We start from the raw sequence: 57,671 nt of genomic DNA, 5'->3' as shown, positions 1-57,671 counted from the left end.
CTGTCACGAGGTTAATTGCAACTTTAGGAAACTTGGTAGTATATTCACCTAAAATCTTTGGTAAGAATCGTTGGCTAATGAGTGAGGAACAAGCAATCGATAATGTTCCTTGTACTTCTTCGCTTGACTGAGCAAGCCGATTCAAAAGTTCCTCCTCCCGCTTAATTACTTCCCTCGCATGAGAAAGAATAATTTCTCCAGCCGGAGTGAGTTTCAACCTCTTCGCCGTTCTTAAAAATATTTGTTCACCAAAGTATTCTTCTATGTATTTTAACCTTTGAGTAACCGCCGGTTGGGAAATTAGAACAACTTTAGCTGTACCTCTAATCGTGCCTATCTCATCTAATTTAATTAAGAGCTCATAATCACTTATTTTCATAGCTAACTCCCTTACTTCATCAGATACTTTTATTATATAGCAATAATCTTTAATAATCAGCCACTGGAAAGTAGTAAAAATTTACATTTCAATGAATTTCAAAAAAATAAGACCGAATGGATACCATAAATCCATTCGGTCACTACCATAATAAAAGTGATTATAATGTATTTCTCCACTCTATCATCCCATTTTTTTCATCAATCGTAAGTTGACTTGTCTCCACTAACGCATCAAGTAATCTATCGAAATTAGTAATCGTATCATATATATATCCTGCAAGCTCAAAATTTTTCTTTGCTTTTGGTAATCCATATGAGAAGATCGCCATTATACTAATCACTTCTGCACCTTCAGCTGAAAGAGCCTTTGCTGCTTCTATGCTCGATCCACCAGTAGAGATAAGATCCTCGATGACAAGTACCCGTTGACCAGGTAACACTTTACCTTCTATTTGGTTTCCTTTACCATGACCTTTTGGTTTGGATCGGACGTAAACCATAGGAAGATCCAATGCCCCGCTCAACCAGGCCGCGTGAGGAATTCCAGCAGTTGCACAACCTGCAATTACTTCTGGCTGCCATTTTTTCTCATTTATGATTTCGATAAATCCATTGATTATCTTTTTTCGAATTTGAGGGTATGACATAATGAGGCGGTTATCGCAATATATAGGTGACTTGACCCCTGAGGTCCAAGTAAAATAATTGTCAGCATTAATCTGTACTGCCTGAATTTCAAGTAAATCATGTACTAATTCTTTTTCAATTACCATGTACAGCAATCTCCTTTATCGCATTTTCATAGGCGGCTTTTGGTTCATGAGCTTGTGTGATACTTCGTCCAATTACTAAATAATCTGCACCAAGAGATACTGCTTCACTCGGAGTAGCCACTCTCTTTTGATCATTAGCATCAGATTCCTTCAAACGAATTCCTGGTGTTACCGTCAGAAAATCATCTCCACAGTGATGCTTAATATGTCTCACTTCATGAACAGAACATACAACTCCATCTGCTCCACTTTGTTTGGATAGACTTGCTAGATGACTGACTTGCTCTTCCAAAGGTTGCTGTATATTTAAATCATGATATAACGTTCTCTCGTTCATCGAAGTTAGTATCGTAACGGCTAATAGTTTTGTACGATTTCCTCCACCAGACAACAACCCCTCTTTTGCTCTTTCTATCATTCCTCTTCCACCGAAGGCATGAACATTGACCATGTCAACATTCAATTTAGCTAGATTCTGCATAGCCCGTTCAACAGTAGTTGGAATATCATGAAGCTTTAAATCCAAGAATATAGGATGCTCCCTCATTTTCAGCTTCTCAATCAAGTCTGGACCTTCACGATAAAATAATTCCATACCGATTTTTACCGGTACACCATGTAATTCGTTGTTTCTGAGAAATGCATCGGTAGTTTCCCAGTCGGGAAAATCAAGTGCTAAGTAAATCTGGTTCATTACACAAACACCGCCTTTCCTATTGCATCATGGACTGATGAAAATCCATATTTCTCCAAGGTTTTAGGTAACTCATTAATAATTTCAGGCATGACTAAAGGATTCTGAAAGTTTGCTGTTCCAACTGCCACTGCATTTGCACCCGCTAGTAAAAATTCCAGCACATCCTCTGCCGTTTCAATGCCACCCATACCGATAATCGGCAAATTAACTTGTTCCCTTACTTCATAAATCATTCGAATTGCTATAGGTTTAATAGCAGCCCCTGAAAGTCCACCGGTTTTATTCGCAATTAGAGGTCGTCTACTTGGAAGATGAATTTGCATCCCAGTCAATGTATTAATCATCGTTAAACCATCCGCTCCAGCCTCTTCTACAGCCTTTGCCATTGCCACAATGTTGGACACGTTCGGGGAAAGCTTCACATATACAGGTTTATCACTAGCACGTTTTACGATAGTTGTTACTTCTTTTGCCATGTCCGGATCCGTACCAAATTGAATGCCGCCCTCTTTCACATTAGGACATGAAATATTTAATTCAAACGCTTTAACCTCAGGTGCATCGTTGAACTTTTTAGCAACCTCTTTATATTCTTCAATTGTACTTCCAGCTATATTTGCAATGATTTCTGTATCATATTGAGCAAGAAAAGGTACTTCTTCTGCAATAATTTTATCTACACCTGGATTTTGCAAGCCGATGGCGTTCAACATCCCACTACTTGTTTCTGCTACTCGAGGGGTGGGGTTTCCTAACCTCTCCGTACCAGTCGCGGCTTTCATCATTACAGCGCCGAGTAAACTAAGATCATAAAACCTGCTATATTCTTTCCCGAAACCAAAACAACCGGATGCGGGCATAACAGGGTTTTTCAAATTCAATCCTGGCAATTTCACTTGTAAATCCATCATAAGATGACCTCCTTGGCTGGAAAGACAGGACCATCGTGACAAATCTTCAGATATCCTTGTTCATTCTTTGTTGACACTACACAGGCAGCACAAGCACCGACACCACAACCCATTCTCTCTTCTAAAGAAATATAGCCCTTCTTGTCTTGGAGCTTGCTTGTGAGTGCACGCAACATTCCGGTTGGCCCGCAAGAATAATAGAGATCAAAATTAAAAGAGTCTGTTATTATATCTGTAACATAACCTTTCTCACCATAAGATCCATCATCCGTTACAACAATTGTTTCTCCAAGTTGATTGAATTCTTCCTCATAGAAGACTTGGGCTGCTGTTTGATATCCTAGAATAGATGTGACTTCAATTCCCTTACTTTTAAGTTTCTTCCCTAGATAATATAGAGGAGGAACACCTATTCCGCCCCCAATTAATAACACTTTTTCCATTTTGTCTGTATCGAACGGAAATCCATTTCCATTTGGGCCTATACAATCGACAATCATACCAGGTTCATATGCAGCAAACGATGCTGTTCCTCTGCCAAAAATTTTAAATAAAATCGTCAATTGTTTCTGCTCTCTGTCTACATCCGCGATTGAAATTGGTCTTCTCAACGTAAAGTTCGGTAGGGCAATGTAGATAAATTGCCCGGGCTCCGCAATTTGTGTTATATAATTATCTTCTAACTTCATCTCAATCGTATCTTCTGCAATTTGTCGTGCATAAACCAGCTTCATTTCTACTTTTCGCATTGTAAAGACCCCATTTTCACTTATACTATTAATTTATAATTTCTTGTACTAACTCTTTCTGAAAGACTACCTTTCCATGAACAATCGTTAACACTGGTTCTCCAAAAACTTTCCAATCATGGAAAGGTGTGTTTTTGCCTTTCGATAAGAAATCATGTTTATCAATAATCGTTTCATTTTCTAAATCAACAAGTACAATATCAGCTGGTAGATTTTCTTCTAATCTACCATATGGTAAATTGAATACATTTGCCGGAATTACCGTTAAATAATCCACAAGCTGATTCAAACTTAGGGTTCCTGTTTTCACTAAGTGAGTGTATAGAAGTGGAAATGCTGTTTCCAACCCTACAATTCCAAATGGTGCATGTAAGAATCCTTGAGCCTTTTCTTCTTCAGCATGTGGTGCATGATCCGTGGCAATAAAATCAATCGTGCCATCCAATAACCCCTCAAGTAATGCCTTTTGATCTTCCTTTGCACGTAAAGGTGGATTCATTTTGTAATTAGGGTCATCTGAAATGATATCTTCTTCGTTCAATAATAAGTGATGTGGTGTAACCTCTGCAGTCACTCGAATCCCTGCTCGTTTAGCATCCCGAATGACACGTACCGATTCTTTCGTACTTACATGACAAACATGATAGTGACAACCTGCAGCTTCAGCGAGTAAAACATCTCTTGCAATCTGTACAGATTCACTTATACCGGGTAATCCTGGTAAGTCGAGACGTTCACTTACCTCACCATCATGGACGACTCCCCCGTATACTATCGAGTTATCCTCACAATGAGCAACAACTGCTTTATTTAATTTTGCTGCACGTTTCATCGCTTGTAACATCATATCTGCAGTTTGGATTCCAACACCATCATCTGTAAAGGCAAAAGCATGTTTCATACTTTCCATGTCAGTTAGCTCTTTACCTTCAAGGCCTTTTGTGATGGAAGCGTATGGAAGAACCCGTACAACTGCATCTTTTTCTATCTTTTCAAAGAGTGTATCAAGTATTTCTTGATGATCCGGAACAGGGTTTGTATTAGGCATTGCAGCGACAGTTGTGAATCCACCTCTTGCGGCAGCTTTCGTTCCGGTCTCAATTGTTTCTTTATGCTCTCCACCTGGTTCTCTAAGATGGATATGCAAATCAATAAATCCAGGTAACGCTAACTTTCCACGGCCATCGATTTCTTCACACACAGTTTCATCTATTTTTTGTGCAATTTTTACGATTTGACCTTCTTCTATTAATATTTCATGTGGTAACTGTTCACCCGCTTTAGATAGCAGTTTGATATTTTTTAATAACGTTCTCATTGATGATCCCCCATTCTTTTAGTAGCGTAGTGATAATCGCCATTCTTACATAAACCCCATTTTCCATCTGAGCAAAGATTCGCGATTTTTTGCATTCAACGAGGTCTGTATCAATCTCTACACCACGATTTATCGGCGCTGGATGCATAATGATCGCATCATCTTTCATCCTGCTTTCTCTTTCCTTCGTTAAGCCGTACCGTTCTAGATAGTCATACGTATTCACGGAGTATTCATGTCGTTCATGTTGAATTCTCAACAACATGACTACATCACATTCTTCTACTGCTTCATCAATTGGCATATAAGGGAATTCCAGTGTATTTCTTTCAAATCCTTGTGCCGCACTAAGATAAACTTCTGCGCCCAGTTTTCTTAATGCAATTGCATTGGATCTTGCTACCCGGCTATGTTTGATATCGCCACATATCGCAATTTTTATTCCTTCAAATTTGCCAAACTCTTGGTAGATCGTCAATAAATCAAGCATTGTTTGTGTAGGATGTTCTTTCGCCCCAGCCCCTGCATTAATGATTGGAATGGAGAACTTTCCTTCAAGTGCTTCATACCAAGTGTCAGATTCATGTCGAATGACTAAGAAATTCGCACCTATCGCTTCAAAAGTCTTTGCAGTGTCGTATAATGATTCACCTTTTAATACGGCTGAATTCTTAGCGTTAAAATCAAGACTTTCTATACCAAGTTTCTTCTCTGCGACGACAAAGCTCATTTTTGTTCTCGTGCTTGGTTCAAAAAAGAGATTCGCACCAAAAACTTGCTCGTTGACCTGATATTTATTTTTCCGAAATTCCTCAGCTGTCTGCAGTAGGTTGTAAATCTCCCCCGTGGTTAATTGGTCTACAGAAATAAAGTGTCTCATGTCATTCTCCCTCCACTTTCCTTGAATTGGCTGTTGGCTAGGTGTAGCACCTGGATAGCGATTTATGATTTAACTTTCCAAAAAAAATCTTCCTGCAAAAGATTGCAGGAAGATAGACATGCCCCATGACGGACATGACACTTGCAACCTTTTAAATCTCTCGGATTTAATTAAAAGTTGTTTCCTATATTATTTTTCAAAGATGGACACTTGATCATTTTTATCCACTTCATTCAAACGTACAACAATTACTTCCTTTTCTGAAGTAGGGATATTTTTCCCTACATAGTCTGCACGAATCGGTAATTCTCGATGACCGCGATCAATCAGGACACCTAATTGAATTTGCGATGGCCTGCCTATGTCTATGACCGCATCCATCGCGGCTCGGACAGTTCTACCTGTGAATAATACATCGTCAACCAAAACGACTAGTTTTCCAGTGATTTCTTCATCGATACTCGATGATTTAACTTCTGGGTCATTGTTCTCTGTGACCTTCTCTAAATCGTCACGGTAAAGCGTAATATCGAGTTCTCCAATTGGTACTGTAATATTTTCAATTTGTTTAATTTTTTCCTGGAGGCGTTTTGCTAACGGAACACCACGCGTTTTAATTCCTACAAGAATTAAATCATCTGCCCCTTTATTTCTTTCTAAAATTTCATGGGCCATGCGTGTAAGTGCTCGATTGATTGCTGGTGCGTCAAGAACTACTGTCTTTTTCTTCATTGGCTATGTTTTCCTCCTAACATTTTCCAACAAAATAATCCCTTTTCTCCAGAGGAAAAAAGGGATTTAGACACAAATGTATCCAATGTTTACCGTTCCTTTTTAGCCTCACGGGACTATAATTAAAGGTCGTTCATCTCCATACATTATTTCAAATGACATGATAAATGTCAATACATTTTTTCAATTGTTTCCAATGCTTCCGTAAAAAATTCTGGAATGTCGGAACTGAACTGCATATATTTGCCTGTTATCGGATGTATAAATCCAACTTCTTTAGCGTGTAAAGCCTGACCATTTAAATCCAATGTTTTTCTAGGTCCATATAAAGGATCACCTACTAATGGGTAACCGATATATCTCATATGGACACGTATCTGGTGGGTTCTACCAGTTTCTAATTTACATTCCACATAAGAGTAATCAGGAAATCTCTTTAATACTCGGAAATGAGTGATTGCTTTTTTTCCATTATCCACTACAGCCATACGCTGTCTATTTTTAGGATCCCTTGCAATTGGTGCATCGACCATCCCTGTTTCATGCGGGATTTCCCCATGGACAAGAGCTATATATTTTCTGTCCACTTCACGATTTGCTAGCTGCTCTGATAAACCCACATGTGCTTGGTCATTTTTCGCAACGATTAAAAGTCCACTAGTATCTTTATCAAGTCGATGTACAATACCTGGTCGTTCTACACCATTAATTCCTGATAGGTCGTTGCAATGGTATAACAACGCATTAACAAGCGTGCCGGAACCATGTCCGGCCGATGGATGTACTACCATTCCCCGAGGCTTATTTACAACCAATAAATCATTATCTTCATAAATAATATCTAGTGGAATATCTTCAGCCTCTATTTCGAGAGGTTTCACTTCAGGTATGTGCCATTCAATTCGATCACCTAGTTGACATTTGTAATTCGCTTTTACGCTTTCGTCATTTACTGAAACATATCCATCAGCAATCCAAGATTGGATTTGCGAACGAGATCTTTCTGGATTGATATCTGCAAGCAGCTTATCAATCCTCTGTTTACTCTGTTCTGAAGTCACTATATGTGTAAAAGAACTCATGCTTTTTTACTTTCCTTCCTTTTTTCATTTCTTTCATCCATAATCGTTACAATAACAATTAAAATGACACCAATTGTCAATGCAGAATCTGCTATATTAAAGATAGGGAAATTATAATTAAAGATATAAAAATTAAAAAAATCCACTACTTCTTGTCTAAATATGCGATCGATAAAGTTTCCGATTGCACCGCCGAGAATAATTCCTAAGGATACTCCAAGCAATTTATTATTACGTGCGTACTTCTGCATATAATAAACGGCCACAGCAATAAATATTACAGTTACAATATAAAAGAACAACATTTGCCCTTGAAGGATTCCCCATGCAGCCCCGCTGTTCCGGTGTGAAGTGAGATAAAAGAATCCATCAATTATGCGGATACTTTCACCCAATTCCATATTGGCAACAACAAGCCATTTTGTAAACTGGTCAATTAAAATAATAATAATTGCAATAAGATAATATCTTAACATACAAGTCCTCCGAATTTACAGCTTCCAATTTATAGTCTTTGTCTTTATTTATCTTATCCTTTAAACAAGTGAATTACAAGAACGAACCTAAGTAAAAATGAAAAGACTGCCCCTTCTTTAGGAAAGGACAGTCTTTCTTTACATCTAGCTCAGAGAACTTATACCTTTAAGCTTGATAATGTTCTTTAACAACTGATGCACAACGAGTACACAATGTAGGATGATCGTTGTCTTCTCCAACAGTTTCTGATGACACCCAGCAGCGCTCACATTTTTCACCTGGATGCACTTCAACTAATACATTTACATAACGGTATTCTTTTGCTTCCGGTTCTTCATCTTTTACTACGGCTTCCGAAACGATTAAGAATTGATGCAGATATTCCATATCATGCAGAACTTTTTTCGTTTCTTCATCACGTGGTACTAATGTTACTTTTGCTTCTAATGGTTTACCGATCAACTTTTCATTTCTAGCTTCTTCTAATGCCTTTAAGACATCATCACGGACTTGCATGAAATGATTCCATTTTTCTTTATCAAAACCATTGATTTCTCTCGGTTCAGGAATATCAGTCAGTTGAACACTACTTTCCTCTACACCTGGAATATACTCCCATACTTCTTCTGTTGTATGAGGAATGATAGGCGTTAAGAGTTTGACGAGTGTTGTCAAGATTTCATAGTATGCTGTTTGGATGCTGCGACGACGTTTGTGATTTGGATTCTCAATGTACAGAATGTCCTTGGCGAAATCCAAGTAAAACGCACTTAAATCAACCGAGCAGAAATTATGAATATCATGGAAGATTGGTGAGTATTCATATACTTCATAATGGTTCCGTGAATTACGTAACAGTTCTTGAAGTCGATTTAGCATGAACAAATCAACTTCTTCCATATCCGACTCGGCTACCTTATCTTTAACAGGGTCGAAATCAGCTAAATTACCTAGGATAAAACGGAAGGTATTTCTGATTTTACGGTAAGCTTCGGATGTTTGTTTCAAAATATCATCCGATATTCTTACGTCTGCCTGATAGTCTACAGAGGCTACCCATAAACGGAGAATATCTGATCCCAACTGCTTTTGAACTTTACTTGGTACAATTACGTTTCCAATAGATTTACTCATCTTTCTTCCTTCACCATCAAGCACAAAGCCATGACTGATGACTCCCTTATATGGTGCTTTTCCAGTAACAGCAACCGCTGTAGAGATGGAAGAGTTAAACCAACCGCGATATTGGTCACTACCTTCAAGGTAAATATCTGCAGGGCGGCGATGATCTTCTCGATTCATCAATACACCTTCATGAGTAGACCCGGAGTCAAACCAAACGTCCATAATATCCGTTTCTTTTGTAAACTTTCCATTAGGGCTGTGTTCTGAAGTAAAACCTTCAGGGAGCAGGTCTTCTGCTTCTCTTTCAAACCAAACATTAGAACCGTATTCTCTAAACAGTTCAGACACATGATTGATTGTTTCTTCAGTAATGATTGGTGTGCCGTCTTCTCCATAAAATACTGGAATTGGTACACCCCAAGTACGTTGTCTAGAAATTACCCAGTCTTCGCGATCACGTACCATATTGTATAGTCGCGTTTCGCCCCAATTTGGATACCAATCTACATTTTTGATTTCATTAAGGATATCTTGACGAAAATCTTTGATTGACGCAAACCACTGTGGTGTAGCTCGGAAAATCGTCGGTTTTTTCGTACGCCAGTCATGTGGATAAGAGTGAGTGATAAAGTCTAATTTTAATAGTGCGCCAACTTCTTCTAATTTCTCAGTGATGGCTTTATTTGCTTTATCATAAAACATTCCTTCAAATCCTGGTGCTTCATCTGTGAATACCCCTTTGTCATCAATTGGTGATAGGGCCTCTAAGCCGTAACGTTGAGCAACATAAAAGTCATCTTCCCCGTGGCCTGGTGCAGTATGGACACAACCAGTACCAGCGTCTGTCGTTACATGTTCACCAAGAATAACTAGTGAATCCCGGTCGTAAAATGGATGTTTAGTCACAACGCGTTCCAAATCTTGACCCTTCACTTGTTTTACAACTTCAGGATTTTCCCATTCAAGTTCTTCGGATACTGTTTCAAGCAGAGACTCTGCAATAACATATTTCTCTTCTTTCACTTTCACAACGACATATTCAAGATCTGGATGGACAGTGATTGCAAGGTTTGCAGGTATTGTCCATGGTGTCGTCGTCCAAATGACTATTTTCTCACCAGTTTCAAGTACGCCTTTTCCGTCCGTCACTTCAAATGATACATAGATGGATGGAGAGCGTTTATCATAGTACTCGATCTCCGCTTCTGCAAGAGCTGATTCCGAAGAAGGTGACCAATTGACAGGCTTTAATCCTTTATAGATATAACCTTTTTTCGCCATTTCACCAAATACTTTAATTTGCGCAGCTTCAAATTCTTTCGTCAATGTGATGTATGGGTTATCCCAATCACCACGCACACCTAATGCTTTAAATTGAGTTCGTTGATTATCAATTTGTTCTAAGGCATATTCTTCACACATTTTACGGAACTCTGGAATTGGAATTTCCTTCCGATTAATCTTCTTTTTCTTAGTTAAAGCCGTTTCAATTGGCAAACCATGTGTGTCCCAACCTGGAATATAAGGTGCATGATAGCCTGTCATTGATTTGTAGCGCACAATAAAATCTTTCAATACTTTATTAAGAGCATGCCCAATATGCAAATCACCATTTGCGTATGGCGGTCCATCATGAAGAATGAACAAAGGACGACCTTTCGTTCGCTCTTGAACCTTTTCATAAATTCTCTCTTCTTCCCACTGCTTCTGCCTTTGTGGCTCTTTATTAGGTAAATTCCCGCGCATAGGGAATTCAGTTTTTGGCATTAATAATGTATCTTTATAATCCATCCTGCACTTCCTCCTTAATTACTTTCTTTCAAACAATTTTTTATATAAAAAAAGCCCTCTTCATCCCTAGAAAGGGACGAGAAGACTCGCGGTACCACCCTTATAAATTTAAATTATAAAATTCAAATTCACTCGAAGATCTTTTAACGGGGATGAACCGTCCACTATTACTGTCAATTCATAATGGATACATCGGGAGTGATTTTCTAAAAGCTATCTGTGTCAGACTTCCACCATCCTCTGACTCGCTTAACCAGAATATACTTTTATACTGTCTCCGTCATCGTATTTTAGCGAAAAAACTTTACTTGTATGAATTATATGTAAAAATCCTCTAGCCGTCAAGCACTACTATGCATTATTTTCAATCAATTCATCTTCGTCGCCGATTTCTGTATCAAAAAGATTTTCCCAATCATCATTTTCGATCATCTCGAGTTGAGCTTCAACCAGCATTTTTAGACGTGTACGGAATACTTTTGCTTGTTTTTTAAGCTCTTCCACATCCATGGAAATTCTTCGAGATTTGCTTAATGCTTCATTGATGATACGATCAGCATTCTTCTCAGCTTCTTTAATGATTAATTTGGATTCTTTCGCAGCATTCCCTTTAACTTCTTCGGCTGTTTCTTGTGCTACAAGTATTGATTTATTCAACGTTTCTTCAATATTTGTGAAGTGTCCTAATTTCTCTTCAAGTTGGGCAACCTTTTCTTCTAGATTCTTTTTTTCCCGAATGACCATTTCATAATCTTTCACTACCTGATCTAGAAACTCGTTAACTTCATCTTCATCATAACCACGAAATTTACTGGAAAATTCCTTGTTATGAATATCTAACGGTGTTAATGGCACTTAGGCCACCTCCTTAATGCTGATAATATTAATATATCATAAAATGAGTTATCTTTATATTTCGACATAAAGTCTAAAACTCCTGCAAGTCTAAGTAAATTTAAACTTATTGCAATATTGCTGTAATAATACGATATTTCTCTTTCTTTGTCTGTCCTTCAATACGGACAAGCTTACTTCGGCCTTTCCCACGCAAAGATAATAAGTCCCCTTCTTCCAACGGGAATTTATTGTCATGAACAATTTTGTGATTGACTTTAACCAATTGCTTCTCAATTGCTGTTTGTGCATCCTTACGTGACATACGGTAAATTTCTTTTAAAACAGTATCTAATCTAAGAGAAGATACTGTTTTACTGGATTCAACCCAATTTGATTTAGGTAGAAGTGCTTTTTCGATATCCACTTCTTTTAAATGAATCTTAGCATGTTTTATTGATGTTAGATTCATGGAAACGAAATTGCTTATTTCAGATGCCACAAAAATTTGCACGATGCCATCCGAAACAAAAATATCACCAAGTTTTTCCCGTTTTACACCTAAAGATAAAAATGCTCCCATCACATCACGATGTGTCAGCGTCACAAACTTTTCATGGTAATCTGCTTCTAAAAGAGTGATCTGATAATGATCTGATGTGATTTCTTCATAATAAGGTGCAATAATCATTCTCTTTCTCTCAGAATTTGGAGAACCGCCTGAATCAGCAAGTTGTAGTTCATCCTTACTTTCACTTACTAACATTTGTACAATTTGCTGTTCCCGCGGATCTAAAAAGTCTGTCAATCTTGCAACATACGTTCGTTCAACTTGTTCTTTCCATGAGAATACCTGGTCAATAAACGGTTCTTCTTCTTTCCGAAAGTGCTGGTAAATATCCATCTATAACTTCCTTTTAAATCTAATACTATTCATTCTCTATGTAATGGAAGTTCCATAGAACAGAACTGTTCCAAAATATCATTTTATAACAGGAACATCTGGAAAAATGAAACTAATCCCGTTCTAGCTAATGAAAGTACGATAATGGCTACGATTGGAGAGATGTCAATCATTCCTAGAGGTGGAATGAACCTGCGGAAGATTTCTAAATAAGGCTCACAAATTCTTCCGAGCATCTCCCCAAACGAAGATTCACGAGCTCCTGGGAACCAGGACATTAAAATATAAATAATGAGTGCCCATGAATAGATAGATAATGCTAATTGCAAAAAGTATAAGAGTTGATACATTAAATACGACCATCCTTTTTAATATTCATCTTCATAAGTGAATGATTCTGTGATGGAACCAGTCACATCTACATTATCAGGAGTACACAAAAATGTTTCAGCACCCAGCTTTTGAATATCTCCATTCAATGCATAAACAGTCCCACTTAGAAAATCAACTATCCGTTTAGCTTGATGACTTTCCACCCTTTGCAGGTTTATGACAACTGCACGTTTATTAACAATATTATCCGCTATCTCTTGTGCCTCATTATAAGAACGCGGCTCACAAAGGACTACCTTTTGAGCAGGTTGCTGTACACTCTGCAAACTTACAACATTTTGATTCTTTGGTTTTGGAGCAGCCTTCTCAGGTAGATCGTCCTCTTCAATATACTCGTATTCATATTCTTCGTCCATTGTAAAGTAGTTCTTAATTTTGTTTTTAAAGCTCATTTCCTTCACCTCTTATAAAGGGTAGTTTTATTCACCAACTAGTTTTGAACCTATACGGATATGTGTTGCTCCTTCTTCAATAGCAATTTTATAATCATTACTCATCCCCATGGATAAATAATGACAAGGTGCATGGGCTAAATTTTTATCCTTGATTTTATTCCTTAGTTGGGCAAGTTGCTGGAAAACACTACGTATTTCTTCCTGGTCTTCGATATGAGGAGCCATGGTCATTAACCCGACTACTTTAATTTTGTCATATTGAGCAATTTGTTCAATGAAAGATTCTACTTCCTCGACGGATAGCCCATGCTTTGTTTCTTCTCCGCTTACATTGACTTGAACAAAACATTCTATTGTCTTAGAAGCCCGTTTATTTATTTCTTTCGCTAAGGATTTACGATCCAGGGAGTGAATCATGTCTACCTTGTCAATAATATCTTTAACTTTTCTGGATTGTAAAGTACCGATAAAATGCCACTTTGCTTTCTCACCAATTGCTTCGTACTTCTCCAAGAATCCTTCATTTCGGTTTTCGCCAAAATGTTGGATTCCAGCTTCCAACAGCTCGTTATTTCGTTCAATTGTAACATATTTCGTTACAGCAATTAATGTAATATCCTTTACATTTCGATTACTCCGTTTACATGCTGCTTCCATGTTTTTTCTGATTTCTTCTAAGTTCGTTGTTACAACCATTCTCAAACAATCCCCTTTAATTTCTTTATACCCGCATACCTATGAAACCAAGCATTCTGCCTGTCTTTCCCTGGTCACGTCTGTATGAAAAAAATAAATCTTTATCTCGATACGTACAGTAATTTGTCATATCTATATTATGCCTTAATATTCCGGAATGTAAAAGGATTTCTTTATTCAACTCTTTTAGGTTTAAAAGAAAGCGTTGATTTCCTTTAGATTTTAATACTTTATCCCGATACTGTTGGTCAATATGGGAGACAACCCGCTCATCCACTTCATAGTGTTCCTGAGAAATTCCTGGGCCGATTGTGACCTGGATGTTTTCCAGCTTGGACCCATTTTCCTTAAAACGAGTAATCATTTCTTTTCCAATTTGGTTTACTGTGCCTTTCCATCCGGCATGGGCAATCCCAATGATTTCTTCTTCAGGATCATAGAAGTAAAGTGGGATACAATCAGCATAAAATGCTATTAGTAATACACCTTTCTCCTTTGTCAATATTCCGTCAATCCCGGATAAAGCAGATTCAGTTGAAAATGCTCCCTTACCTTTATCCAATCCAGACACAAGCTGTACTTTTTTCCCATGAACTTGTTCAGCCGCTACCCAATCCTCTAGAGGGAAACCTGTTAACGCTGCTAGACGTTCTCTATTTTCAAGCACATCGTCAATAACGTCTTGAACATGGAGACCACAATTAAAGGTGGAGAAATTGCCTTTACTTACACCGCCATTCTTTGTCGTCATGCCTGCAACTAGATTTGTTGATGATTGTTGCCATCCTTTTAATTGTAAAATCTGTTCCTGTTCCAAATGAAATGGTTCCACTTCAAGTCCGCCTCCTTTATCTTGTTTCATTTTATCATATTTTGTCTAGTAGATAACCTATTTTGTCCTTCATATTAAGGTAACATCAAAGTACGCTGGTCAATGGATTCCTTAACAAGGATAACGTCCTCCCCGATGCGTAGAATTTGTTTCCAAAGCACTTGGATCTCTTCAGCTTTACTGAAAAACCCACCTTTCGAATCTCTATCCGCTAAAATCAATGCAACAATTTTACCCGTCTTCACATCAATCTCCAAATCAACAATAAATCCTAATCTCCTTCCATCAACAACTGAAATGACTTCCTTCATTTGCAAATCCGATAAGCGTATCATTTTATCACCTCTTTATACACTATATGCAGGTCCTATACCTTTTTAAGACAAAATAAAAAAGCAGGTATATACCTGCTTCTTAATCAAGCACAGGCGCCCAGTGACTATTGGACTTTCTTAATCTGTATGTCACTAACTGAACGACTGCCCTATTGTATTCATTCAAACATTCGCTTATTCATTTGTTTGATTGCGGCCTTTTCCAACCTTGAAACTTGAGCCTGAGAAATTCCGATTTCTTCTGCTACTTCCATTTGGGTTTTTCCTTGGAAAAATCGCTTATTTAAGATAAGTTTTTCTCGCTCGTTTAGCTGGACCATTCCCTCTTTAAGTGATATTTTGTCATCCCAATTTGTTGCTTTATCCTTTTCATCACTAATTTGATCAACTACATAAATCGGATCGCCTCCATCGTTGTAAATCGGTTCAAATAAAGAAACCGGTTCTTGGATAGCGTCCAAAGCAAAGACTATATCTTCCTCTGGGATTCCAGTCTCTTCAGCTATTTCTTTATGTGTCGGTTCACGCGAAGTTTTACTCATCAGCAATTCTCGCGCCTGTAATGATTTATAAGCTATATCACGTAATGATCGAGATACACGAATTGGATTATTATCACGCAAATACCGTCGTATCTCTCCAATAATCATTGGTACTGCATATGTGGAAAACCTTACATTATGTCCTAAATCAAAATTATCAATCGATTTCATAAGCCCGATACAACCAACTTGAAACAGATCATCAACATATTCTCCTCGATTATTAAAACGTTGTATCACACTTAACACAAGACGTAAATTTCCATTCACCAACTCTTCCCTTGCTGAGAGATCACCATCTTCCTGGAGTCGTATGAATAACTTTTTCATTTCTTCATTTTTCAATACTGGTAGTTTGGATGTATCTACACCACAAATCTCTACTTTATGTCTAGCCATATCTGCTCAACCCTCCCAGATGTCGATGCTGTTCAAGGACAGTATCTCCCTCCAAAAGGGTTTTTATGCAACCTGAAAAGAGTCAGAATTTGGTAAAACGTAATCAAGCCACGTGGATGTAGAACTTACAACATTTTATTAAATTCTTTTTGAAGCCTACGAATAATTTTCTTTTCTAATCTGGATATATAAGATTGGGATATACCTAACATATCTGCAACATCTTTTTGGGTTTTTTCTTCTTGACCGTGTAATCCGAAACGCAAAGTCATAATTTGTTGTTCCCGTTTATTCAGTTGCGATAGCGCATCTTTCAACAGATTTTTATCTACTGTGGATTCAAGGTTTTTTGTAATGATATCTTCCTCTGTGCCAAGAACATCAGATAATAGCAGTTCGTTGCCGTCCCAATCAATATTCAGTGGCTCATCGAAGGAAATTTCCGACTTGAGCTTATTGGTTCTTCGCAAATACATAAGTATTTCATTTTCAATACAACGTGATGCATATGTTGCCAACTTTATTTTCTTTTCTGGCTTAAATGTATTCACAGCTTTAATTAATCCAATTGTTCCAATGCTGATCAGGTCTTCTATGTTAATACCGGTGTTCTCAAACTTCCGGGCAATATATACCACCAAACGTAGATTCCGCTCAATTAATAAAGCCCTTGCTGATTGATCTCCCTTAGTAAGTAAGTTCAACAGCTCCTCCTCTTCCTCTTTATTAAGTGGAGGAGGCAGTGCTTCTTTTCCACCAATATAATATATTTCGGGGGATTTAATCTTTAATTTAATTAGTAAGCGATACCAATATAATCTCAATCGAATTTTCCACATGCTCATCAACCCTCTCTTTTTATGCTGAATAAGTTATCGCCGATTGAATGAGTTCCGGCTGCAATAAACAATTATAATTTCCATCTTTCGTTAAATTTCCAAATTGAATCCCAACTAGAAAATTACGTGTATAGATCTCTTTGCTATCATAGTGAATAATCATTTCATCTGGAACGATAGTAAAAATAAAGCCATTCCCCCCTTCAACCCCCTGATATGGAATAATTCTTAAGTAATCAATCCATGCTTTAGGAATTTGATCCATATCCAGGTGATGATAAGCCTTCTCCAATTGATCCCACTCTGACTGCTCAAACCAGTCAGATAGAAATTCTTCATCGCAAATAATAACCGGTTTTTTAGTGAAGGGATCAATAAGCTGATTACCACTGTCAATAAATCCATTAGTATAGTGGCTTTCACCTTTTATCTTTATAGAGACAGGTATTTTCATATCATAACGGATTTTGTCTTGAACGTGCTTGTCCATACGCTGTTTCGTAAATATCCAAACAACAGGGAAAAATACTACAACGAATAACCAACTAATCGGATCCCCATATCCTGTGTTATACGTTAAAAATCCGGATTGCGAGATGGTAAAGGGCTGTTCGGCTATAAAATGGATAGCAATCAATCCACCACCAACTGAAAAGCTCATCATGTAAAACAAAGCCAATAACTTCAACACCTGAGAGATCTTATTAAACCCAAAGCTAGCTAAAATAATTAACATGGAAAAAAGTAATTTTCCAATAATACTTGTGAAAAAAGAGTCCGGGAAAAGGATGGTTATTGGTACGATTAATGAAGCTACAAATGCACCAAATGCCAATCGCAATCGACTAGTATGTAAACGTGCCAGCTTGTCAGTCAGCAAAAGCAGCATAAAGTCCAATAGAAAATTTAGTAGCCATATTGCATCAAGATAGATAGTCAACTTTCTCTCCCTTTCTACTTCTTATAAAAAAATAGTAATCTCCAGATGTAAATTGAAGTATAGCTCAAGCTCCAAAAAAAGTCTGTCAGTTCTTGTATGCGATAAACAACTACTTTTCACTAAAATATTCGGGGTTTGTCGGAATAGGAAATATGCTAAAATACGACTTTCAACTAGGTTTATAGAGTAAAAAATAAAAAACAGAGCAGAATATTATCTGCTCTGTTTATATTAAACATGATTTAATTAGCGGTTCCGGTTGCGATTTCTTAAGAATGTAGGAATATCTAATTCGTCCTCTTCCACTTTTGGTCTAGGAATATTAGTTTCCCGTTTCGGTTGTTGTTGCTCTTCAGGAGCACGTGTAGCTGCGTGCTGTCTTTCTGCAATAGCAGGTCTGCTATCCCTTTTTACAGTTGTTGTAGGTTTTTTAACTGTTTCATCAAAACCTGTTGCAATTACTGTAACGACAATTTCATCATTAAGGTTTTCATTGATTACTGAACCGAAGATAACGTTAACCTCTTCGTCTGCTGCATTTGTCACAAGATCAGCTGCCTCTTGAACTTCATATAAACTTAAGTTGGCGCCACCAGTAATATTCATGAGGATACCATGCGCACCATCAATCGAAGTTTCAAGCAACGGGCTGGAGATAGCTTTTTTCGCTGCCTCTGTTGCTCTTGTTTCACCCGTAGCAATCCCGATTCCCATAAGTGCTGAACCTTTGTCATACATAATGGTCTTCACATCAGCAAAGTCGACGTTGATCAGACCTGGTTTAGCAATTAAATCGGAAATCCCTTGAACCCCTTGGCGAAGGATATTATCCGCCTCACGGAATGCTTCTAACATCGGTGTATTCTTATCAACAATCTCTAGTAATCTGTCATTTGGGATAGTAATTAATGTATCTACATTGCTTTTCAATGTATCAATACCATTAACCGCTTGGTTCTGCCTTCTTCTTCCTTCGAAAGAGAACGGACGGGTTACTACACCCACAGTAAGCGCTCCAAGTTCTTTTGCAATTTGTGCAATAACTGGTGCCGCACCTGTACCAGTGCCACCACCCATTCCAGCAGTTACAAATATCATATCCGCTCCAGAAAGCACTTCTTCCAATTGTTCTTTACTTTCCTCGGCAGCTTTTTTACCAACTTCCGGATTAGCTCCCGCACCTAATCCACGAGTCAATTTTGTTCCGATTTGAACTTTTATTTCTGCTTTTGATAAGTTTAAAGCTTGTGCGTCTGTATTGACAGTGATGAATTCTACTCCTTCAACACCATCTTCAATCATACGGTTAACAGCATTATTACCGCCTCCGCCAACGCCAATAACTTTTATTTTCGCTAATTCCTCCATACCAGTATCAAACTCCAACATACTCAGTTCCTCCTAATTTGCAAAATTACAAGCGTTCTAGAAGCTAATTATAGAAAATGCCATTTGAACAAATTGTTCCGGCACAACAAATTCCTTCAATTAATCAAAGAAATATTTAAATAAATTAGCAATTCCAGATTCCTTTTTCTTTTTATTTTCCTTTGTTTCTCTAGGTTTCGTTTGGGATTGTTTCGGATTACGTTTCGGCTTAGATTCATGTTCAACTTCACTAATCGCCGGATATAACTGCTTACCTTGAATTTTCGCATTCCGATAAGCAAATTGCAATATACCGACTCCTGTCGTATAAAGTGGCTCACGCACCCCTATATAATCAGGGATCGCAATACGGACATTGGAATAAAACAGACTTTGTGCCAACTCACTCACACCCGGCATTGCCATCGTACCACCAGTCAACACAAAGCCTCCTGGCAGTTCGTTGTAGCCCATCCGCTTAATTTCCCTTGCCGTGAATTCAAAGATTTCTTCCATTCTTGCCTCAATCATATCAGAAATTTGCAATTGGTTATATGTTTGTCTATTATTGCTGCCAATAATGGAGACTTCGAAAGTTTCATTTTCATCCGCGTCATCGTAAAAAGCATGACCATAATTCAGTTTAATATCTTCTGCTTCTTCCGTTGAGGTCCGGAGACCGATGGATAAATCTTTCGTAATGTTATCTCCACCAAGTGCGATTGTACTTGTGGCAACTAAATAGTCATTTTCAAATATGGAGACCGTTGTACATCCACCACCAACGTCAATCAGTGCCACACCCATATTTTTCTCGTCACTGGATAAAGCGACTGAACCAGAAGCTAAAGGTGAAAGACAGATATCAGAAACCTCAAGTCCTGCCCGTTCAACACATTTCAAAGTGTTATGTAATACCGTCTTTGAGCAAGTAATCAATGTACCTTCCATCTCAAGACGAACACCAATCATTCCTCGTGGATCCGTGATTCCATCCAGACCATCTACAATAAATTGTTCTGGAACCACATCTATAATTTCCCTTTCTGGAGGAATTGAAACTACCTGTGCACCGTCAATCACACGAGTCACATCTTCATCATCAATTTCTCTACTTTCATTTTGGACAGCAACAACGCCATGGCAAGGTTGGAGCCATATATGATTTCCATTGATTCCTACAACAACACGATTGATTTGCATGCCTACCATTCTCTCTGCCTGCTCAATCGCACTACGAATCGATTGTACCGTCTGATCAATATCAACAATGGCACCTTTTTTCATACCAAGGGATTTTGCTGTTCCGACTCCGATTATATTCAATGAATCATCTAGTACTTCTCCAATTATCACTTTAATTTTCGATGTACCTATATCAAGGCTCACGAGAATTTCACTATTATTCAAAGAATGGCACCCCCAAAAATTACATTACATTCCAGTTATAATTATCTAAACATAGCAGTCTAGCATTAATATTTTTTCTAACAGTATCATTAATTAATTCAACATAAGCAGTACATTTCCCTTTATTTATAGAAAATAATCCTGTCTGCTTCTATACTTTTCGTATTGCCTTTTTATTTTAAGTCGTTCCCAATCATATTAACATCATTCCGCCCTATTCTAGCGACTCCTCTATTTCTTCCTCTTCTTCTATATCGGCATCTGATTCAAAGGATTCAAAATAAACACCAACACCTATATGTATGATACCCTTAGTATTTGGGTCAAGCTGGGAAACTACTGAAGGATAAACAGCCATCCCTTCGGCAAAATCCATAATTGTTCCTTTCACTACAAATCCATCATTCATAAAGAGTAAGATGTTGTTTTGATTTCCTTCTTCAGGCTTCCAATAAACTTCAGAAATTAAATCCAAAATATCAGGAGGCAATTGATAGAGCTCATCAGCCATCTTTTTTAAAAACTCCTCATCGGTGAAACCTATTAATAACGGAGCTTCTCCAGTAAAGGATTGATATTCGACTGAGTCTAAAACTTCACCAGTGTGTAGAACTGGTAAGTAATTCGTTCCATCTTCAATAATACCAATAATTTCTTTTTCTTCGACTGTGATTGCTACCGTATTAGGCAGCTTTCTTTCTACATCCACTTCTTCAATCACTGGATTGTCTTTCAGTTTGCTCTCAATATCAGCAAAGTCAATAGCCCAGATATTTGGTTTATCCAATAAGCCTGACAACTCTGTAATCTCTTCATCAGTTATAAAGGAATTGTTATGTACAGTAATTGTTTTTACCTCGCTTAATGGTGATTGCAGATAAACGATAATAGAAATTAAGAAGAAAAAGATTGTCATGTAAAAAACCAAACGTCGATTTGCTTTTTTCTTTCGAGCTTCTTTTAATTTAGGAATACGATCCTCGATGGAAACGATATTCTTATTGTCTTTATTCATCTCCATTTCTTCCTTTATCAGCAGACTAAGTCTAATTTTTATATAGATTATAGTAAAATTTAAAAACGGCAATAAAAATGCCGTTTATATCTAGTTATTAGAATTATATCATAGATTAGTAGTTAACAGATAGTATACTTACCATAGAAATGTAAGTTTTTATTGGTAAAAAAAGTAATTGATTTAAAATGATGGATTTTAGATGAATTAATNCCTTCGCTTTCCGTGGGCGGCTGGTGAGCCTCCTCAGGCACAAGCGCCTTGCGGGGTCTCACCGATGCCTTTGCTCCCACAGGAGTCTTCGGTGTATCGGGGCTGCTCCGAGCAAAACTAAAGTTGATACATTGTATTTTTATTTATGTCAGCAAAAAATTAACAAAATCAGTAAAAGGCCACTTTAATTTGAATCCTGAATTTCCTTTGCACAATCATTTTATATTATCTTTATTTAATGCAGATAAAACATCCACAAACTAAACTAACTGATCTTCTGGGATAGTCCAAATACTTTTGACTTCTGCAGAAGAATAGGTCGGATTGGGATCCCACAGCATAGCGAAGCTGAATAAGAACGCCATGTCCTTTGCATCAGAGGCTCACGGGCCGCCGGCGGAAAGAGAGAGGTATTTGCACTGCGGACTTCAGGTTCTATTCTTAATTCAAAGTTTAGACCTTGGTTCTATTTATCTAAATCCTAGAGTGAATGCTTAAATTTAATAATATCCCAACAGAACATAGTGTTAAGGTTAATGATGAGCCTCCATAGCTTAAGAACGGGAGGGTAATGCCTGTTACTGGGATTAAGCCGATGACAACGCTGATATTGATCATTGCCTGGATAATCAGCATCGATACGATGCCTAAAGCTAAATATCTGGCAAAAGGATCGGCAGATTCTAGTGCTACTTTAATTCCCCGCCAGAGTAATAAAAATAATAAGGTAATCAGGCCGAGTCCGCCGATGAATCCAAGTTCTTCAGCAAGGATGGCAAAGATAAAATCAGTTTGCGGTTCAGGCAAATAAAAGTATTTCTGTAAGCTATTACCTAAACCAAGTCCCATCAAACCTCCTGGACCAATTGCATAAAGAGACTGGATAATTTGAAAACCGTCTCCAAGCGGGTCTTCCCACGGATTCAGAAATGCAGTAATCCGATTTATTCGATATGGCGCAGATATTATTAATAAAGCGAAACCAATCAACCCTATTATCCCAAGACTAACAAAATGAGAAATCCTTGCTCCGGCAATAAAAATCATTGTGACACAGGTTAAGACTAACACTAGACCTGTTCCTAAATCAGGTTGGAGCATAATTAATCCAAAAGCAGTGAAAATGAGCAACAAGCACGGTAGAAAGCCTTTCGTCAGAGAAGTGATATACTTTTGCTTTTCGGATAATAAAGCTGCCAGGAAGATAATTAACCCAAGTTTCATAAATTCAGAAGGCTGAATACTGAATGCTCCTACACCAATCCAGCTCCTCGCCCCACCCCTTACCATTCCAATACCGGGAATCAAAACGAGAAGAAGTAAAATAAAACATCCAATCAAGATGAAGTTTGAATACTTTTTCCAAGTAGTATAGGGAACAAACATGAAAAATATCATAGCGATTATTCCAGCCCCAGCAAATAAAAGTTGTCTTTTAACATAGTAAAACTCATCATCGAATTTATACAAGGACCATACATGTGAAGCACTATACACCATAATTATGCCGATGATCAGTAACGCAATAATAACGGTAAACAAAAGCATATCCGGTCTATTTTCAGCTTTTGTGAGATTTCTAAGCATGAAAAAACCCCTTTCTTTCGTTTAAGAATAGGGGCAAAATATCTATTAATTTATTGTTTGTCCAAGCCCCTATAATAGTTTATGCACGGCTTGGATAAACATGTCTCCTCTTTCTTCAAAGGTGCGGTATTGGTCCCAGCTAGCACAAGCGGGAGACAACAGAATCACATCGTTTTCTTCTGAATGCTCGTAAGCTACCTTTACTGCTTCTTCTACATTTTCTGCATTTAAAATAATTGGAACATTGGCTTCTTCTGCAACTTTTTCCAGTTTCTCCTTCGTTTCTCCGAAGCTGACTAAGCCTTTAACATGCTTGAAATGAGGGATTAATTCACTCAGATCATCACCACGATCCAGTCCACCAGCTAGCAGAATCGTCGGTTGTTTAAAAGCCGCTAAAGCTTTCTCAGTAGCAAGCATATTAGTTGCTTTTGAATCATTGTAGAAAAGACGACCATGTACCTTATCAACAAATTGCAGGCGATGTTTCACACCTGTAAAAGTTGTTAGTACACGTTCAATGCCTTCATTCGTTGCACCTGCTAATTTTGCTGCAGCTACTGCAGCTAATATATTCTCTAGATTATGGTTACCTACAAGTACAATTTTTTCTAAGTTTATTACTTTTTCATCTAAGAAATATACCGATGTTCCATCTGTCCAAACACCCTCCTCCAATTTTTTAGTAGTGGAGAAAGGGATTAGCTTAGCTCTTGCAGTTTTAACCTGTTCTTCAATTTCATCGTCATCGGCATTATAAATTAAAAAGTCCTCTTCCGTTTGATTTCGGAAGATGTTGAACTTCGCTTGTTTATAATTTTCCAATGTTTTATGGTAATCAAGATGCGCTTGAAATACATTAAGGATGACCGCAATATTAGGTCGAAACGCGATGGTGCCTTGGAGTTGGAATGAGGAGAGTTCCAAAACAAGAGCTTCCTGTTCTGCTAAATTTTCAGCTGCTTCAGTAGCGACGATTCCAATATTTCCAGCTACTTTCACTGGTCGATTACTTTCCTGCAACATCGAAGTTGTTAATGTTGTCGTCGTCGTCTTCCCGTTCGATCCTGTAATTCCTATCAGCAACTCAGGAACAAGTTGATATGCAATTTCTATCTCTGTCACAATTGGAATTTTTCGTTTCATTGCTTCTACAAGTACTGGATTCTCATATGAGATTCCTGGATTCTTTACAACTATTTCTATACCTTCAAGTACAGATAACGGATGTGAACCTAATACCATTTCAGCGCCAAGAGCAACCAGGTCTTGCACAATAGTCGATTTTTCACTTAATTGCTTGTCATTCACACGGACTTTCATTCCGTTCCTCAACAAGGTTTTGGCAGCTGCTGTACCGCTCTTCGCCAATCCAAGGACAAGCACTTGTTGATATGGAAAATTCTCTAGTTTTCTCAATTTAGGCCCACCTCAATATATATCCCCAATGCTGCACATACGAGGCCAACCAACCAAAATGTTGTGACGACACGCCATTCTGACCAGCCTAAAAGCTCGTAATGATGATGCAATGGACTCATTTTAAATACTCGTTTACCGGTTGTCTTAAAGGAAATTACTTGGATAATGACAGATAATGTTTCAATGACGAAAACACCGCCAATAATCACTAGAAGTATTTCCATTTTCGTCAGGATGGCTACTGCAGCTATCGAGCCCCCGAGCGCTAAAGATCCGGTATCTCCCATAAATACTTTCGCGGGGTGGGCGTTGAAAACGAGGAATCCTAGTAAAGCTCCAACAGAAGCTAATGAATAAATCGCAATATCATCCTGTGGCATACCATACCAAGCTAAAATTGCAAATGCACCAAATGCAATAGTCGCAGTTCCAGCAAGCAGTCCGTCAAGTCCATCTGTTAAGTTCACCGCATTTGACGAACCAACAAGCATAAAAATAACTAAGATTGCATAGAACCAACCCAATTCCCATTGGATATTCGTTCCAGGAAGCTGAACAAAAGTAGAAAAGTCGTTAGCTTTTAGAATGAAAAAGAATATAACTGCTATCAAAATTTGTCCTAGCAACTTCTGCAAGGAAGTAAGACCAAGATTTCTTTTCATTACAACTTTAATAAAGTCATCAAGGAATCCTAACAATCCATAGCCAATGAGAACAAGTAATAACAGCCATAGTTCATAACCGATTCCTCCACTAACTTTCCCAACCATAATGAATGAAGTGATGACGATGCTTAAAATAATCATGATTCCACCCATTGTCGGTGTACCGCTCTTCTTCTGATGTGACTGTGGTCCTTCTTCGCGAATACTTTGTCCAAACTTTAATCGTCTCAAAAATGGAATAAATAGTGGCGAAAAAAGAACAGTAATTAGAAATGCTATTCCTATTGTCATAAATAAAATTGTTGTATTCAAGTCTAATTCCCCCTTAATTACTGCTCCTCATTTTTATGTTCAATAACTATTTCATTGACCATCGACTCAAATTCAAGCCCTCGTGAAGCTTTAAATAATACAAGACAGTCTTCGGTCAGTTGTTTTTTCAGTTCAACAACTAATTCGGTTTTCGTTTCAAAGTGCTGACACGTGATAGCGCGGTTGTTTACATTATCTTTGATTAGCTTCGCGTGATTACCGTATGTATAAAGGTGAGTGATCGGCGAGGAAATGACAGTTGCTATCGAACGGTGCATCTCATCCGCAAATGTGCCAAGTTCAAGAACGTCTCCAAGCACTAGAATTCTTGTTGCGAAACCATCCATTTGTTTAATTACTTCAATTGCAGCCTTCATGGAAGTAGGAGACGCATTGTAGGAATCATTCACAACCGTTGCTCCGTTCTCTGCTTGTAATAACTCAAAACGCATGGAAGTATAAGCCAAAGAAGATATTCCAGCTTTTTGTTTTTCAAGTGGAATTTTTAGCTGTTCTCCAATTTGAATAGCATATGCCGCATTTTTTGCATGATGCTCACCAAATAGAGGGACTTGAAATTCACTTCCATTGGAAAGGCTGAATGAAGTTCCTTCCAATGTTACTTCTGCACGCGTCACTTGCATGTCATTATCGTCGGAAAAGCCACAGCGCAACATACGGAACCCTGCAGGTTGTATCTCTTGTAATAGCTGTTCGTCTCCATCAACGATAAGACAGCCATCTTCTTTCAAGCCATTGACAATTTCAAGTTTAGCTTTAGCAATCCCCTGTCTTGATCCAAGAAATTCTATATGGGATTCACCAATATTCGTGATTATGGCATAATCTGGCTTCGCAATATTAGTCAACAAATCTATTTCGCCAAAGCCACTCATTCCAAGTTCAAGAACAAGGACTTCTGTGTCTTCTGGCATATCTAGAATGGTTAAAGGTAAACCAATTTGATTATTAAAATTCCCCAAAGTGGCATGCGTACGATAAGTGGTTTTCACAATAGCGGAAACAAGATCCTTCGTAGTTGTTTTCCCATTAGAACCTGTAATTCCAATTACTATAGGATCAATTCGATTCCGGTATTCAGCAGCCAAGTCTTGTAAACCTTTCGTCGTATCAGTGGTGAAAAAAACAGGGAAATCATTCGGGATGGAAGCAGGCAGCTGCTCCTTCTCATCCCATATTACTGCAATTGCACCATTTTCAATCGCCTGCTCCACATAATCATGGCCATTAAAATTTTCACCAACAATTGGAATGAACAGTGAGTTTGGAGCTTTCACACGGCTATCCGTCGTTACTCTTTCTATCGGTGGTAGATGATTGATATGATGATGGTTTTTAAATATTTTTTCTAAATCGTGGAATGAAAATAACATGTTTAAATCTCCTTAGTAAGAATAGCATTTTTAGCGACAATTCGATCATCAAACGGATATTTTTTCCCGCTTACCTCTTGATAAGTTTCATGTCCTTTACCGGCGATAAGGATTAAATCCCCTTCTTCCGCATAAAATACAGCCTTCTCTATCGCCTTTTTCCTATCTAGTATACTTTCATAATTTGTTACATTATCATCAAATACTTGAATCATATCCTCAATAATTGCTGCGGGGTCTTCAGTTCTCGGATTATCGGATGTGAAAATAGCATAATCCGCCAAGTTTACAGCTTCTTTTGCCATTAGAGGCCGTTTACTAGGATCCCGGTCACCGCCACAACCGATGACACAATACAATCGACCAGTCGTCAAACCTCTACATGTCTCCAATACGTTTTGGAGGGCATTAGGTGTATGTGCGTAGTCTACAATGACGCCAAATGACTGACCTTCATCGACGGCTTCAAACCTGCCTGGTATTGAAGGGATTACTTTCAACGTATCCTGTATGATTTCTAATGGAATATGATCGAGAATAGCTGCAGCAGTTGCCGCGAGCATATTGTATACATTAAATATACCAGTAAGCCTACTCGTAATTTTAACTGTTCCTACAGGTGTTTTCAATCTGAAAATAGTCTTATTCGCAAAAAGTTGTATATCATCAGCCATAACATCTGCAGAACAATTGATTCCATAAGTCACAACCGGCTGTGCTGTCATCTGTTGTAAATTCTTACCATATTTATCGTCGATATTTATGACTGCATATTTACTCCCATGATGATAGCTGTTTCCCAGCTGTGAGAATAATAAACTTTTAGCAAGGAAATAGTTCACTTCATCGTGATGGTAATCCAAATGGTCCTGAGTCAAATTGGTAAATATTACAGTGTTGAAATCACATCCATAGGCTCTTCCCAAATCTAATGCATGTGAAGAAACCTCCATAATCACTTGATCAACGCCAATGTCTTTCATTTCGCGAAAGAGACGCTGCAGCACAAGTGCATCCGGTGTTGTATTACTCGTCTCTCTATAACTGTTGCCAACTTTGTTTTGTATTGTTCCAATCAGACCCGTGTTTTTACCAAAGTTTTGATATATGGAATCAAGAAGATAACTGACTGTAGTTTTACCATTTGTTCCCGTCACCCCTATCAACGGGAAATTGGCCGTAGGATAGTCATAAAATGTATTTGCAATGATTGCAAGTGCTCGTGATGAATCTTTTACGTAAACGACAGGTACACTGCTTTCTATTTCAGTTTCTGCAATGATTGCCGCAGCTCCTTTTTGAGTTGCTTCCTGTACATATAGGTGACCGTCCGTTTGGTGACCCTTTATGCAAATAAACAAGCTGCCAGGCTTCACCTTTCTCGAATCCGTTTCAATGGAACTAATTTCCACCTCAAAATCTTCGGCAGGACTTGAAACGAACGGCATTTTGAATAACAAATCATTTAATTTCATCGGAACACCCTTCTCCAATAAATCTATACCGATGGGAAAAGGATGACTTATACACATATCATCAATCACTCAAAAATATTCTAATTTTGGAACCTGGTATAACTTTCTCGCCAGGCTTCGGTTCTTGATCAATTATTCGTTCTCCATCCCCACTGACTTCCACAGACAAATTCAACATATACTCTGCTAACTTTTGTGGTTTAAGACCAACGAGATCAGGAACTTCGACCAATGGCTCTTCAGGCCACATATATTCTTTTTCTATTCCATCTTTACGCTTTTCTACACCCATAACAGGTAAGCTGTCTCCAATAATTCTCCCTACAATTGGAGCAGCAACTACTCCACCAAATTGAACCGTATTTTTTGGGTTATCGACTGCGACATATACTACAATTTCTGGATCATCAGCTGGAGCAAAGCCAATAAATGAAACTATATAGTTATTCTGCATATACCTGCCGTCAGGGCCAACTTTTTGAGCAGTTCCAGTCTTTCCTCCCACTCGGTACCCTTCAACATATGCAGGGCGACCTGTCCCTTGTGCAACTACGGATTCCAGTGCGTATTTCAATTCATCAGATGTTTCCTTGGAGATGACATTTTTCTTGATTGTCGGTTCATTCTTCTCCACAACTTCCTCCGTAACAGGATCAATCCATTCAGAAGCTATATATGGTTCATATAGATACCCGCCATTTACTGCTGCAGCAACTGCCATCACCTGTTGAATCGGAGTAACTGATACACCTTGACCAAAAGCAGTGGTGGCTAGCTCTAACGGACCTACATTTTCAGGTTTAAATAGAATTCCATTCCCTTCTCCACTTAAATCGACCCCTGTTTTTTTACCAAATCCAAAAGCATCAATATAAGAGAATAGCCGCTCCGTTCCAAGTTCTTGACCTAAATCAACGAAACCAGGGTTACAGGAGTTTTGCACGACTTCTAAAAATGTTTGATCACCGTGCCCTCCACTTTTCCAGCAACGAATTCGTGTACCCGATACAGTGACATCACCATCATCATGAAAGTGATCGTTTTCGAGATTAACAATATCTTCTTCTAGTGCAGCTGCTAAGGTTATAATCTTAAAGGTTGACCCAGGCTCGTACGTACTCCAAATCGGGAGGTTACGGTCGAACACTTTGGAGTCCACCTCTTGGTAATTCTCAGGATGGAAATTGGGACGTGTTGTCATACCGAGGATACCACCAGTTTTTGGGTTAACAGCAATTGCCATCGCACCATCCGGATTGTATTTTAATACAGCAAGATCAAGTTCACGTTCCATAATTGCTTGTACCTGTGAATTTATTGTCGTTTTCAAATGCAATCCATCCCGAGGTTGTGTGTAGACATCAGCAAGAGTATCTAAGCGGTTACCTTTCGCATCTGAATAAAACGATAAACTTCCAGGTTTGCCCTGCAATTTATCGTCATAATATTGTTCAAGACCCATTAGACCTTGATTATCAATTCCAGTAAAGCCAAGCACATGGGATAAATACGTATCATATGGGTAATGTCGCTTGGAGTCTTTAGCCAAATAGACACCAGGAAGATTCAGTGTGCGGATTGCACGTTCTTGCTCTTCAGAAATTTTAATGCCTTCTGGACGTATCGTCACACTGGAAGCAGATTTTGTGATTGTTTGGAAGACTTTTTCTTCTGAAGCATCCAAAATAACTGCCAATTGTTCAGCAGTTAATTCGGGGTCGATAATTTGTCTCGGTACAATAGTTACAGTAGGTGCAGTTACATTTTCCGCTAACGGCACTCCATTCATATCTAGAATTTTTCCCCGTTCCGGAGCGAAGACAATATCTCTCGTCCACAATTCGTTAGCTTCTACAAACAACTTGTCTCCGATGACAAATTGTACATAAGCCAGTCTGATTGTAATTGTAATTAGAATAAGTAAAGCAAAAAGAAAAACAGCAACTATTCGTCTTTTAACCCTAGTGGTGGATACGCGTCTCATACTTGCACTCCTCTTCATAGATAGGCTTGTATCCACTATATGAGTTTTAAAAAACGAATAGAACACTGTTTATCCTTTGTCACGATTAGTTTGTTTCATCTTGATTCTCATTTTCTCCGTCAATCTGCTCATCTTCTGTAGAACCATTTTCCTCGGTTTCTTCAACAGGATCTCTTTCTTCATTAGGCGGTAGCAATTCTATTCCTAGATAAGAACCTTCCCTTAGTGGAGTGTTCGGTTCCACACTTTGAAGAACAACAAACCCGCTGCCAAAACTCTCAAGTTGTAAATCTAGCATCTCTGCCAGTTGAACAACTTCCCGTTTTGACCATCCTGTCACATCTGGCATTGACGGTTCATCTGTGACTAAAATAACATGCTTCGTAGGTAGAATCTTATCACCCGGCTCTACATTCGCTTGTGTTACAGTATTTCCCTCACCAACCACTGTAACTTTAATACCGTTCTCATTCATACTTTGTGCGATTTTTTCAGGTTCTTCACCATTAAAATCTGGCACTTCGAATCGTTCAATTTCTTCAACTTCACTTTCATCCGGATCGATATTTAAATAATGCAGGCTATTTTCCATCACATTTTTAACAATAAATGAAACTGGCATCGAGCCATATTCACCAATCTCTAAATTCGGCTGCTGTACAGAAACGAAGATGACTAGCTCAGGATCTTCAATTGGTGCCATACCTAGGAATGAGAAAATCATGTTTTCTCTACCTTTCATATATTTGCCATCCGGTCCTACTATTTGTGCAGTACCTGTCTTTCCGCCAATAGAATAATCTTCGAGCTTGAATCTTTTTCCTGTTGCATGCTCACCTTCGACAGCTCGTCTTAATAAACCACGGACTTGTTCGGCCGTCTCTTTAGAAATCGGTTCAGAAACAACTTCAGGTTTATTTTGCTCTATGACTTCACCGCTAGTAGAATCTACAATTCTACTAATCACATAAGGCTTCACCATTTTACCATCATTTGCAATCGAAGTTGCAGCCTTCATCATTTGAATCGGAGTAACCGTACTTCCTTGTCCAAAGGAGGCAGTTAATTTTTCCCTTGGCCAATTATATAAAATCTCTCCTGTTACTTCTCCCGGCAAGTCAATACCTGTTTTCTTATCAACATCAAAAGCGTGAAGATAATCCAGGAACTTTTCTGTACCAATCTTTTCCCATACTAGTTTGGATGCGGCAACGTTTGAAGATCGTTCAAATCCTTCATCGTAAGAGATTAGACCCCAGCCTTTTCCTTCGTTAACGTCACGAATAGGGATAATTTTCTCATTTACGTTATATGTTCCAGATTTAAAGAGTTCATTGCCATCATATAACCCTTCTTCAATAGCTGCAGCCCAAGTAAACATCTTAACTGTCGAACCAGGCTCAATTGGGGTGGATACTACATCGTTATACCAGTTCTCAACATTCGCAGGGTTATTTGGGTTGTAACTTGGACGACTGCTCATCGCAAGGACTTCGCCAGTTTTCGCATGCATTACAACAGCTGTCATCCGCTCAGGATCATACTTTTTTTCAACTGTAGTTAGTGCTTCATCCACTAAAGTCTGGATTTTCTGATCGAGAGTTAAATACACATCATCGCCATGCTCTGGTTCTTTGATTATTTCATTCGGATCTAATAGCTTTGAATTATATAAATCTCTTTGATATGAAATATAGCCATTCGTCCCACGTAGGTATTCATCCATTTGCCGTTCCATACCCGCTATTCCTGTAACTTCTGTTTTTACTCCATCTTCCGTTTCTATTTCGGTTTCTCTAGCAAAGCCGATAATATGGGAAGCAAACATTCCGTTCGGGTAGAAGCGCATTGGAGACTCATCAAAATAAATACCTGGAAGGCCCAGTGCTTCGATTTCTTCCTTTTGTTTTTGTGTCAACTGCTTACCAATATTGCCAAACTCCACTTGGAACCGTGGTGGTTCTGCCTGAAGACCTGCCTGCAATGAGTCTCTGAAAACTTCCGGTTCGGTTTCAAACACCTTTGCAAGTTCCTCCGCAGTCCTATCAACATCTACTACATGTCGAGGGTTTTCAGGGTCTTCTGAATAGGTCTCGTCGATAATTGCATACATACGGTACGTTGGCCTGTCATAGGCTAATATCATACCATTTTTATCAAGTATTTTACCTCGCTCAGCAGGCAATATATAAGAGGATGTGCGCTTTTGTTCTGCCCATTCTTCTAAAGAAACGCCATTCACTTCACCTGTTGCTTGAATATAAATAAACCTGCCAGTTAATACAACAAAAATTGCAACGAAGACAATGATTAATATCCCCGCCATCATATGAGTTGTTCTATTTTTTCTCATATAATACCTTCTTACTCATTCTCCACTGCTTGTGCCTGTTTGACCTCAGCATTTTGAATTTTTAATCCATGAGATTCTGCAATGGAAATGATCCGTTCAGGACGTGATAATTCCTTTACTTCAAATGCTAACCCCTCGTTTGCAATTTTTTGTTGTTCAACTGTTCTCTCAAGTTGTTGTACTTCTCGATTTAAAGTATCCGTTTGGGAAGAAATGGATACCATAAAAATCCCCGCTGCGATCAAGCCAGCTGCAACAATAGAATAGATAATCTTTTCTCCTTTAGTTATCCAGCCTTGTTTCTTAACCTTTACTGAAACTTTTGGAACCTGATTTTGACTTGGTCTCGTATTTACTTCCCAGTTTCTCGCTTGATTAGCACTCATTTCCGTCTCCATCCTTCCTCATATGTGAATTCTTCATTCCAAGTTTTTGTTTTTTCAGCAATCCTTAGTTTCGCCGAGCGTGATCTGCGATTTTCTTCCAGTTCATCATCTTGGGGAATAATTGGTTTTCGTGTAATCAATTTAAATGGCGCTTCATGCTCTTGTGGAATAACAGGTAAATGACGTGGTGTCTCTTTCGGTGTACTCCACTTCTTAAACGCTTGTTTACAAATTCGATCTTCCAGTGAATGGAATGTAATTACTACCACTCTCCCGCCAATACGAACACGCTTTGCTGCCTGATGTAATGCGTCATTGAATGCAAATAATTCGTCATTCACTGCAATTCGCAAGGCCTGAAAGATTCGTTTAGCAGGATGCCCACCTTTTCTCCTGGCCGGTGCAGGAATAGCTTCTTTAATGATTTCCACCAATTGTGAGGTTGTGGTTATTTCTGATGTAGCCCGATATTCCTCTATCTTGCGGGCGATTTGCTTAGAAAACTTTTCCTCACCATATTGGAAAAAGATCCCGACCAGCTTTTCATAAGGCCATGTGTTCACAATTTCTTTAGCGGTCAATTCATTTTCTTGATTCATACGCATGTCTAATTCTGCATCCTGATGATAACTAAATCCTCTTTCTCCTCGGTCTAATTGGGGAGAAGATACACCTAAATCAAAGATGATCCCATCCACTTCTTGGGTTCCATGTTTCTCCAGCTCATTTTCCAACTCACGAAAGTTGGCATGGATGAATTGGATTCGGTCATGGTATTCTTCCAACCTCTTCTTAGCTGCTTCCAAAGCATCAACATCCTGATCAAACGCAATCAGTAAGCCATTTTCATTTAATCTAGATGCTATTTCCAGTGAATGGCCACCGCCACCAACTGTACAATCAACGTATGTACCGTCAGGCTTAATATTTAATCCCTCAATTGTTTCCTCTTTTAATACACTATAATGTTCAAACAAGCCCTCACCTGCTTTATTCTCATGTTTGTAAAATGTCTATGGTTATTTCCTGATTCGTTTTTTAGCTTGATTTTGTGCACGCGTATGCGCTTTTCGTATTAAATATCAAAGTCCAATAGGTTTTCTGCGATTTCAGAGAAGGATTCTTCAGATTCCTCCACGTAGTCTTCCCATTTTTCGTTAGCCCAAATCTCAACTCGTTCCGAAACTCCGATAACTACACATTCCTTTTCAAGTTCTGCATATGTTCGTAAGTTCGCTGGGATATTTATTCTGCCCTGCTTATCCACTTCGCATTCAACTGCGCCGGAAAAGAAAAAACGAGTGAAAGCTCTAGCATCTTTTTTAGTTAAGGGGAGTTGTTTTAGTTTCTCTTCTATTACCTTCCATTCGTTCATTGGGTAAGCGAATAAGCATTTATCAAGACCACGAGTCACAACAAAAGTCTCCCCAAGCTCTTCACGGAACTTGGCGGGTACAATCATTCTTCCCTTCGTATCTACGTTATGCTTGTATTCACCCATGAACATTTCTTTCTCCCCACTTTCGTAATATTATATTACCACAACCCTCCACTATCCTCCACTAATTTTTTCGTTTATCATTCATTTTTTATTTCACTAAGGATAAAAATGGTAATACAAAAAAGAAGAAAGCTGTTAAATCAACGTTTAACAGCTTTCTTCTTTAATTTTTTATAAGTGGTGAAAGGTGGAGGAATGGGTGGGTAATCCCAAATTATAGTTCCACAATATAATGTTGATTTTTAAAAGAACATGAGGAGCGAGCAAGTTTTGAAATGAACTCAGTTCCATATTCATTAAGAAATGGAAGTACACTCCAGGTACGTTCCTGTAATCCACCTTCCGGATTCAGCATCATCTGGATTAATTCGAATTGTGAAATCTCCTTTTCGTACTTCTCCTCTAACGCCTGTTCCATCCGATTTGTCAGATAATCGATTTCTCGATGTAAATAAAATAAATTCTTTTCAGCGAGAGCTCCGATGTCATCCCGGATGTCTTCAGCGACTCTTCGAATAGGCTGATGTGCTTGTTCAATTACCTTTTTTAGATCATCAGCTAATTGAGTAATAGGAGGCTGTTGCTTACTCAATAACCATTTTTCTTTTTCGTCCGCGCTTCCGTGGTGAAGGGCTGTCTCCAGTGAAATTCCAGTTGCAACTAAGGCCTTCTTTGTTCGTTCTGGAATAAATGTGAATGATAATCTTGGTACTACAGGCGGCATTTTCAGATCTAAGGAGTGAAATGCCGGCTTTAAGATTGACCAATAACCAATTTCCCCAGGTCCCCCAATAAAGGCTAATGTCGGTAGCAGAAGTTCCTGCATAATGGGACGAGTCACCACATTATTGCTAAGCTTTTCAGGTTGTTCGTTCGCGATCTTCAATAACTCTTCTGTCGAAAGATTGATCTCCTCTTGCTTACCTATCCAATCTCCCTCTTCTGTTCGCTTAAGCAGGATTCGCTCCTCATCTTGATGATAGAAGAGATGACCGTCTGACGGATCGAGATCTTCAAGTGAGGTGGTATAATCCATATTCGCCAACTCTTTGGAAGCTTGAGTAACTCCCTCACTTATTTTTGGTTGATTTTCAATTAACCGAATGAAATAGTCATTTTCGATTTTCCGAACACGTTTATCTGCTGCGTCCAGTAAAATCAATCCTTCTTTTTCAAATAACCTATGTATAAGTGTAGCAAAGAAGTCCGTAAAACTTTCTGAATCGTGGATCGCTTTTAGGATCATGTTATAAATTTCTTTTGTGTGAATTGTTTCTTCTAATGTTGAGAATAACTCATTGATCCATTTTTCAGCTAATGATTTATCCAACTTAATCTCAGAAATTGGTTTCTTCTTATAATGTGATTGATTAAACTTGAACTTTTTTAATCGTTGTTTCTCAGGTAAAAAAACATGATTGATTTCTTCATAATCATGATCTTCACCAGCAATCCAAAAAACTGGCAGTACTGGTGTACCCAATATTTCCTCTTGTTCCCTCGCCAGTTGTATAATGGAAATGACTTTGTTGATTGTATATAACGGCCCCGTCAACAAACCAGCCTGCTGGCCACCAACAACTACGACGGAATCAGGGTTTTTTAGTTTCTCAATTTGCTTCAACGTCTCTTCGCCAGCGCCCCAACGCGTATTGCATTCTTCGAGTATAGGAGCCAGTTCATTGCGTTTGAATTGTCTCATCTTTAATTCTTCCGCCCGAACTCCAAACGACTTAAAAGGGTCGTAATCAAAAAACTTTCTAATCTCTTTTCCATTTTTGTAATCAGCGATCAACTGACTTTCATTCTTCATATGCATTGCGTCGATTCGCATCTAATGTCTACTCCTTTAATTTGAATCAGTCCAAGTGTATTGTATCTAATCCTGAAGAAAATATCACTTTTCTTGATTTGCTTGTGCGATGTTTTTTATGCCACTAAATATTTGATGACTCCTGCAATTGCTAAACAACCATATAGGACGAAGAAGAGCAGGAAAGAAATCCTCCATAATAATTTAGTTGCTTTTTTTAATTGTACATCGCGTCTTGTTTTCCATTGGATAAAGATAATAATAGACAAAACACTTAATAAGAAAATTAAAACGATACCGAGAAAGCTTTTATCAAAAATCAGTGCAAGCATAATTGTTACTGCAATGATGTAAAAAAGCGTCGTCCATGTAACCATTTTATGAATTGCTTTTATCTTATTCCGTTCCATAATCATACTGCCAATATATACTATAAAGCTTGCAAGAATCGGAATTGTAATAAAAAATGAAAATAAATAAATTATAATATCTATCATTCCGGAAATTCTCCTTTATTAATTTTCCGAGCATAATCGAAAGGTATAATTTTTATTGTACCAAAATACTCCCTATTTGACTCTACTATATTTACATCTCTTCTTTTTCACACCCACAAGATTTTAAAAATACTATCAATTGGGGTATAATTAAAAAAAGAAAGAACTATCACTTATTAAGCAAAAGTTTTTTCATGATGATCAAGGGGGTATTGAAATGAATAAAGTAAAAGTGGAAAACCTATTAATCAATTATAAGACATTAGAGAAGTTTAAGAACTTCAGAGAATATGGAAACCAGGAACTTTCTATGCTCGAGGACTTGGAGAACAATTTTATTGAAAACAATAGTGAGTCACCCTTTTACGGTATTTATATGGGGGAAAGTTTAATTGCAAGGATGAGCCTCTACAGGATAAAGAGCAAATACGATAACTACTTCGATCCGCCACAGGACTATTTGGCACTTTGGAAACTTGAAGTTTTACCAGACTATCAGGGGCAGGGTTATGGTAAAATGATGGTCGACTATGCCAAAAGCTTTAATTTACCAATCAAGACAAGCCCACGAATCAATTCCCATGGTTTTTGGGAAAAAATGGGCTTCCAAAAAGCTCATTATGACTTAGAAAGGGATTTGGGAGAAAATCCGCTCATTTGGTTGCCTGAAGGTGTACAAGAAAAAGACACGCACCAAACGGAAGAGTCATCGAATTAAAGTTTCGCTTTTCTAGGAGATTGTTTGTACTGATATAGACATTTACTTAAATAAAACATGAAAAAGATTCCCTACTTGAAGAGAACTATTAGTTCTCCAAGATGGGAATCTTTTTTCAAACCTCTGCTTTACTTTCAGATGAACTATTAACCCATTGCCATAACTTCTCCATTTCGGCCCAGGCGTTTTGGTATCGCTGCACTTGTTGTAATAATTGTTGATTTTCTTTTTGAAGTCCTTCGATGATTTTTGCCTGTTCATCAGCCATTTCTTCAGAAACATTACTCTTCAACTTTTCCAGTAACTGAATAGCAGATTCAATCGCGTTTTTTTCTGGATCGTTAGTTGTCTGCAACGCTCTTAAAGCCTGGCTACTAATCTTTTTTCTCTCTTCTTTCGCATAAGAAATTGCTGATTCATATTGTTTTCGAATCGTTGCATTCCAGCGGAAACCGCAAGCTGCTGGTGTTCTAGCAAGCTTAGCCGCCACTTCTTTAAAAGCTTCTAATTGCGTATTTCCATTTCTAATATATTGCAGGACAGTTTCAGCTAATAAATCATCCTCTTCTTTCGTCCATGCATCCTGTCTTGTCTCTTTCATAGCACTCCTCCTCGTGTTACTTTGCTATCAATGTATGCAATAACGAGGATTGATAGAATCTCTGTTTACTTTTTTCTCAATGAAAAGTTTTCAAGTGCTTTTTTATGGGCCTCTGACTCCCATAAACTAGCAGAAGCCTTCACTTCTTCAACCATCCGTCGACGAAGTTCTTCCGGTTGAATAACAGCTCTATATTGCGCTTTTAGTAGACGCATCTGTTGCGCCGATTTTTCAATATAGGGAGAAAGATATTTTTCATCCTCCCAGCTTTCTTCTTCAATAATCTGGTGAATCCACCCTCTGTCCTTCAGTTCTTGTACCGACAAAACATCTCCCCTTGTGATCCAATCCAGAGCAAAACTTGGTTGGACTTTTTCATAAAGTAGAGCTCCACCTCCCCAACCAGGTAAAATCCCGATTGTAGACTGAATATATCCAAACTTAGTATTTTCTTTAGCAATTCTGATATCACAGGCTGTAGCCAGCTCACATCCGCCACCTAAAGCGTTGCCATTTAACTTAGCGATAACTGGAACCGGGAAGTAGAGAATACTTTCTAAAACTTCCATCATAGGAAATAACCGGAAGTATGCTTCTTCACTAGATAGCTCACCGTGCAGCTCAGATAAATCTCCACCTGCTGCAAACATAGTGTTACCTGCTCCCGTAATAATTAAAAACTTCAAATTGTCCTTTTCCGCTTTTTGTATTTTATCTTTTAAAAGCGCTGTCATTTCCATAGAAATTGCATTACGTTTTTCCGGTCTATTTAACCGGATAATACCATAGTCGTCCATGTGTCTTTCGTATGTAATTAATTCTCCCAACTTTGAATGCCCCCTTCATATTGTTTAATATAAAAAACAGACCACATAGTAGTGATCTGTTTCTATAGATTGGACAAGTTTAGTTGTTAACTACTTCGTCCCCTTTGTAATGACCACATGATTTGCACACGTGGTGTGGCTTAGTTAATTCACCACAGTTTGGGCATTCTACCATGCCAGGTACTAGAAGTTTTTTATGAGTACGACGTTGGTTTTTAACCTTTTTCGATGTTTTACGCTTAGGTACTGCCATGACCTACACCTCCTTCAAAATGAAAAGACAGTTCTACAAACTATTCATTTTCTTTCTTATTATTTTTAAGTAAAGACTCCAATTTTTTCAAACGTGGATCAATCGTCTTTTCCTTGGTTTCTTCCTGAACAAAGCTCCAACCTTCACCTTCTGTCGGTGCAGCTCCTTCTGGATTAGCTTCATCAGAAAATACCCGGAATGGGATTTCTAATAAAATATTCTCCAGAATATGTGGCTTCAAATCAAGTACTTCTCCTTCAACTGGATGGATATCATTTTCCAAATCATCCTCAGTTAAATATGGAGAAGTGGAAAATATTTCATCTGCTGTGATATCGTACTGATATGGAACATCGACAAGCGTTCTAGCACATGGTAAAATCATCTCACCTGTAATTTTCAAAGAAACAATAATTTCTTCGTTATCCGTTGTGAATGAAGCTCTAACATGTGCCGGTCTTATCCGGCGGATATCATTGTTCATCGTTTCCAATTCTGAAACATCAACTGTTTCTTCAAATTCGAAAGGTTGTTCAAAACTCTTTTGACGAATTTGTGATACAGTAATTTTCATGTTTATCACCTCTAGGCAACAAGAGTAATTTTAAAAGAAAAAAGCTAATTTGTCAATATCTTTTCTTTACAGTCAGGAATAAAATAATAATTTCCTGTCGATCACAATGTTTGTTACAATAATAGCACATTAATCCTAGGAGTTGAAGTATATGAAGTCCTGTGGTGTCATTGTTGAATACAATCCATTTCATAATGGACATGCTTATCATATCCAAGAAGCAAAAAAAGTAACCGGAGCTGATACGGTTATTGCTGTAATGAGTGGCAACTTTCTTCAACGAGGAGAACCAGCAATAATAGATAAATATCATCGGGCTGAAGCAGCGCTCTCATCAGGCATTGACCTTGTCTTGGAGTTACCTTATGCATTTGCTGTGCAAAATAGTGATTTATTTGCAAAAGGTGCTGTAAATACACTCCATAAAATGGGTGTATCATCGATTTGTTTCGGAAGTGAAGCAGGTGATGCAGCACAGTTTAAAACCAGTTTTACCAGTTTCCTTGAGCAAAAAGATGTTTATGAAAAAGAATTAAAGCATTGGTTGAACAAGGGTTTATCTTTCCCAGAAGCTAGTATGCATGCATATGGAGCAATTGGATTAACAACTGAAGCAATGGACCTTTCCCAGCCAAACAATATATTAGGCATGAGCTATGTGAAAACAATAATGGAAAATAAATTCCCCATTGAAATACATACAATTAAGCGGATTAATAATCACTTTCACGAACCTGAAATAACAAACGCCATCGCGAGTGCAACGAGTATTCGAAATGAGATGATACAATCAGGCAATTTAACTTCAAAAGTTATAGCTGCCATTCCAGATGTGACACTACATCAACTCCAAGAATATAAACGAAAAACTACGCTTTGGCACCAATGGGAAAATTATTTCCAAATCTTAAATTATCGAGTTCAAACGATGACACATTCCGAATTACGTGATATCCACGGAGTTGTGGAGGGCCTAGAATACCGATTGAGTAAAACAGCAAAATATGCTCGAAGTATGCAGGAATGGATGGAATCGATTAAAACAAAAAGATATACTTGGACAAGAATTCAGCGGCTATTTGTCCACTTGTTAACCAATACAAGAAAAAGTGAATTGGATTCCTATCTAAAAGAATCTACTGGAGTACCTTACGTTCGTCTACTCGGAATGACGGAAAGAGGTCAGAGATACTTGAACAAAATGAAAAAAACGGTGGAAGTCCCTATCATTACTAATTTCAGTAAAGATATGCATCCAATGCTTCAATTGGAGGAGAGAGCAACAGCAGCATATTATAGTATCCTCTCACCAGAAACAAGATTGTCATTATCCAAGCAAGAGCTGAGAACACCTTTGCGTATTTAATGAAAAAGCTTGCGATCATGCCATAAGTGGCCCTATCGCAAGCTTTTATTTTTGTTATTGGAGTTCTTCCAAATAGTTTAAAGCATCATCAAATGTATCTACAGGTACGATTTCCATTTCACTATCAATTTCTTCTGCTGTTTGTTTAGCAATTTCATAATTGGAATCCGCTCTACCATTTTCATTTGGGACGAAGAAAATGTCAATTCCTTCACGATCAGCAGATACGACCTTTTTGTCGACACCACCAATTCGATAAATATTTCCATCGTAATCAATTTCACCTGTTCCAGCTATTTTATAACCTTTCGTAATATCTTCTTCCGTCAATTGGTCATAGATTTCCAAAGCAAACATTAAACCCGCACTTGGACCACCTATATTTCCACTGGAAAAGTTAACTTCTGGATCAACTGTAACTTCCCGATCAGTAACAAGACTGATTCCCATACCAACTCTCGATTCATCATTCGGGAAATAATCCAATGTAATTTCAGTACTTAACGTTTCATTCTCCCTAATAAAGTCAACTGCTATCGTATCTCCTGCCTGTTTTCCCTCCACATAACTGACTAAATCAGATGACTCCTCAATTTCATTTCCATCTAAACTTATTATCCGGTCACCCATCTCCAACTTACCAAAGGAAGGCATATTTTCTACGACTCCAACAACATATACGCCGACATAGTCGATGGTAATATCTTTCCCAGCGGATTCATACGCAACGACAAGCGATGCTTCTTGAGAACTCTCCATCACCTGAAGTTGTCCATGCATGTAATCATCAGGTGTAATACCTTCGGGAATCACTTCATGGAGAGGCCTAACCTCATTATGGGGAAGTACTTTAGCAAGAACGTATTGTAAAGGTGTAGCCTGCAGTCCACTAACCGTCACTAAATGCATTTCTCCTTCACTAGCATGTCCACCATCCACTTCTACAATCGGATTGAGTGGTTCGGTATTTCCAGGTTTTTGTATGTAATATGGTATTCGATATACTGCGAAAAAGTAAACGCAGACCAATATAATCACATAGAAAATAATTCGTTTTTTTGAAAGCTTCATCTATCCCGCCCCTTCCTGACAGTTATTTCTATTCTAAAAGTATTTGTCATATTCAAAGCCCTGAGCTGCGTATATTGATAAGGAACACTAAGCCTGTACACTTAAACATAGTCTATTCTAGCATTAATTTTACACCTTCCAAAATCTCTTGTACAGATAGCACGTCTCTAGGGGGCTTCCGATTGAATTCATTTTTAAAAACCATTTTGTTATCCGGAGTAACAATTTGTTTAACGATATTACTCATTCAATTTCCCGATGAAGCATTAGCCGCCAGCATACGTGGTTTAAAAATGTGGGCAGAAGTTGTATTCCCTTCCCTCCTACCGTTCTTTATTACAGCTGAACTTTTGCTTGCCTTTGGTGTAGTTAAATTTCTTGGCGTCTTATTTGAGCCGATTATGCGTCCGTTGTTCAATGTTCCCGGCGCCGGCAGCTTTGGTTGGATGATGGGTATGGCAAGTGGTTATCCTACAGGTGCCAAAATTGCAGCAAGACTCCGAGAAGAAAAACAACTAACTAAAATTGAAGCTGAAAGATTAGTATCTTTTACAAATAACTCCAGTCCGCTTTTTATTTTTGGAGCAATATCCGTTGGATTGTTCCATAACGCTGCACTAGGAGTATTATTAGCTGTTTCCCACTATGTCAGTAATATGTTTGTCGGTATATTGATGCGATTTTACAAACTACGCGAAAGTAAGAAAGATATAGTGAAATATGAAAAAAAGCATAATTCACCAATCTTTATTCATGCGCTGAAGCAAATGCATGAAACTAGAATGAAAGAATCTCGTCCGCTTGGCGAAGTATTGGGTGATGCGGTTTTACAATCTATTAAAACGTTAGTGATGGTCGGTGGATTCATCATTCTTTTTTCGGTTGTTGTCCAGTTACTCCATCTCGTAAACATATCCGTTTGGATCAGTAAAATAATTGAAGTTATATTCCATTTGTTAGGCATCCCAACAGCTCTTGGACTACCTTTTTTCTCTGGGTTATTTGAGATTACTCTTGGCGCTACTTTAATATCAAATATAGAAATAAATTCTCTACCACCAAAATTGATTTTAGTTAGCTTTATTTTAGGGTTCAACGGTTTTTCCATCCAAGCTCAGGTTGCCAGTATTTTAGCAAAAACTGATATCCGCTTTACTCCTTATCTTTTTGCAAGATTTTTACACGGTATTATCGCAAGTGTTCTTACCATAATTCTTTATAAACCTCTCTATTTAAATCGAATGACAGAGGGAACAGTAGAAGTACCGGCCATAACGGATTCCTCCGTACCTCTGATCAACCAATTGTATATGTATCTAACTACGATTGGCCCTTGGATTACGCTACTGTTTTTATCGATAAGTTCTATTATACTGTACCAAAAAAGCAAAAGAGATGGTTAAAGCCATCTCTTTTAAGCTATGCATAATTAAATTTCTTTTTTAATGCTTGCTCAACAACCTCCGGTACCAGCCCCGATATATTTCCATTATACTGAGCCACTTCTTTAATCATACTAGAACTCAAAAATGAAAATTGGTTGTTCGTCATGATAAAGAATGTTTCAATATCTTTGTTTAAGGTCCGGTTCATAGAAGTAATCTGCATCTCGTATTCAAAGTCGGTTACAGCTCTCAATCCTCGTATAACAACATCGGCATTTTTTTCAGTAGCATAATGCATCAACAGAAAATTGGATGAATCCACTTCAACATTCGGTAAATGCTTGGTCGATTCTTTAATCAATCGTACACGTTCCTCTACTGAAAATAACGGAGATTTTGCTTGATTATTGAATACAGTTACTATCACTCTGCCAAAGATTTTAGCAGCTCGTTCTACAATATCTAAATGTCCATTAGTAAATGGATCGAAGCTTCCAGGAACAATGGCTAATTTTGACATTATTTTACCCCTCTCTAAATGTTATGAAACCCATTCAGTCGCAAGACCCTCCCCCACTGAATGTTAGTTGAACTGAGATAAGGATATAGGAAGTTTTTCCTTCCACTTTCGTATGTAAGTTTCTCATCTCAGTTATTGGACTATAGTTGTGTGTTAAAACGGTAGATGGTTACTGCAATTGTATTACTGTAATTTTCCTTTTTCATTATAGTTAAATCAGCATTTTGATCCGGCAATTCATCATTCGGATCATGTTCACAGTAAATAATACCATCATTTTTAATGAGATTGTTTTCAATTATCTCTTCGATGAGTTTTGTATAACTGACTTTTTTATAGGGCGGATCGAGAAGAATTAAATCAAATATCAACTCTCTCTTAGCAGCAGCTTTGATAGCACGGTATGCATCTGTACGAAAGACCTCTGCCCTGTCCTCCATTCTCACCGTTTTTAAATTCTCTTTAATGGTATGTATTGCCTTTCCCTGCTTATCCACAAAAACAGCTTGTTCCATCCCACGGCTAAGTGCTTCTATACCGAGTGAGCCGCTTCCGGCAAATAAATCTAAAACATTGCCTCCATCAAAAAATGGACCCATAGACTGGAAAACGGCTTCTTTAATTTTATCTGTAGTTGGCCTAGTTGCACTCCCAGGTACAGCTTTCAAAGCCTGTCCCTTTCGGACACCAGCAATCACTCTCATGACGTCACCCCAATTCGACGATTCGACATAATCCTATCATAAATTTAATAATAATTAAACTTTGCTTCACTATTTTTTTACAAATCATTACGTTAATGAAATAAATAATAAGCACCAAAGATTGCTAACTAACTGAAATTCAGGTGAATATTTCCTTCTCTGGTCCCGTAGCCCCCGATACCCCTTCGCTTTCCGTGGGCGGCTGGTGAGCCTCCTCGTGGGCAAGCCCACTGCAGGGTCTCACCGATGCCTCTGCTCCCACAGGAGTCTACGGAGTACCGGGGGCTTCTCATAGCAAGCCCTATAATTAGAGCATTGAATTAAATATTTATACATTTGCCTCGAACACTACAGTTATTTCATCTATAATTTATTTATCATTTGATTAGAAACCTCAAACATGCAATAGCAAGAAGGTATCTAAATAAGTGCCTTGAAATCATATAGTCAATAATTAAATAAATTATTATACGTAAATCACTATTTTTAAGATTATGTTTGTTGTTCTGATGCCAAGAATAATAACTTTTTCTTCCCATAATGATACAATACTCCAAATCTCAATATTTCCGGGCTGCGGACTTACGAATGAGTTTCAAATAATAATCCAGTTTATTTTTCAATATTTATCATTAAAATAATCCATTCTTGTATATTATTTATTTCTTTGTACATAATAGGTTAATGATTCAACCTAGTTATTGGTTGATTCGAACAGAGTATACTTATTCTTCCCCGTAGGTTTTACTCTGGTTTCTCCTCTCCCTTTGTCTTTTTGTTTTCAATATGGAAACAAAAAGAACCTGCAGAAATGTTTCTGCAGGTTTTTTTCTTTGTCAGGCTCTGTTAGTAACTTAAATACCCATTTTATAGTCATAGTCCTTCGCTTCGTCGGGTTTCGCATTTTCATAATCTGTGCGAACGAATGGTTTATATGATCGCTCGACCTTTGATACAAAAGAATGACGGAGCAACTTTAGCTCAATTGTGTCTATTTCATCTTGATTAACATAGACGACCGCATATTTGTGCTTCTTAGAGGCATAGATCAGATTGCCATATCTTTTAATGTGCTTTAAGTTTTTCATATGTTGGAACCAAACAATCAGCCCTTGTCGTTTTTTAATCAAGCTTTTTCACCTTCCTAACTTTTTAAAAGGAGAACTATATTATGTTCAAATTTAAGAGGCACACCCACAGCCGCCGCCACTTCCGCAACCACAGTTATCCGTAAGAAGAGCCCCATCTTTCGGCACCTTAATTTGTTCACTTACACTTGTAGCAACATAACTGCTGATTTCATCTAATAAGCTTTGTAAGTTGCGTTCAGCTACTTTAAAAGCTGCTACTGTGTCATGCATATCCATAGCTCTTTTTGTAGAACGTACTTTTTTCATAATTTCTTGGTAATCAGGATGATATCTTCCAAATCGTTGGATGTCTTCATAATGATCTTTTATATGATTAAAAGCTTTAATTAACTTTTGGGCTTCTGCATCTTGTTCCATTTCCAATTTCTTCTCTAAATAGTCCTCCATCACTTCAGATTGGAAAACCATTTCACCGAGTTTTTCAGCGTTATCTAAAATGGATACGTATTCCATTGTAGCAATCATATTAACACCTCCACTCTGATTCTAACACTTTATTTCATTTCTGAAAATAAAACGACATTAATCTTTTAAAATGTTAGCAACTTGGATGAGCATGGAGGCCATTTGAACTTGATCATTCATTCGGTTTAATCTTCCTGAAAAGGTTTGACCAAAGAATATTTTAACTTCTTTTTCAAGATCTTGGGTACGCTTTACCCCGTCTCTTGATAAATATCGGTACCATATTGGATTTAATCTTATGAATTCAAGTGCTCTTGGATTATTTTGCAAGTATTGATAAGTAGCTAAGTCCATAAGGATTCCCCCTAATCTGTAAACCAGTCAAATGGACGATCCTTTTGATTTCCCGTTCGCTTTGGTTGTTGGTATTGATTGACGATTTCCTGCACAGTGCCTATAGTTTTGCTAAGCTGTTGAACTTGTTCCTGTAATTTATTTATATCAATGGTTTCAGCATACTTTAATACTTGTTTAACTAAATCTGGTTTTAAGTCCAATTTAGAAAATATTCCGTCTTTATCCTGATTTTCGGCTTCTTTATCCTCTATATCATCCTTATACTGATTCCAATGTATATCATCTTCACCAAGCAATACCCATTGTTCATATAGTTCTTGCCAGCTCTTACCATTTTTCCGAATTTCTCGAATTAATTTTGGATGATTATTTATAAACTCCTTAAATTGGAGAAGCTCATTTTGATGATCATCTTCCTTCATATTATTTCACCTCTCTAACCATGATAAATAGACTTTATTAATAAAATATGCAAACAGCCTATATCTGTTCTTGAAGGTAACTAGATGAAATAATAAATAAACAAAGCCGACATTACATCGGCTTTGCTAAGAAATTCTGTGTATAATATAATCGATAGACGCCTACACCGAGATGCGTATATTCTTCTGCTAATAATGCTTCACGATGTCCATCACTATTTAACCAGCCTTCTACAGCCGAAGCTGCATCGGGATATTGTGCGGCAATATTTTCTCCTGCAGAGATATAGAACACACCTGATACTCCCAGTCTCTCTTTTAACCCGTCTCCGTTCAAGCTATAGTGAGAAAAATAATCATGATCACTCATATCCTTACTATGGAGGAAAGCCACTTCACTGACCTCTTCTTCCCATTCCAATGGAGCTTTGCCAAACCGATTGCGGATCACATTACTAATATCAAATATTTGTTGTTCCATCCCTCTTTCAACTTTTCTCCAGTCTTCTTCAGTAAGCTCTTCTTTCTGTGGTAACGATCCTCGATAGACCACCTCATAGGGTTGATGCCTTAATAATACTTCTGCATCCATAATACGTATAGATGACAATTCTTTAGTAAAAGTATCAAAATACAATTGCATAAATAAATCATCCGAAAGTTTCACTAATGGTCGTCTTAAAATATCTTCATCTGTCATACGAAACATATAAGAAGCTAAACCGTCCGTATAAGTCACTTCTTCTTCAAAGGGATATTCCTTGATGATGAAATCATATGTCTGGCCAATTTGTAGTGGCTCTACAGGCATTTCAGTTCCAGTTGCATATACGGTTCGAATAACTCCATCTTCCATTCCAAATTGAATATACTTTTCTTCTCCATCGGTATATACCCACCAAACATAGTTATATGCACTTAAATCCTTTCGGTTAGGCTCGCCCATCTCATTTAGAAGCTCATCCTCCGACATCCCTACCCAACTATATAAATTACCGTCTCGGACTTCCTTACTTGCTGAGAATGTTGGTGATGACTTTGATTTCAACATTAATGATTTTTCAACCACATCGTGTTTTCCAGAGGATTGGGTCGTCTGCTCATTCGGTTCCATCCAGTAAAATACAATAATTGCAACTAACGTTAATAGAATTAAACTACGTAATATGCGCACTATAACAGCCCCTCTATCATGTTATATTACATTCTATGAAGTAATAGGATATTACATTCAATCTCTTCCCTATTATTTTCAAATTTAATCCCTGAGCAGCAATATGTATTGAGTTAAATAGATTCTATCAGACAAGTTATTCATTGCAAATTATTTCTTTTCGTACTATGATTAAATAACGAGGACAATTATAAGGGGTGAACAAAATGCGAATTGAAAACACAGGGATTGATGATTTAGTAATCGATTTAAAACCACTTGATAAGATCACTGGTCAACATGCATTTATCCGTGCTGGACAGTGGGACTATGAACGCGTAACATATGATTATAAAATTGGTTCTAATGAAAAAAATATTACATATTATATTCGCGTCCAAGGCTATGCTACTAGTGGAAATGTTGATAGCAAAGATGCTGTCATCAAACTTTTAACACCTTTACTTGGGAAACATTATTATCCACATGGGATAGAATATGGTGAAGAAGAAAACTTCCCAGAATCATTAGTAGAGCGTGCTCAAACATTATTAACTAATCTGGCTAATGAATTAAAGCCACTTGCAATAGAACAAGATTAAGCATAATTATAAACAAAAAAGGTCAACTTTTACATAAAAGTTGACCTTTTTACATTACTTAAAATCCGAAGATTGCTTTTAGAAGACTTGTCGTTTCTCCTCCAGTATATAAGACATACAGGAGTAGATAGACCATAACACCTGTAATAGCAGTAAAGAACCATATAACACTAGTCCATGGACCAAGCTTCTCATGCTTGGTTATATTTCGTTTAAAAGCGAGGACAAGTGTAATAATTCCAAAGATAGCACCAGTTGTAGCCAGGATAATATGAAAAACCAAGAAAATTGTATAATAGATTTTTATATCATCTGGTCCTCCGAAACTTGTGTTTCCAACAAATATCGTTCTAGACATATAAATGATGAAAAACAGAAGGGCACTTACTGCTGCAGAAATCATCGTTTTTTTATGTGCTTCTTTCTTCCCTTTTACAATAAACCGCCATCCTATTGCTACTAAAATAGCGCTTAATAAAATAAATGCAGTACTGATTGTTGGTAATAACGGCATGTCTGTCTCCCTTTCTAGCTTTTAAAAAATGCGTCGAAATTCATTTTCACTTCCTTATCTCGCATCAACTGTAATCGGATCTACTTCCATAGACTTTTTAGTAAACCATCCAAAAAATACTCTAATAAGGAGTGTCATATAAATTATTTCTTGAAGTACTTTCATAATAATTCCACCTAATTGCTGATCAATAAGTGTACTAAGTGGAGAGAACATTTCAGGACCAGAAAGAGTCACTGATATTCCTGATAATACATCATTTGGTACACAAATCGCCAGCGCTTGAAGCCATGCTCCGTCTTCCAAGTAAGCACTGTATACTGGAACATCAGAAAAGATAATAAGTACACAGGCTGGTGTAATTAACACACCATTGGCAAATATATATCCGATTTTCATAAGAGGTGTCATCGTATTAATCTCTTTGAATGGAAGCAATAACGGCATAAACACTATAAATGCTGCTATTAATAACACCGTATGAATAACAAAATGCCAAATAGGAGCAGACTTGGAAAAATCAAATACAACTGGAATATGATACACCGAGAACAAACCATTAAATAAGAGCAGTGAAATCAGCGGCTTTGTTAACAGTTTAATAATCGGCCCTAAAATACGATTATTAAGTAATTTTTCCCAAATCCATAGTGGTACACCTTTAATAATAAGGATTGGAAATAGCAATAGGAAAATTGCCATCTGTGTCATATGTGCGGTAAGCATGATATGAGACAATAAATCGATTGGAGCTCCTTTTACCAAATATAATAAAAATAGTCCGGTATATACTAGAATATGTTGTTTAATAGTTGGTTTATCAGTTCCCCCAAATTTATGTCGATACGGGCCAGTTATCAGGTAATAAGCTACTCCTAGCACGACACAAAATAGAAAGAAATAAGGACTCCATAATGCTCTAAATCCGAAAATTTGTAGTTCTAACCACATAAGTATTCACTCCAGATGAGAAAAGTTTATCTACTTATTATATAGCATATTTTCATTGCAAACAGGGAAATTTGTGACGAAATTCGTAAAAAAAAGACCGGGAACTAACCCGATCTTTTTTATTCATGTTTTCATTTACCACCAGGAAATTACTCCGAGGCCTAGCATCACTAAGAAAGTAACCCAGAATCCACCGTAAATAATTCCTGATGCTTCAGCATGACCTTTGTCTTTCATATGCATGAAGTATAAGAATTGGAACATCATTTGTACAAAAGCAAGTACAAAGAGCAGAATAGTTAGGAATGAACCTTGGATAACATCCGTTCCTACTAGAGCAAAAGCAATGATTGTGAATGCAATCATCATACCAAAGCTAATCAATTGCTTTTTCATTTCATCCTTGCTTTCCTGCTTACGGTAAGCTTCAGCTTTGTTCGAAGTTGTGTTATTCGTCATCGATTAACTCACCATCCCCATCAGATATACGACAGTAAAGATAAATACCCAGACAACGTCAATAAAGTGCCAGTATAATGCAAATGTATTGTACTTAGCAGCATTATATGTGTCTAGTCCGCGTTTTGCGTTACGGACCATCAATACAATAAGCCAGCTCAGTCCGAAGATTACGTGACCTCCGTGGAAACCAACTAATGTATAGAATGCTGAACCGAACGCAGACGAACGGAAAGTAAAGCCGTAATCTGTAATATAATGGGCAAACTCGTAAATCTCACAAGCAAGGAACCCTAAACCTAACAAACCTGTAATTCCAAACCATAGTTGCATTTGTTTGAAATTATTGTTCTTCATATGGTAGATCGCATAAACACTCGTTAATGAACTCGTAAGTAGAAGCAACGTCATTAAGAACACAAGCTCCAGGCCATATAAATCTTGCGTTGTCGGGCCGCCTGCAGTCGAGTCTTTCAATGCGATATAAGTTCCGAAAAGACTTGCGAAAAGAACTGTCTCACCGCCAAGGAACATCCATAATCCAAGATGTTTCATTTTACCTTCTGCAGTAACTCTTGACGGATCTTCAGGTAAATTATTCGGATCTATTGAATAATCATGACTCATCTTAAGCGCCCTCCTTTTCGAGTTCTTCTTTGGTTACATTATAACCATGATCATCTTTCAGAGAGCGGATAATCATACATCCAATAGCGAAAGCCATACCGATATAAATCAGAATTCTTCCAACTGGACCATCCAACTGATAAATAAATCCGAAAGATGCAAGAGTAAATCCACTACTAATTAAGAATGGAAGAATTGAATTGTTTGGCATATGAATATCAGCAAGTGGTTCTGCTGGTTTCATTTTACCGTCACCTTCCATTTTTTCAATCCATAATGGATCTAATCCACGTGTCAAAGGAAGTTGCTTAAAGTTGTAGAATGGTACCGGAGTAGGTACTGTCCACTCAAGAGTTCTACCATCCCATGGATCTTGAGGTGCTGCTTCACCTTTAACGTAACTGTAAACAACATTATATAGGAATACAATGACACCTGCAGCCATGAAGAAGGCTCCAACTGTACTAATTGCGTTTCCTAAGTCAAGTCCTTGGTTCTCAAGGAATACCCAATAACGACGAGGCATACCCATTAATCCTAGGAAATGCTGGATAAAGAACGTTAAGTGGAAACCGATAAAGAATAACCAGAATTCAAGTTTTCCTAACTTATCATTCAAGACACGGTTAAACATTAATGGCCACCAGTAATGCATAGCCGCCAAGATACCAAATACTACACCACCAACAATTACATAGTGGAAATGGGCAATTACGAAATACGTATCGTGGTACTGGAAGTCAGCCACTGTAGCACCAAGCATTACCCCTGTCATACCACCAATTGTAAATGATGGGATGAATCCAAGTGCATATAGCATTGGTGTAGTGATTGCAACACTTCCTCCCCACATTGTAAGGAGCCAGTTAAATATTTTAATACCTGTTGGTACAGCGATTGCCATAGTACCAATTGCGAATATTGCGTTAGCAACAGGACCTAATCCTACTGTAAACATGTGGTGAGCCCAAACCATAAATCCTAAGAATGCGATCAAGAATGTCGCAAAGACCATTGCGGTATAACCGAATAATCTTTTCTTAGAAAACGTTGGGAAGATCTCACTAAAGATACCAAATGCCGGTAATATCAAGATATACACTTCCGGGTGACCGAATATCCAGAACAAGTGTTGCCAGATAATGGAGTTACCACCTAAAGCAATATCAAAGAATGCTGAACCGAACATACGGTCAAATTGCATTAAGAATAGTGCAATTGTAAAGGCAGGAAACGCAAATAGAATAAGAATACTAGCAACAAGTGTAGTCCATGAGAATAAAGGCATTCTCATATACGTCATACCTGGTCCACGCATTAATACAATTGTTACGATAAAGTTAATTCCACTCATTAATGTTCCCGCACCCGAAAGTTGCAGTCCCATTACATAATAATTAATTCCATGACCAGGAGATTGTAAGGATAGAGGCGCATAGTTAGTCCAACCTGCATCCGGAGCTCCTCCTGTAAACCAACTCACGTTCATCAGTAGTCCACCCATGATGAACAACCAAACACCCAATCCGTTTAGAAACGGAAAAGCAACGTCACGCGCACCGATTTGAAGTGGCATGATATAGTTCATTAATCCAATAAGTATCGGCATGGCAGCGAAAAAGATCATTGTCGTTCCATGCATAGTAATCATTTCATTGTAAAAACCTGCAGAAATAAAGTCGTTTTCAGGCTTAACCAACTGAATACGAATAATTAGAGCTTCTAAACCACCGAGTATGAAGAAGAACGCACCGAATGCCATATACAATATTCCAACCTTTTTATGGTCAACGGTGGTTAAGTAATCCCATAACGCGGCACTAAAGCTTCTCTTTTGAGTAGCTGTACTCAAAGCATAAACCTCCCTCTTTTGTTTTCCATCCCAAAAATGATATTATCTAATTTTAGTCTTTTAATCCGCCAGCACTTTCAGGTGTAATTTCTGAAGGCTTAAGTTGCATTAAGTAATCCGCAATCTTATCAGCTTCCTCTTCAGATACATCATACGTACCAGTCATAAGGTTACCAGGTTTAACTGACTCTGGATCCATAATCCAATCAACTAGGTTTTCTTTTGTAGGCTCAAGATAACCTACGAAATGAGTACGGTCACCAAAGTTCGTCAAGTTCGGACCCATACCTACTGGAGCTGAACCAATTGCATGACAGCCCATACAGTTATTTTGGAATAGTTCTTGTCCTTCCTGTGCAACTGCATCAGACGGAACCGCTTCAGGGTCTACATTTTGCATGTCTGAAATCCATTGTTCGTATTCTTCAGGACTGACAGCAATTACTTTGAAATCCATTAGGGAGTGAGACGGTCCACAAAGTTCCGCACATTTACCCCAATAAACACCCTCTTCATAAGCTTCAATGTACATTGTGTTTACGTTTTCCGGGTTAACGTCCATCTTTCCAGAGATCGTTGGTACCCAGAATGAGTGAATTACGTCAGAAGATAGCATATTAAGGTATACTTTTTCTCCGGTCGGGATATATAAGTCCTGACTCGTTACTACCTCTTCGCCCTGGTACTCAAAATTCCACCAGTATTGTTTCCCTGTAACATCAATGTTTATTGAGCCACTAGCCTCTGATGTGTCCGCTAGGTCGAACGTATAAATTACTGTTGGAATACCCATGATAAACACTAGGATAATTGGAATGACTGTCCATACAGTCTCCAACGTTTTGTTTCCTTCCACTTGTTTTGGAATAGTAGTATCTCCTTTTTTACGGCGGAAGCGCATTAATACAATCGTATAGATAATCATTACAACAAAGAATACGCCCAACATTACTATCGTAGTAAGGAGAATAATATCCATTGAGCTTTCTGCTCCATAACCTTTAGGATCTAGAGCAGTCAAGTTTTCTTTCCCACAACCTGCAAGTAAGATTGTCAGGAAACTAAAAAGCATAAATGCTTTTAATTTGCCCATCCAAGCTTTCATGTATTCATACCTCTCTTTCTAGTTGTTAGTTCCTTATATATAAATTTATTTAAGGACAATAATCAATTAAATATTGGTAATGTAACTATGATCATTAATGGGAATAGAATCACCAGATAGTTCAATGAATAAACAAAAATCATATTAGCCCATTTCAAATCATTCTTCGCAAACATTCCTGTAAAAGCAAGGATTAACCATCCAATATTCAATAAGGTTGCAATTACGACAAAAACTGTTCCAAGTGATGTTAATAAAAATGGAATTGGCAATAAGCAAGCGACGTAAATGATAATTTGTCTCTTTGTCATTTCAAATCCATAAACCACTGGCAACATCGGTACACCCGCCGCTTTATATTCCTTCGTCTTCTTCATTGCCAACGCAAGGAAATGCGGTGTTTGCCATATAAACATAATTAAAAATAGTGCAACCGGTACAATATGAACTTCTGGGTATATTGCAAACCAACCAATCAATGGAGGCATTGCACCAGAAAAACAACCTACAATAGTATTTAACGTATATTTCCTTTTTGACCACATCGTATATAGGACGACGTAAACAAACCAACCGATAAAAGCAAAAATAGCCGCATATACGGTTGTGAATAGAAGTAGGATTGCCAGCCCGATTATGGTGGTCACTATACCTGATATAAGTACGCTTCTAAGCGAGAATAATCCGGTTACAGTTGGCCGTGTCTTCGTACGGCTCATTTTCGGATCAATATCAACATCATACCAATTATTGAGAATCGCTCCACCGGCAATAACAAAAGCACTACCAATAAGAGTTATTATCAATGTACCGATATGATCGGTAAATGCAAAACCACTAAAGTATATGGCCAACCAAAAACCAGCGACTACCGTTATCAGATTGGAATTGACAATACCAATTTTAATAAGTGCTTTAACAGCTTGTATAAAGTTTTTCATTTTTTTTTTGGCAGGAATCGTGGCGTCACCAATAACTTCTCTGTATGGCGTCTCCACCTTGTTCATTATTCTTTCCCCCCTTTACAGGAAACCGAGTATTCGTTATCGCTGAGTTAATTTGCTAGCAACGACAATTACATTTATTGTAACATGGAATTGATTAAGATTCTAATAAACCCATATAACCTAATAATTATTGTTTAATTGAAATAATTATTAATTGTATAAGAAAAACGAATCATTCATCTATGTATTGTAGTAATATTCCAAGTACAACGGTCTCGGCCCTCATATTATTTCTAGCAGACTCCAGCAAACATTTCAAGTATTTTTTACTATTCGCATAGTGAAAACGGTTATTACAGTTAAATCTATTACAATTCTGTGACTTATCATCAATAATGGTTAAAATACTTTGAAATTGGACTAGATTAATATTATTATAAGATGAAAGCATATATAAATCGAAACTTCACTCGGTAGGATTTTTATACTACTGAGTGTCTATGCAGTGTAGTATGTCCGTCCTCCCGCCCAAATTAGGAGTATTTCTTCTGTTTGGAGGCGGGAGTTTTGCGGAAGACTTTACTGTGATTATTTTCAACAGAAGAAGTGAGGCTTTATAATGATCAAACATTTAAAGTGGTTATCCGTTGTTGCGACAATTGGGATGATCTTCGTTCTATTAGGGGGGGCATTGGTAACCAAGACAGGTTCTGAAGATGGTTGTGGGGATAGCTGGCCATTATGTGAAGGGCAAGTCGTACCATCTGAGTTTACTTTTGAAATGGTTATCGAGCTTAGCCACCGTCTTGTTTCTGGATCAGTTGGTATTGTCGTACTTATTTTAGCAATTATAGCTTGGAAACATCTCGGCCATATTCGCGAAGTGAAATTCCTTTCAGTGAGTTCGGTATTCTTCCTAGTTTTACAAGCGCTCATTGGTGCTGCAGCGGTTATGTGGGGGCAATCTGATTTTGTTCTCGCATTGCATTTCGGGATTTCACTTATTTCATTTGCGACTATATTTCTATTGACGTTACTCATCTTTGAAGCAGATAAGAAATTAGATACAGAATCCCTACATATTCAAAAGAAACATCGAATTGAGATTCTGGCATTAATGATTTATACCTTGGCAGTCGTTTATACAGGAGCACTAGTTCGACATACCGAATCAAACTTAGTTTGCCCGGACTGGCCTTTCTGCTATAACAATGAACCATTGAATGTTATAGGATATAATTTCCAACAATGGGTACAGATGGGACATCGTCTAAGTGCTGCAATTCTTGTTATATGGACTATATTATTATTCATAAAAATTGTTAAGAATTATAAAAAGTCGACTGTAATGGTTGGTGGATGGTCGATCGCACTTAGTCTAATCCTACTCCAAGTATTATCTGGAGCACTTATCATATTCACGATGCTCAACTTATTTATTGCATTAGCACATGCTCTATTCATTTCTTGTTTCTTCGGTATGTTAAGCTACTTTATTTTACTGGCAAACCGAAGTGCTTATAAGGAGAAATCAGGGCAAGTAAATGAAACTCATTGAAAACAACTAAAAAAACATCGCTCAAATTAGACTGACATAGCAATTTGAGACAATAATAAAACACCTTCTTAGGCTGCCATTCCACGAAATTCTATTGGAGATTGGTAGCCTAATTTTTCTTGAATACGC

At 37.8% G+C, this 57,671-nt stretch carries 60 protein-coding genes and 1 other annotated feature (1 of these 61 running past the window's edge); of the genes, 5 read left to right on the top strand and 55 right to left on the bottom strand.

Annotated elements, in window-relative coordinates:
- The 36 genes from ACFSBH_RS08175 to ACFSBH_RS08000 form a co-directional block, all read right to left on the bottom strand.
- Positions 1-379 carry the 5' end (the start) of a LysR family transcriptional regulator gene (locus ACFSBH_RS08175; protein ID WP_251510891.1) on the bottom strand. Its footprint begins 482 nt before the window's first position, so 379 of the gene's 861 nt are visible here — the first part of the coding sequence; its start codon is at positions 377-379; the stop codon falls past the left edge of the window.
- A 160-nt stretch (positions 380-539) separates the two neighbouring features.
- Positions 540-1,154: an orotate phosphoribosyltransferase gene (pyrE, locus tag ACFSBH_RS08170; RefSeq protein WP_285853517.1), complete on the bottom strand. Its 615-nt coding sequence runs from the start codon at positions 1,152-1,154 to the stop codon at positions 540-542.
- The gene (gene pyrF, locus ACFSBH_RS08165; RefSeq protein ID WP_251510893.1) at positions 1,144-1,848 is read right to left on the bottom strand and encodes an orotidine-5'-phosphate decarboxylase; all 705 of its coding nucleotides are present in this window, start codon (positions 1,846-1,848) and stop codon (positions 1,144-1,146) included. Before pyrF ends, pyrE begins: the two co-directional genes overlap by 11 nt.
- Positions 1,848-2,759: a dihydroorotate dehydrogenase gene (locus ACFSBH_RS08160; protein ID WP_251511123.1), complete on the bottom strand. Its 912-nt coding sequence runs from the start codon at positions 2,757-2,759 to the stop codon at positions 1,848-1,850. The genes pyrF and ACFSBH_RS08160 overlap by 1 nt, the downstream gene beginning before the upstream one ends.
- Positions 2,759-3,511: a dihydroorotate dehydrogenase electron transfer subunit gene (locus tag ACFSBH_RS08155; RefSeq protein WP_251510895.1), complete on the bottom strand. Its 753-nt coding sequence runs from the start codon at positions 3,509-3,511 to the stop codon at positions 2,759-2,761. The genes ACFSBH_RS08160 and ACFSBH_RS08155 overlap by 1 nt, the downstream gene beginning before the upstream one ends.
- Positions 3,512-3,539: 28 nt before the next feature.
- On the bottom strand, positions 3,540-4,829 hold the full coding sequence (locus ACFSBH_RS08150) for a dihydroorotase (protein ID WP_251510897.1): 1,290 nt from the start codon (positions 4,827-4,829) through the stop codon (positions 3,540-3,542).
- On the bottom strand, positions 4,792-5,709 hold the full coding sequence (locus ACFSBH_RS08145) for an aspartate carbamoyltransferase catalytic subunit (protein WP_251510900.1): 918 nt from the start codon (positions 5,707-5,709) through the stop codon (positions 4,792-4,794). Before ACFSBH_RS08145 ends, ACFSBH_RS08150 begins: the two co-directional genes overlap by 38 nt.
- A gap of 189 nt (positions 5,710-5,898) precedes the next feature.
- Entirely contained in the window at positions 5,899-6,441 is a 543-nt protein-coding gene (gene pyrR / locus ACFSBH_RS08140; protein WP_251510902.1) for a bifunctional pyr operon transcriptional regulator/uracil phosphoribosyltransferase PyrR, read from the bottom strand.
- 170 nt (positions 6,442-6,611) lie between these two features.
- On the bottom strand, positions 6,612-7,523 hold the full coding sequence (locus ACFSBH_RS08135) for an RluA family pseudouridine synthase (protein ID WP_251510905.1): 912 nt from the start codon (positions 7,521-7,523) through the stop codon (positions 6,612-6,614).
- The gene (gene lspA, locus ACFSBH_RS08130) at positions 7,520-7,999 is read right to left on the bottom strand and encodes a signal peptidase II (protein ID WP_251510907.1); all 480 of its coding nucleotides are present in this window, start codon (positions 7,997-7,999) and stop codon (positions 7,520-7,522) included. Before lspA ends, ACFSBH_RS08135 begins: the two co-directional genes overlap by 4 nt.
- Positions 8,000-8,165: 166 nt before the next feature.
- Positions 8,166-10,916 (bottom strand): isoleucine--tRNA ligase, encoded by a 2,751-nt coding sequence (gene ileS / locus ACFSBH_RS08125; RefSeq protein ID WP_251510916.1) that lies wholly within the window; start codon positions 10,914-10,916, stop codon positions 8,166-8,168.
- A gap of 69 nt (positions 10,917-10,985) precedes the next feature.
- Positions 10,986-11,209, bottom strand: a binding site (T-box leader).
- A 58-nt stretch (positions 11,210-11,267) separates the two neighbouring features.
- Positions 11,268-11,771, bottom strand: a complete 504-nt coding sequence (locus tag ACFSBH_RS08120; protein WP_251510918.1) for a DivIVA domain-containing protein — start codon at positions 11,769-11,771, stop codon at positions 11,268-11,270.
- 106 nt (positions 11,772-11,877) lie between these two features.
- Positions 11,878-12,654, bottom strand: a complete 777-nt coding sequence (locus ACFSBH_RS08115) for a YlmH family RNA-binding protein (protein ID WP_251510921.1) — start codon at positions 12,652-12,654, stop codon at positions 11,878-11,880.
- Between the two features lie 83 nt (positions 12,655-12,737).
- Positions 12,738-13,004: a YggT family protein gene (locus tag ACFSBH_RS08110; protein WP_251510923.1), complete on the bottom strand. Its 267-nt coding sequence runs from the start codon at positions 13,002-13,004 to the stop codon at positions 12,738-12,740.
- Positions 13,005-13,022: 18 nt separating this feature from the next.
- Positions 13,023-13,439 (bottom strand): cell division protein SepF, encoded by a 417-nt coding sequence (locus tag ACFSBH_RS08105; RefSeq protein ID WP_251510925.1) that lies wholly within the window; start codon positions 13,437-13,439, stop codon positions 13,023-13,025.
- A 27-nt stretch (positions 13,440-13,466) separates the two neighbouring features.
- The gene (locus tag ACFSBH_RS08100; protein WP_251510933.1) at positions 13,467-14,138 is read right to left on the bottom strand and encodes a YggS family pyridoxal phosphate-dependent enzyme; all 672 of its coding nucleotides are present in this window, start codon (positions 14,136-14,138) and stop codon (positions 13,467-13,469) included.
- A 25-nt stretch (positions 14,139-14,163) separates the two neighbouring features.
- Positions 14,164-15,000 (bottom strand): peptidoglycan editing factor PgeF, encoded by an 837-nt coding sequence (gene pgeF, locus ACFSBH_RS08095; RefSeq protein ID WP_379596998.1) that lies wholly within the window; start codon positions 14,998-15,000, stop codon positions 14,164-14,166.
- A gap of 44 nt (positions 15,001-15,044) precedes the next feature.
- Positions 15,045-15,305, bottom strand: a complete 261-nt coding sequence (locus ACFSBH_RS08090) for a YlmC/YmxH family sporulation protein (protein WP_251510944.1) — start codon at positions 15,303-15,305, stop codon at positions 15,045-15,047.
- 158 nt (positions 15,306-15,463) lie between these two features.
- Positions 15,464-16,246 carry an RNA polymerase sporulation sigma factor SigG gene (gene sigG / locus ACFSBH_RS08085; protein WP_251510952.1) on the bottom strand — a complete coding sequence of 261 codons (783 nt, stop codon included), beginning with the start codon at positions 16,244-16,246 and terminating at the stop codon, positions 15,464-15,466.
- Between the two features lie 125 nt (positions 16,247-16,371).
- A complete protein-coding gene (sigE, locus tag ACFSBH_RS08080; RefSeq protein WP_251510963.1) occupies positions 16,372-17,091 on the bottom strand; it encodes an RNA polymerase sporulation sigma factor SigE in 720 nt (239 codons plus the stop codon).
- A gap of 13 nt (positions 17,092-17,104) precedes the next feature.
- A complete protein-coding gene (spoIIGA, locus tag ACFSBH_RS08075) occupies positions 17,105-18,025 on the bottom strand; it encodes a sigma-E processing peptidase SpoIIGA (RefSeq protein ID WP_251510972.1) in 921 nt (306 codons plus the stop codon).
- A gap of 246 nt (positions 18,026-18,271) precedes the next feature.
- Positions 18,272-19,414, bottom strand: a complete 1,143-nt coding sequence (gene ftsZ, locus ACFSBH_RS08070; RefSeq protein WP_251510980.1) for a cell division protein FtsZ — start codon at positions 19,412-19,414, stop codon at positions 18,272-18,274.
- 99 nt (positions 19,415-19,513) lie between these two features.
- Positions 19,514-20,803 carry a cell division protein FtsA gene (ftsA, locus tag ACFSBH_RS08065; RefSeq protein ID WP_251510986.1) on the bottom strand — a complete coding sequence of 430 codons (1,290 nt, stop codon included), beginning with the start codon at positions 20,801-20,803 and terminating at the stop codon, positions 19,514-19,516.
- Between the two features lie 214 nt (positions 20,804-21,017).
- Positions 21,018-21,818, bottom strand: coding sequence for a cell division protein FtsQ/DivIB (locus tag ACFSBH_RS08060; protein WP_251510989.1), 801 nt, complete (start codon positions 21,816-21,818; stop codon positions 21,018-21,020).
- Positions 21,819-22,505: 687 nt separating this feature from the next.
- On the bottom strand, positions 22,506-23,618 hold the full coding sequence (gene spoVE, locus ACFSBH_RS08055; protein ID WP_251510991.1) for a stage V sporulation protein E: 1,113 nt from the start codon (positions 23,616-23,618) through the stop codon (positions 22,506-22,508).
- 69 nt (positions 23,619-23,687) lie between these two features.
- Positions 23,688-25,037: a UDP-N-acetylmuramoyl-L-alanine--D-glutamate ligase gene (gene murD / locus ACFSBH_RS08050; RefSeq protein ID WP_251510999.1), complete on the bottom strand. Its 1,350-nt coding sequence runs from the start codon at positions 25,035-25,037 to the stop codon at positions 23,688-23,690.
- Positions 25,034-25,996, bottom strand: coding sequence for a phospho-N-acetylmuramoyl-pentapeptide-transferase (gene mraY, locus ACFSBH_RS08045; RefSeq protein ID WP_379597118.1), 963 nt, complete (start codon positions 25,994-25,996; stop codon positions 25,034-25,036). Before mraY ends, murD begins: the two co-directional genes overlap by 4 nt.
- A 38-nt stretch (positions 25,997-26,034) precedes the next feature.
- Complete coding sequence (locus ACFSBH_RS08040) at positions 26,035-27,411, bottom strand: UDP-N-acetylmuramoyl-tripeptide--D-alanyl-D-alanine ligase (protein WP_251511009.1); 1,377 nt, start codon at positions 27,409-27,411, stop codon at positions 26,035-26,037.
- Positions 27,412-27,413: 2 nt separating this feature from the next.
- Positions 27,414-28,886, bottom strand: a complete 1,473-nt coding sequence (locus ACFSBH_RS08035; RefSeq protein WP_379596992.1) for a UDP-N-acetylmuramoyl-L-alanyl-D-glutamate--2,6-diaminopimelate ligase — start codon at positions 28,884-28,886, stop codon at positions 27,414-27,416.
- Positions 28,887-28,947: 61 nt separating this feature from the next.
- Entirely contained in the window at positions 28,948-30,870 is a 1,923-nt protein-coding gene (locus ACFSBH_RS08030; RefSeq protein WP_251511022.1) for a stage V sporulation protein D, read from the bottom strand.
- Positions 30,871-30,955: 85 nt separating this feature from the next.
- Positions 30,956-33,223 (bottom strand): penicillin-binding protein, encoded by a 2,268-nt coding sequence (locus tag ACFSBH_RS08025; RefSeq protein ID WP_251511024.1) that lies wholly within the window; start codon positions 33,221-33,223, stop codon positions 30,956-30,958.
- 11 nt (positions 33,224-33,234) lie between these two features.
- Complete coding sequence (gene ftsL / locus ACFSBH_RS08020; protein ID WP_251511028.1) at positions 33,235-33,609, bottom strand: cell division protein FtsL; 375 nt, start codon at positions 33,607-33,609, stop codon at positions 33,235-33,237.
- Positions 33,606-34,586 (bottom strand): 16S rRNA (cytosine(1402)-N(4))-methyltransferase RsmH, encoded by a 981-nt coding sequence (gene rsmH, locus ACFSBH_RS08015; RefSeq protein WP_251511032.1) that lies wholly within the window; start codon positions 34,584-34,586, stop codon positions 33,606-33,608. Before rsmH ends, ftsL begins: the two co-directional genes overlap by 4 nt.
- Positions 34,587-34,684: 98 nt before the next feature.
- Entirely contained in the window at positions 34,685-35,116 is a 432-nt protein-coding gene (gene mraZ / locus ACFSBH_RS08010; protein ID WP_251511035.1) for a division/cell wall cluster transcriptional repressor MraZ, read from the bottom strand.
- Between the two features lie 208 nt (positions 35,117-35,324).
- Positions 35,325-36,944, bottom strand: coding sequence for a bacillithiol biosynthesis cysteine-adding enzyme BshC (gene bshC / locus ACFSBH_RS08005; RefSeq protein WP_379596990.1), 1,620 nt, complete (start codon positions 36,942-36,944; stop codon positions 35,325-35,327).
- A gap of 95 nt (positions 36,945-37,039) precedes the next feature.
- A complete protein-coding gene (locus ACFSBH_RS08000) occupies positions 37,040-37,420 on the bottom strand; it encodes a DUF3397 domain-containing protein (RefSeq protein ID WP_251511048.1) in 381 nt (126 codons plus the stop codon).
- 217 nt (positions 37,421-37,637) lie between these two features.
- Here ACFSBH_RS08000 and ACFSBH_RS07995 point away from each other — a divergent pair, with 217 nt between their 5' ends.
- Positions 37,638-38,138 carry an N-acetyltransferase gene (locus tag ACFSBH_RS07995; RefSeq protein ID WP_251511050.1) on the top strand — a complete coding sequence of 167 codons (501 nt, stop codon included), beginning with the start codon at positions 37,638-37,640 and terminating at the stop codon, positions 38,136-38,138.
- Positions 38,139-38,253: 115 nt separating this feature from the next.
- Here ACFSBH_RS07995 and ACFSBH_RS07990 read toward each other — a convergent pair whose 3' ends face one another.
- The 4 genes from ACFSBH_RS07990 to ACFSBH_RS07975 form a co-directional block, all read right to left on the bottom strand.
- Complete coding sequence (locus tag ACFSBH_RS07990; protein WP_251511051.1) at positions 38,254-38,739, bottom strand: RsfA family transcriptional regulator; 486 nt, start codon at positions 38,737-38,739, stop codon at positions 38,254-38,256.
- 65 nt (positions 38,740-38,804) lie between these two features.
- Complete coding sequence (locus tag ACFSBH_RS07985) at positions 38,805-39,566, bottom strand: enoyl-CoA hydratase/isomerase family protein (protein WP_251511053.1); 762 nt, start codon at positions 39,564-39,566, stop codon at positions 38,805-38,807.
- Positions 39,567-39,645: 79 nt separating this feature from the next.
- Positions 39,646-39,819, bottom strand: coding sequence for a 50S ribosomal protein L32 (gene rpmF / locus ACFSBH_RS07980; protein ID WP_251511055.1), 174 nt, complete (start codon positions 39,817-39,819; stop codon positions 39,646-39,648).
- Positions 39,820-39,859: 40 nt separating this feature from the next.
- Positions 39,860-40,393, bottom strand: coding sequence for a YceD family protein (locus ACFSBH_RS07975; RefSeq protein WP_251511056.1), 534 nt, complete (start codon positions 40,391-40,393; stop codon positions 39,860-39,862).
- Between the two features lie 151 nt (positions 40,394-40,544).
- On the opposite strand from ACFSBH_RS07975, the gene ACFSBH_RS07970 reads away from it, so the two are divergent.
- The gene (locus ACFSBH_RS07970; protein WP_251511057.1) at positions 40,545-41,759 is read left to right on the top strand and encodes a nucleotidyltransferase; all 1,215 of its coding nucleotides are present in this window, start codon (positions 40,545-40,547) and stop codon (positions 41,757-41,759) included.
- A 54-nt stretch (positions 41,760-41,813) separates the two neighbouring features.
- On the opposite strand, the gene ACFSBH_RS07965 is transcribed toward ACFSBH_RS07970, so the two are convergent.
- Positions 41,814-42,830, bottom strand: coding sequence for a SepM family pheromone-processing serine protease (locus tag ACFSBH_RS07965; protein ID WP_251511058.1), 1,017 nt, complete (start codon positions 42,828-42,830; stop codon positions 41,814-41,816).
- A 182-nt stretch (positions 42,831-43,012) separates the two neighbouring features.
- Between ACFSBH_RS07965 and ylbJ the strand changes: the two genes are divergently transcribed.
- On the top strand, positions 43,013-44,233 hold the full coding sequence (ylbJ, locus tag ACFSBH_RS07960) for a sporulation integral membrane protein YlbJ (RefSeq protein ID WP_379596989.1): 1,221 nt from the start codon (positions 43,013-43,015) through the stop codon (positions 44,231-44,233).
- A gap of 16 nt (positions 44,234-44,249) precedes the next feature.
- On the opposite strand, the gene coaD is transcribed toward ylbJ, so the two are convergent.
- The 7 genes from coaD to ACFSBH_RS07925 all read right to left on the bottom strand — a co-directional run bounded on the left by coaD (position 44,250) and on the right by ACFSBH_RS07925 (position 48,948).
- Entirely contained in the window at positions 44,250-44,735 is a 486-nt protein-coding gene (gene coaD, locus ACFSBH_RS07955; RefSeq protein ID WP_251511060.1) for a pantetheine-phosphate adenylyltransferase, read from the bottom strand.
- Between the two features lie 140 nt (positions 44,736-44,875).
- On the bottom strand, positions 44,876-45,439 hold the full coding sequence (rsmD, locus tag ACFSBH_RS07950) for a 16S rRNA (guanine(966)-N(2))-methyltransferase RsmD (protein WP_251511061.1): 564 nt from the start codon (positions 45,437-45,439) through the stop codon (positions 44,876-44,878).
- 854 nt (positions 45,440-46,293) lie between these two features.
- Positions 46,294-46,569 (bottom strand): YlbG family protein, encoded by a 276-nt coding sequence (locus ACFSBH_RS07945; protein WP_251517510.1) that lies wholly within the window; start codon positions 46,567-46,569, stop codon positions 46,294-46,296.
- Positions 46,570-46,620: 51 nt separating this feature from the next.
- A complete protein-coding gene (locus ACFSBH_RS07940) occupies positions 46,621-47,055 on the bottom strand; it encodes a YlbF/YmcA family competence regulator (RefSeq protein WP_251517513.1) in 435 nt (144 codons plus the stop codon).
- Between the two features lie 57 nt (positions 47,056-47,112).
- Positions 47,113-47,349: a YlbE-like family protein gene (locus ACFSBH_RS07935; protein WP_251517515.1), complete on the bottom strand. Its 237-nt coding sequence runs from the start codon at positions 47,347-47,349 to the stop codon at positions 47,113-47,115.
- 11 nt (positions 47,350-47,360) lie between these two features.
- A complete protein-coding gene (gene ylbD / locus ACFSBH_RS07930) occupies positions 47,361-47,774 on the bottom strand; it encodes a YlbD family protein (protein WP_251517518.1) in 414 nt (137 codons plus the stop codon).
- A gap of 112 nt (positions 47,775-47,886) precedes the next feature.
- A complete protein-coding gene (locus ACFSBH_RS07925; protein ID WP_251517521.1) occupies positions 47,887-48,948 on the bottom strand; it encodes a CAP domain-containing protein in 1,062 nt (353 codons plus the stop codon).
- 206 nt (positions 48,949-49,154) lie between these two features.
- On the opposite strand from ACFSBH_RS07925, the gene ACFSBH_RS07920 reads away from it, so the two are divergent.
- Positions 49,155-49,529, top strand: a complete 375-nt coding sequence (locus ACFSBH_RS07920) for a YugN family protein (RefSeq protein WP_251517524.1) — start codon at positions 49,155-49,157, stop codon at positions 49,527-49,529.
- Between the two features lie 58 nt (positions 49,530-49,587).
- On the opposite strand, the gene ACFSBH_RS07915 is transcribed toward ACFSBH_RS07920, so the two are convergent.
- The 7 genes from ACFSBH_RS07915 to cyoE form a co-directional block, all read right to left on the bottom strand.
- Entirely contained in the window at positions 49,588-50,043 is a 456-nt protein-coding gene (locus tag ACFSBH_RS07915) for a DUF420 domain-containing protein (RefSeq protein WP_251517528.1), read from the bottom strand.
- A gap of 54 nt (positions 50,044-50,097) precedes the next feature.
- The gene (ctaG, locus tag ACFSBH_RS07910) at positions 50,098-50,994 is read right to left on the bottom strand and encodes a cytochrome c oxidase assembly factor CtaG (RefSeq protein WP_251517531.1); all 897 of its coding nucleotides are present in this window, start codon (positions 50,992-50,994) and stop codon (positions 50,098-50,100) included.
- Positions 50,995-51,129: 135 nt separating this feature from the next.
- Positions 51,130-51,453 carry a cytochrome C oxidase subunit IV family protein gene (locus ACFSBH_RS07905; RefSeq protein ID WP_251517534.1) on the bottom strand — a complete coding sequence of 108 codons (324 nt, stop codon included), beginning with the start codon at positions 51,451-51,453 and terminating at the stop codon, positions 51,130-51,132.
- A 3-nt stretch (positions 51,454-51,456) separates the two neighbouring features.
- Complete coding sequence (locus ACFSBH_RS07900) at positions 51,457-52,080, bottom strand: cytochrome c oxidase subunit 3 (RefSeq protein ID WP_251517537.1); 624 nt, start codon at positions 52,078-52,080, stop codon at positions 51,457-51,459.
- Position 52,081: 1 nt separating this feature from the next.
- Positions 52,082-53,932, bottom strand: coding sequence for a cytochrome c oxidase subunit I (gene ctaD / locus ACFSBH_RS07895; protein ID WP_251517539.1), 1,851 nt, complete (start codon positions 53,930-53,932; stop codon positions 52,082-52,084).
- A 52-nt stretch (positions 53,933-53,984) separates the two neighbouring features.
- Positions 53,985-55,037, bottom strand: a complete 1,053-nt coding sequence (gene coxB, locus ACFSBH_RS07890; RefSeq protein ID WP_251517542.1) for a cytochrome c oxidase subunit II — start codon at positions 55,035-55,037, stop codon at positions 53,985-53,987.
- A gap of 62 nt (positions 55,038-55,099) precedes the next feature.
- Positions 55,100-56,044 (bottom strand): heme o synthase, encoded by a 945-nt coding sequence (gene cyoE / locus ACFSBH_RS07885; protein ID WP_379596985.1) that lies wholly within the window; start codon positions 56,042-56,044, stop codon positions 55,100-55,102.
- A 559-nt stretch (positions 56,045-56,603) separates the two neighbouring features.
- Between cyoE and ACFSBH_RS07880 the strand changes: the two genes are divergently transcribed.
- The gene (locus ACFSBH_RS07880) at positions 56,604-57,542 is read left to right on the top strand and encodes a COX15/CtaA family protein (RefSeq protein ID WP_251517545.1); all 939 of its coding nucleotides are present in this window, start codon (positions 56,604-56,606) and stop codon (positions 57,540-57,542) included.
- Positions 57,543-57,671: the final 129 nt, after the last annotated feature.

The organism is Oceanobacillus luteolus, assembly GCF_042678205.1.
Taxonomy (GTDB): Bacteria; Bacillota; Bacilli; order Bacillales; family Amphibacillaceae; genus Oceanobacillus; species Oceanobacillus luteolus.
Note: the sequence above shows the minus strand (reverse complement) of the source record. Positions and strands in the feature narration are given on the sequence as shown.

Bases quoted from the DNA above. Each gene is read 5' to 3' on its own strand.
- pyrE (WP_285853517.1), bottom strand. From the start codon at position 1,154: ATGGTAATTGAAAAAGAATTAGTACATGATTTACTTGAAATTCAGGCA.
- pyrF (WP_251510893.1), bottom strand. From the start codon at position 1,848: ATGAACCAGATTTACTTAGCACTTGATTTTCCCGACTGGGAAACTACC.
- ACFSBH_RS08160 (WP_251511123.1), bottom strand. From the start codon at position 2,759: ATGGATTTACAAGTGAAATTGCCAGGATTGAATTTGAAAAACCCTGTT.
- ACFSBH_RS08155 (WP_251510895.1), bottom strand. From the start codon at position 3,511: ATGCGAAAAGTAGAAATGAAGCTGGTTTATGCACGACAAATTGCAGAA.
- ACFSBH_RS08150 (WP_251510897.1), bottom strand. From the start codon at position 4,829: ATGAGAACGTTATTAAAAAATATCAAACTGCTATCTAAAGCGGGTGAA.
- ACFSBH_RS08145 (WP_251510900.1), bottom strand. From the start codon at position 5,709: ATGAGACACTTTATTTCTGTAGACCAATTAACCACGGGGGAGATTTAC.
- pyrR (WP_251510902.1), bottom strand. From the start codon at position 6,441: ATGAAGAAAAAGACAGTAGTTCTTGACGCACCAGCAATCAATCGAGCA.
- ACFSBH_RS08135 (WP_251510905.1), bottom strand. From the start codon at position 7,523: ATGAGTTCTTTTACACATATAGTGACTTCAGAACAGAGTAAACAGAGG.
- lspA (WP_251510907.1), bottom strand. From the start codon at position 7,999: ATGTTAAGATATTATCTTATTGCAATTATTATTATTTTAATTGACCAG.
- ileS (WP_251510916.1), bottom strand. From the start codon at position 10,916: ATGGATTATAAAGATACATTATTAATGCCAAAAACTGAATTCCCTATG.
- ACFSBH_RS08115 (WP_251510921.1), bottom strand. From the start codon at position 12,654: ATGGATATTTACCAGCACTTTCGGAAAGAAGAAGAACCGTTTATTGAC.
- ACFSBH_RS08110 (WP_251510923.1), bottom strand. From the start codon at position 13,004: ATGTATCAACTCTTATACTTTTTGCAATTAGCATTATCTATCTATTCA.
- ACFSBH_RS08105 (WP_251510925.1), bottom strand. From the start codon at position 13,439: ATGAGCTTTAAAAACAAAATTAAGAACTACTTTACAATGGACGAAGAA.
- ACFSBH_RS08100 (WP_251510933.1), bottom strand. From the start codon at position 14,138: ATGGTTGTAACAACGAACTTAGAAGAAATCAGAAAAAACATGGAAGCA.
- pgeF (WP_379596998.1), bottom strand. From the start codon at position 15,000: ATGAAACAAGATAAAGGAGGCGGACTTGAAGTGGAACCATTTCATTTG.
- ACFSBH_RS08090 (WP_251510944.1), bottom strand. From the start codon at position 15,305: ATGATACGCTTATCGGATTTGCAAATGAAGGAAGTCATTTCAGTTGTT.
- sigG (WP_251510952.1), bottom strand. From the start codon at position 16,246: ATGGCTAGACATAAAGTAGAGATTTGTGGTGTAGATACATCCAAACTA.
- sigE (WP_251510963.1), bottom strand. From the start codon at position 17,091: ATGAGCATGTGGAAAATTCGATTGAGATTATATTGGTATCGCTTACTA.
- ftsZ (WP_251510980.1), bottom strand. From the start codon at position 19,414: ATGTTGGAGTTTGATACTGGTATGGAGGAATTAGCGAAAATAAAAGTT.
- ACFSBH_RS08060 (WP_251510989.1), bottom strand. From the start codon at position 21,818: ATGAATAAAGACAATAAGAATATCGTTTCCATCGAGGATCGTATTCCT.
- spoVE (WP_251510991.1), bottom strand. From the start codon at position 23,618: ATGCTTAGAAATCTCACAAAAGCTGAAAATAGACCGGATATGCTTTTG.
- mraY (WP_379597118.1), bottom strand. From the start codon at position 25,996: ATGACAATAGGAATAGCATTTCTAATTACTGTTCTTTTTTCGCCACTA.
- ACFSBH_RS08040 (WP_251511009.1), bottom strand. From the start codon at position 27,411: ATGTTATTTTCATTCCACGATTTAGAAAAAATATTTAAAAACCATCAT.
- ACFSBH_RS08035 (WP_379596992.1), bottom strand. From the start codon at position 28,886: ATGAAATTAAATGATTTGTTATTCAAAATGCCGTTCGTTTCAAGTCCT.
- ACFSBH_RS08030 (WP_251511022.1), bottom strand. From the start codon at position 30,870: ATGAGACGCGTATCCACCACTAGGGTTAAAAGACGAATAGTTGCTGTT.
- ACFSBH_RS08025 (WP_251511024.1), bottom strand. From the start codon at position 33,223: ATGAGAAAAAATAGAACAACTCATATGATGGCGGGGATATTAATCATT.
- ftsL (WP_251511028.1), bottom strand. From the start codon at position 33,609: ATGAGTGCTAATCAAGCGAGAAACTGGGAAGTAAATACGAGACCAAGT.
- mraZ (WP_251511035.1), bottom strand. From the start codon at position 35,116: ATGTTCATGGGTGAATACAAGCATAACGTAGATACGAAGGGAAGAATG.
- bshC (WP_379596990.1), bottom strand. From the start codon at position 36,944: ATGCGAATCGACGCAATGCATATGAAGAATGAAAGTCAGTTGATCGCT.
- ACFSBH_RS08000 (WP_251511048.1), bottom strand. From the start codon at position 37,420: ATGATAGATATTATAATTTATTTATTTTCATTTTTTATTACAATTCCG.
- ACFSBH_RS07995 (WP_251511050.1), top strand. From the start codon at position 37,638: ATGAATAAAGTAAAAGTGGAAAACCTATTAATCAATTATAAGACATTA.
- ACFSBH_RS07990 (WP_251511051.1), bottom strand. From the start codon at position 38,739: ATGAAAGAGACAAGACAGGATGCATGGACGAAAGAAGAGGATGATTTA.
- rpmF (WP_251511055.1), bottom strand. From the start codon at position 39,819: ATGGCAGTACCTAAGCGTAAAACATCGAAAAAGGTTAAAAACCAACGT.
- ACFSBH_RS07975 (WP_251511056.1), bottom strand. From the start codon at position 40,393: ATGAAAATTACTGTATCACAAATTCGTCAAAAGAGTTTTGAACAACCT.
- ACFSBH_RS07970 (WP_251511057.1), top strand. From the start codon at position 40,545: ATGAAGTCCTGTGGTGTCATTGTTGAATACAATCCATTTCATAATGGA.
- ACFSBH_RS07965 (WP_251511058.1), bottom strand. From the start codon at position 42,830: ATGAAGCTTTCAAAAAAACGAATTATTTTCTATGTGATTATATTGGTC.
- coaD (WP_251511060.1), bottom strand. From the start codon at position 44,735: ATGTCAAAATTAGCCATTGTTCCTGGAAGCTTCGATCCATTTACTAAT.
- rsmD (WP_251511061.1), bottom strand. From the start codon at position 45,439: ATGAGAGTGATTGCTGGTGTCCGAAAGGGACAGGCTTTGAAAGCTGTA.
- ACFSBH_RS07940 (WP_251517513.1), bottom strand. From the start codon at position 47,055: ATGATTGCTACAATGGAATACGTATCCATTTTAGATAACGCTGAAAAA.
- ACFSBH_RS07935 (WP_251517515.1), bottom strand. From the start codon at position 47,349: ATGGACTTAGCTACTTATCAATACTTGCAAAATAATCCAAGAGCACTT.
- ylbD (WP_251517518.1), bottom strand. From the start codon at position 47,774: ATGAAGGAAGATGATCATCAAAATGAGCTTCTCCAATTTAAGGAGTTT.
- ACFSBH_RS07920 (WP_251517524.1), top strand. From the start codon at position 49,155: ATGCGAATTGAAAACACAGGGATTGATGATTTAGTAATCGATTTAAAA.
- ACFSBH_RS07915 (WP_251517528.1), bottom strand. From the start codon at position 50,043: ATGCCGTTATTACCAACAATCAGTACTGCATTTATTTTATTAAGCGCT.
- ctaG (WP_251517531.1), bottom strand. From the start codon at position 50,994: ATGTGGTTAGAACTACAAATTTTCGGATTTAGAGCATTATGGAGTCCT.
- ACFSBH_RS07905 (WP_251517534.1), bottom strand. From the start codon at position 51,453: ATGACGAATAACACAACTTCGAACAAAGCTGAAGCTTACCGTAAGCAG.
- ACFSBH_RS07900 (WP_251517537.1), bottom strand. From the start codon at position 52,080: ATGAGTCATGATTATTCAATAGATCCGAATAATTTACCTGAAGATCCG.
- coxB (WP_251517542.1), bottom strand. From the start codon at position 55,037: ATGAAAGCTTGGATGGGCAAATTAAAAGCATTTATGCTTTTTAGTTTC.
- cyoE (WP_379596985.1), bottom strand. From the start codon at position 56,044: ATGAACAAGGTGGAGACGCCATACAGAGAAGTTATTGGTGACGCCACG.
- ACFSBH_RS07880 (WP_251517545.1), top strand. From the start codon at position 56,604: ATGATCAAACATTTAAAGTGGTTATCCGTTGTTGCGACAATTGGGATG.